The sequence below is a fragment of the Saccharothrix sp. DSM 118769 genome (genome assembly GCF_052936295.1).
In genome coordinates, this window is the sequence record NZ_CP193627.1 from 171,029 (window position 1) to 226,271 (window position 55,243).

The window sequence follows — 55,243 nt, forward strand, 5'->3', positions numbered from 1 at the left end:
CAAGCGGCTGCTGCCCGCGTCGGTCCTCGGCGCGGTCGTCGGGGCCGTGCTGCTGGTGGTGCTGCCCGAGGACGCGTTCTCCGCGATCGTCCCGGTGCTGATCGCCGTCGCCCTCGTGCTGGTGATCGCCCAGCCGTGGCTCAACCGCAAGCTCGCCGAGCGCGAGCGCCAGGAGCACGGCGGCGTCGCCCTGTGGGTCGGCGTGTTCCTCGCGGGCATCTACGGCGGCTACTTCGGCGCCGCCCAGGGCGTGCTGGTGATGGGCCTGATGGGCGTGCTGATGAGCGAGCACATCCAGCGGATGAACGCCCTGAAGAACGTGCTGACCGCGTTCGTGAACCTCGTCGCGGGCATCCTGTTCATCTTCATCGCCGACGTGGCGTGGCTCGCCGTGCTGCTGCTCGCCCTCGGCTCGGTCGTCGGCGGCCAGATCGGCGCCAAGGTCGGCCGCCGACTCCCACCAGCCGCGCTGCGCGCGGTGATCGTGGTGGTGGGAGTCGTGGCCATCGTGCAGATCCTGGCGCGCTAGCCCGCGAACGAGCGCGCCGCCGCGAGGAACGCGTCGTTCTCCGCGGGCTCGCCGACCGTCACCCGCGCGCCGTCGCCCGCGAACGCCCGCACCACCACCTTGTGCCCGAGGCAGTGCTCGTTGAACGCCTCCGTGCGCTCGCCCAGCGGCAACCACACGAAGTTCGCCTGCGACTCGGGCACCTCGAACCCGGCGGCCACCAGCGCGTCGCGCACCCGCGCCCGCTCCGCCACGACCGCCCGGCAGCGCTCCATCAGCTCGTCCTCGGCGTCCAGCGACGCGAGCGCCGCCACCTGCGCCAGCGCGTTCACGCTGAACGGCACGTAGACCTTGCGCAGCGTGTCGGCCACCGCGGGCGAGGCCACCGCGTACCCGACGCGCAGCCCGGCCAGGCCGTACGCCTTGGAGAAGGTGCGCAGCACGGCCACGTTGTCCCGGCCCGCCGCCCACATCCGCTTGGCCAGCTCCACGCCGTCCGGCACGTCCGCGCGGTCGACGAACTCCTTGTACGCCTCGTCGAGCACCACCAGCACGTCCGACGGCACCCGCTCGACGAACCGCTCGATCTCCGCCTCGGTCAGCGCGGTGCCGGTCGGGTTGTTCGGGTTGCACACGAACACCAGCCGCGTGGCCGGGGTGATCGCGTCGGCCATCGCGTCCAGGTCCAGCCCGTGGCCCGCGGTCAGCGGCACCCTGGTCTGCTTCGCGCCCACGACCGCGGTGACGAGGGGGTAGGCCTCGAACGAGCGCCAGGCGAACACCACCTCGTCGGCCTCGGTGCAGGTGGCCTGCACGAGCTGCTGGCACAGCGTGACGGAGCCGCAGCCCACCGCCACCCGGTCGACGGGCACGCCCAGCTTGCCCGCCAGGCGCGCCACGAGGTCGGTGGCGGCGGTGTCGGGGTAGCGGTTCACGGCGGTGGCCGCGTCCGCGATCGCCCGCACCACGCTGGGCAGCGGTCCGGCCGACACCTCGTTGCTGGCCAGCTTGATCGCGCCGGGGATGGTTTTGCCGGGGACGTAGCTGGGCAAGGACACGAGGTCGGCACGGGTTCGCACGGTCATCCAAGGGCTCCCTTCGGGGTTCTGCCGCACGGTAACCCCTGTTGGGGCCCGATGGGCACACCCGCCGTCCGGCAGCTCACGTTGACTGGCGTTCACCCCCACGTGGAAGGGTTGCCGCATGACACCTACCCGCACCGAGACGATCTCCCTCACCGACGGCCGCGAGCTGACGCTGACCGTCGCCGAGCCGGAGAACGCCGTCCGCGGCGGCCTCGTCGTGCTGCACGAGGCACGCGGCGTGACCGACACCGTCCGGGGTCTGGTGGGCACGCTGGCCGAGGAGGGGTGGCTGGCGGTCGCGCCGCACCTCTACGACGAGGTGTCCGGCGACGAGGCCCCGGCCAAGGTCAGCGGCCTGTCGGGCGAGGACGTGCTGGCGGACACCGACGTCGCGTTCGTCTGGCTGGGGCAACGCGGCGTGAGCCCGGACCGCATGGGTGTCATGGGCTTCGACCTGGGCGGATCGGTCGCGATGGTCGTTGCGGGAAGCCGAACCATCGGCGCGGCGGTCACCGTGGGTGGCGGCGGCATCCTCGAACCGCTCTCGGCCGGCCTCCCGTCGCTGGTGGAGGTCGCGGAGGAGCTGACGTGCCCCTGGCTGGGCCTCTACGGCGACGACGACGCCGAGATCCCGGTCAGCGACGTGGACAAGCTGCGCGACGCGGCGGCGGCGGCGCCGGTGGCCACCGACGTCGTCCGGTTCGCCCGCACCAGCCACCGCTTCGACACCACGCCCGAGGCGAGCGCGGAGGCGTGGCAGCGGGCGTTGAACTGGTTCGACTCGCACCTGCGTTAAGGGTCTTGTCGGAGGCTTGGAACCGAACGGCCTTCCCGGTACATCTAAGGGGAGCGTCCGGAACGCCTGATTCGGTCGCCGGTGGCTAACGCGCGGTACGGCTGCGGCGAATCGCAGTGCAGGGGGTAGTTGATGAGCGACGGGAACACGGTCAACCTGACGGCGGGTGCACCGACGGTGCAGGTCCCGCCGGGTTTCACGCCGTCCGCGGTACCACTACCCGCGCCGGTCGCACCACCCGCGCCGGCCGCCCCGGTCGCCGACCCCGGCGCGACCGTGACGCTGCCCGCGCCCGTGACGCTGCCGGCGACCGCCGGACCGGTGGCCGCGCCGGTGGTCGCGGAGAGCTTCGCGAAGGCCGCGCAGACCGACCTCGACAAGGCCAACGTCGCGCTCGACGCGGTGGACAAGGGCGCCGTCCAGCTCGACCTGGACAAGCAGGGCGTCGACGACCTGCTCAAGCTGATCTCGCAGGCGCGCGGCCTGGTCGACACCGTGCACAGCAGGGCGGTCAACAACCTCGACGTCGAGCTGAAGTTCGGCAACAACTGGGTGAGCGACGCGATCAGCAGGCGGCTCCGCGAGGTCGCGGTGGGCAACGAGGAGTCGGCGGTCAACGTGATCGGCGACTTCATGCAGGTCCTCTTCGAGGTCGAGGAGACCATCCGCGAGGCCGCGCGCAACCTGGAGGAGGCCGACGACGAGGCGGCGGACGCCTTCGGTGCCGCGGGGGAGGCTAAGGGCTGATGGGCGACAACAAGCACGGCGGTCACGGCGGCGGTCACCACGGTGGCGGCAACGGCGGCCACGGCGGTGGTGGCCACAACGGCAACCACAACGGCAACCACAACGGCGGCCACGGCCAGGGGCACGGCGGCGGTGGTCACGGTGGTGGTCACCACGGCGGTCACGGCGGTGGCGGCCACGAGGGCGGTCGCGAGAAGCCGACCGACCTCGGCCAGAAGGTCGACTGGATGACCTACAGCCACCAGCAGCTGTGGGAGATGGTCAACACCGGCGTCGACCTCAAGGCCGCGGGCAGCGCCCAGGCCGACTGGGCGACCGTCGGCAAGGCGCTCGGCGAGGTGCAGGAGCTGCTGGCCCTGGCCATCAGCCGGTCCGCCCAGGCGTGGGAGGGCGGCACGGCCGACCGCGCCCGCGAGGCGCTGGAGTCGGTCGAGAAGTGGGCGCTGAACACCAGCGAGCACGCCGACAACGTGGCCAAGTGCATCGCCACCGAGATCGAGCACGTGCAGACGGCGCGCGAGATGATGCCGCCGCCCGCGCCCGCCCCGCCGGCCGTCACGCCGGTCGAGGGCGCGACCGGGACCCCCGTCGCGACCCCGGTGGCCACCCCGACCCCCGTCGCCACGACGCGCTCGCCGTTCGTCAACGAGGTCGCCGCGCCGGTGGGCCACGACGCGCTGACGCCCACCGAGCGGGGCATCGGCACCCCGCGCCTCGGCGGTCAGCACGGGACCGGCGCGTTCGTCGGCATCGACACCATCGCCGCGCCCGCGGTCGACTCGGTCGTCGCCGCCGACGCGGGCCACCGGCAGGCCGCCGAGGTCATGGCGCTGTTCCAGCAGAACTCCTACGCGGTCGACCGGACCGTGCCCTCGTTCGCGCCGCCGGTCAACCCCGTCGCGCCGCCCCCGCCGCCGCCCGTGGTGGTGACCGGCGGTCCGGTCACCGCCCCGTCCGCGCAGGACGGCGTCGCCACCGGCGGTCCCGTCGCGGTCAACAACCAGCAGCAGCACCAGCAGCAGGGCAACCAGCAGCGCCCCGGCGGCGGGCAGCAGGCGTTCGGCCGCGGCGGGTTCGCGGGCGCGCGCGGCGGCTACGGCGGCGGGCGCGGCGGCGGGCCGGTCCCCGTCGGCCCGGTCGGCGGTGGCGGCGGCGGCGCGGGCAGCCCGCTCAGCGCGCCCGGCACCACCAGCGGCACCCTCGGCGGTGACCGCGGCTCCGGCTCCGGCACCCCCGGCAGCGTGACCAGCACGTTCCAGGCGCCGAAGTCCGTCACGCCGCAGGCGGGCATGATCGGCGCGGCACCCATGGCGGCCCCGCCGCCCGTCGCCGGTGGTGGCGTCGGCGGTGAGCGCGACCACAACCGCCCGAACTACCTGGAGGACGACGAGAACGTGTTCGGGCTGGACAACAAGGCAGCACCCCCGGTGATCGGCCTGTGACCGAGCGCATCTTCCGGCTCAGCGAAGTGGAGTTCTTCCTGCTCTGGCAGGCCGTCCACCGCGACGCCCACCCGGTACCGCTCGGCACCAGGCACTTCGGGCACACCCAGGCCGAGCGCGCCCGCCTGGTCGAGTCGGCGTCCCGCGACCTCGCGTCGCGGGGCTACGGCACCGTCCAGCGGCCCGACGAGGAGCTGTACGGGTACCTGCGCGGCCTCGCCGAGTTCGAGGTCGGCCTGGAGGTCTTCTTCACCCTGCGCGGCGCCCGGGCGCGCGGCCTGGCCACCGCCGCGTGGCACGGCGCGTTCGCGGGCCGGCTCGGCGACCAGGTGCAGGTGACCGGCTTCCGGCCCACCGCCCTCGCCGCCACCACGGTCAACACCCTGCCGCCCGCGCCGCCCGGCACCGGCCGGTCCGTCAACGTGCGCTGGGACGACTACCTGGCCGCGGGCCGGGCGGGCGAGTCCGACGGCAGCGAGGGGTTCCTCGACGTGCTGCGCGGCGTCGGCCTGCGCGAGCCGGAGGCGAACACCCTGATGCGCGCCGTGGTCTCGCGCAGCGGCGGCGGGCAGGTCGGCGTCATCGCCCGCAACCGCGCCGGCTACCTGCACCCGACGGGCGCGGTCGTGTCCTGGTTGGACAGCCGCGAGGGCCGCTACCTGGTGCGGCGGGACGACGCGTGGCTGGTCGTGGCCCCCACCGACGCGCCCCGGCTGATCTCCGCGGTCGAGGGACTGGTGGCGAGCGCCGGCCGGGCGTGACCCGGTGTGTGGATGACGACTGTGGTTCCGCGCCGCTCCATCGGCTAGGAACTCAGGTATGACCGAGATGCGTGCCGGCACCGCCGCCGGCGAGGCGGAAGTCCTGTGGCGCCCGGACCCCGACCGGGTCGCGGGCAGCCGGATGGCCGCGTTCCGCTCCTGGCTGTCCATCGACAAGGGCCTGGAGTTCCCCGACTACCCGTCGCTGTGGGCGTGGTCCACCTCCGACCTGGAGGGCTTCTGGGGCGCCGTCGCCGAGTTCACCGGGGTGACGTTCCACGACGCGCCCACGCGGGTCCTGGAGGCCCCCGTGATGCCCGGGGCGTCCTGGTTCCCCGGCGCCACGCTGAACTACGCCGAGCACGCCCTCAAGGGCCCGGACGACGCCCTCGCGGTGCTGTTCGAGCGCGAGGACGGGCTCTCGTCCCGGCTGACGTACGGCGAGCTGCGCGCCCGCGTGGCCGCCGCCCGCGCCGGGTTCGAGTCGCTCGGCGTCGGCGCGGGCGACCGCGTCGTCGCCCTCGTGCCGAACTCGCCGGAGGCCCTCGTCGCCTTCCTGGCCGCCGCGTCCCTCGGCGCCACCTGGTCCTCGTGCTCGCCGGACTTCGGCGCGCGGGCGGTCGTGGACCGGTTCGCCCAGGTCGAGCCCAAGGTGCTCGTGGCCGTCGACGGCTACCGGTACAACGGGCGCGCGTTCGACGTGCGGCCCACCGTGGAGCGGCTGCGCGCGGAGATCCCGTCCCTGGCCGCCACCGTGCTGGTCGACTACGTCGGCGGCGGCACCCTGCCCGGCGTCGTGGCCTGGGACTCCCTGCTGGCGACGTTCGCCGACGCGCCCCTCGCCTTCACCCCGGTCCCGTTCGACCACCCCCTCTGGGTGCTGTACTCGTCCGGCACCACCGGCCTGCCGAAGGGCATCGTGCAGGGCCACGGCGGCATCGTCGTGGAGCACCTGAAGATGCTGGCGCTGCACAGCGACCTCGGTCCCGGCGACCGGTTCCTCTGGTTCACCACCACCGGCTGGATGATGTGGAACTTCCTCGTCTCCGGCCTGCTCGTCGGGTCCACCGTCGTCCTGTTCGACGGCAGCCCCGCGCACCCGGACCTCGACGTGCTGTGGGACCTGGCCGAGCGGCACCGGGTGACCTACTTCGGCACCTCCGCCCCGTACGTCCAGTCGTGCCTCAAGGAAGAGCTGGAGCCCGCCGCCCGCCACGACCTGTCGGCGCTCCGCGTCGTCGGCTCCACCGGCGCGCCCCTCACCCCCGAGGGCTTCCGCTGGATCGCGTCGGCCGTCGGCCCCGACGTGCAGATCGCCTCGGTGTCCGGCGGCACCGACCTGTGCACCGCCTTCGTCGCCGCCGCCCCCGACCTGCCCGTCTGGCTGGGCGAGCTGTCGTGCCGCGCCCTGGGCGCCGCCGTCGCGTCCTACTCCGAGTCCGGCGCCCCCGTGGTCGACGAGGTGGGCGAACTCGTCATCACCGCGCCCATGCCGTCCATGCCGGTCTTCTTCTGGGGCGACGAGGACGGCTCGAAGCTGCACGACGCCTACTTCTCGACGTTCGACGGCGTGTGGCGGCACGGCGACTGGATCAGGATCACCCCGCGCGGCTCGGCCGTCATCTACGGCCGCAGCGACTCCACCCTCAACCGGGGCGGGGTCCGCATGGGCACCAGCGAGTTCTACCGGGTCGTCGAGGGCGTCGAGGGCATCGCCGACTCGCTCGTGATCGACACCTCCGGCGCCGGCCGGGCGGACGGCGAGCTCCTCTGCTTCCTGGTCCTGGAGGACGGCGTCGACCTGGCCGACGTCGAACCCGCCCTGCGCCGCGACCTGCGCGCCAACCTGTCCCCGCGCCACGTGCCGAACCGCTTCGTCACCGTCGACGAGGTGCCGAGGACGCTCAACGGCAAGAAGTGCGAGGTGCCGGTCAAGAAGATCCTCGCGGGCACCCCGCCCGAACGCGCCGTGAGCCTCGACGCCCTGCGCAACCCGGCGTCCCTGGACCCATTCCTGACCATGGCGCGAGACGAACGTCACGATCTTCCCCGCTGACCACCCCAACAGCGCCCCCCGCCGCCCGTCGCACGTGCCGTGACCAGCACGTATGCCGCAAGGAGGGGGGCGTTTTGCTATCCGCCGGAAGACCTGTGTAATCTATGCGTCGTAGCCGAGGGGTTCCGCCGGGAGGCTTCGCCTAGTCTGGTCTATGGCGCCGCACTGCTAATGCGGTTTGGGGTAACCCCCCATCCCGGGTTCAAATCCCGGAGCCTCCGCAACACCCGGCCTCGGTTGGGTGACAACTGAAGAACGATGCGCTCGTAGCTCAACGGATAGAGCATCTGACTACGGATCAGAAGGTTGCAGGTTCGAATCCTGCCGAGCGCACCAACCCAGAGGTCCCGTGGAATTCCACGGGACCTCTGGTGCATTGGCGACCGCGACCTGTTCGTCGGCGGTGTCGGGCAACCCCGGGGGGCGAGCAACCCCGGAGGCGGTCGGGGCGTGTAACCCACTGATCGACACCGATCACCGGGAGGAACGCATGGGGATCGTCAAGCCGACCGCCGCGGGGGCGCTGGTCGTCGCCGCACTGCTCGCCGGTGCCGGTCCGGCGACGGCGCGGACCGAGGTCGGCGCGCGCGGCGCGCTCTACACGGTCACGGCGTGGCACGACGTCAACATCCGCACCTGCCCCGCGTCGACGTGCGCGCGGGCGGGGTCATTGGTGGCGGGGCAGAGCAGGAAGGTCGAGTGCTGGGTGCGCGGTGAGCGGGTGACCGACGCCGGTATCACCAACGACGTCTGGTTGCAGGTGGACGACGCCGACGAGGACAACGGCGACCTGTGGTCCAGCGCCGTCTACTTCCACGGCAACGAGTACGCGAACGTGCCCCCCGACGCGGAGTGCCCGGACGCGCCGGTGCCCGCCGGGCGTTGAGCCCGGCCACCCGGGGGCCGCGGCGGGAACGCCCGCCGCGGTTCCCGCCGGGCACGGCCTAGTCCGCGACCAGGTCCCACGGCTGGCCCCGGCGGTCCTCGGTCACGGCGACCACGACCCGGTGGTGCGCCGTCACCGCGAGGCCGTTGCCGTCCCGCTCGCGCCACCGGCGCGCGGCGGCGGTGGACTCGGCCGGGGTGAGCGGTTCGTCGAGCAGGGCGAGCAGCAGCGAGCCGCGTGACGGGTCCACCGGGTCGAGCTGCACCCAGCGGCCCCGCGCGGGGCGGCTCGCCACGACGGCGCCGTCGACCGGGGCGGACTCGAAGAGCTGCTCCTCGATGCCGCGCAGGGTCGCGCCGCCGACCTCGAACAGGCTGACCGGCGACGTCCGGTCCGGGCTCGGCCGCCCGGTCACGTCGACCTCCTCCCGCACCGCCGCGACGGGGTGCGCGATGGCCGGCAGCGCGTCCGCGTCCCCGTGCCCGATCGGGCCGGACAGCCAGTCGACCTGGTCGCGCGGCACGAAGAAGTCCGCGGTGACGCCGCCGCCGGTCAGGTACGCCCACGTCATGACGAGCGGGTGGTCGTGCAGGTGCGCCCACGGCAGGAGCCGGTTCAACCGCTCCCGCTGGAGCCTGGTCGACCGCGGCGGGTTGCTCGACCGGCCGCGCGCCTCCCCGGCGAGCAGCACGCCCGGCGCGCGGAACAGCAGGTCGGGGCGCACGCCGTTCTTCCGCGACGACGCGGCGAGCGTCATGGGCAGCGCGTCGAAGCCGCTCAGGGCGTCCGCGCCCGCGGTCCACTCGTAGGCGGACTGGACCGCCGCGGTGAGCATGCCCAGCCCGAACGTCTCGCTCACGAACCGCCGGATGTGCATCGAGCCGGCGCGGAAGTCGTCCTGCCGCAGGGTGAGCCGCCGGGTGGGGTCGGTGCCGAGGTGGTTCTGGAGCAGGCGCAGCTCGTTGACGCGGGTGTCGTACCTGACCCGGGCGGGCGCGGCGGGCGCCATCGCGTTGACGTAGACCAGTTCGGCGATGTTGACCGGCAGCCGCGCGTGCGGCCCGACCGCCTCGACCTCGTCGACGACGGGGTAGCCGTCGGGGCCGGGGCGGGTCGTCCAGCGGAACCGGCGGATGGTCACCACGCTCATCCCGCGAAGCCTAGGCCATGTCAAACATTTTTGACATGGTGTCCGCCGCGCCTGACACTGGCCGTGTCGAGAACAGCTGACGCGGGGAGGGGTCGATGTCGTACGAGGACAAAGGCACCCGGTTCGGCACGGTGCTCCCGCCGGCGCCGGCGGAGGCGCCGCACTCCCGGATCGCCCACGCGATCTGCGCCGTCTTCGCGACCCGGGCGGTGGTGGGCGCCCCGGCGGAGCTCGTGGCCCACCGGCGGGGGTTCTGAGTGGGCAAGCCGACCAGGATCACCAACTCGATCCGGGCGCTGCGGTTCGCGCACGGGGAGATGACCCAGGCCGAGCTGGCCAGGCGGGTCGACGTCACGCGCCAGACGGTCATCGCCATCGAGCAGGGCAGGTACTCGCCGTCCCTGGAGACGGCCTTCCTGATCGCCCGCGTTTTCGGGGTGCCGCTCGGCGACGTGTTCCAGTACCCGGAGGAGGACGGGTGAGGGCGCTGATCACCGACGCGACGGGGCTGCGTCGGCACGTACGCCGTGCAGATCGCCGAGCCGGAGGGGCCGCTCCTCGGCCTCCGGGCGAGGCCCCTGGTGCACCGGGACCGCCTCGACGACCTGGTCGCGCTGCGCGGGCTCGTCGAAGCCGGCAGGGTCACGCCCGTGCTCGACCGGACCCACCCGCTCACCGAGGTCGCACGCGCCGTCGAGGACGTGCGGCGGGGCCGCGTGCGCGGCCGGGCGGTCGTCACGCCGTGGTCCGGGGGCTGTGCCGTGCGCGGGCACAGCCCCCGGGTCGTCACCGGCGAGCCGAGCTGGATCGCGCTGCCCTCGCGCACCGGGTCGGCGACGAGGTCGCCCACGTGGCCGGGCCGTCGTCACCGGCGTTGCGGACGAAGTTGCCGCCCACCACCGACCCGGTGACGCCGGTGCGGAAGCTCAGCGCAACCACCCGGCGGACGCCGTGCGTCAGCCGTGCCCCCGCCCCAGCTCCGCCAGCACCCCGTCGGTGAACGCGGGCCACGCGCCCACCGCCCACTCGCCGAACTTCCGGTCGGTCAGCGCCACGCACGCCGCGCCCGCGTCCGGGTCGATCCACGCGAACGTGCCGCTCTGCCCGAAGTGGCCGACCGTGCGCGGCGAGCTGAGCGACCCCGTCCAGTGCGGCGACTTGCCCGCCCTGATCTCGAACCCGAGGCCCCAGTCGTTCTCCGCCTGCACCCCGAACCCGGGCAGCACGCCGCGCAGCCCCGGGAACACCACCGCCGTCGCCTCGGCCACCAGCTCGGCCGACACCAGCTTCGGCGACTGCACCTCGGCCGCGAACCGGACCAGGTCGGACACCGTCGACGTGCCGCCCGCGCCCGCGTGGCCGTCGAGGCTCGTCGACGCCATGCCCAGCGGCGCGAACACGGCCTCGTGCAGGTAGGTGGCGAACGGGATCGAGGTGGCCCCCTCCACGAAGTCGGCCAGCACCCGGAACCCGGTGTTGGAGTAGATCCGCTTCGTCCCCGGCGCGGCCTGCACGTCGTCCGAGTCGAACGCCAGCCCCGAGGTGTGCGTGATCAGGTGGCGCACGGTCGCGGGCCCGGCCTGCTGGTCCCACTCCACCGCGCCCTCCTCGACCGCGACCAGCACCGCGTACGAGGTCAGCAGCTTCGTCACCGACGCCAGGGGGAAGCGGTGGTCCACCGGGCCGTGCTCGCCCAGCACCTCCCCGTCCGCGCGCACCACGGCCACCGCCGCGGTCTCCACCGGCCACGACGACACAGCCCGCAAGCTCTCCATGCCGCAGACTCTGCCACGTGTCACCACGAGAGCTGGTCGTGCTCGGCACCGCGAGCCAGGTGCCCACCCGCACCCGCAACCACAACGGCTACCTGCTGCGGTGGGGCGCCGAGGGCTTCCTGTTCGACCCCGGCGAGGGCACCCAGCGGCAGATGCTGCGCGCGGGTGTCGCGGCGAGCGACGTGACCAGGTTGTTCGTCACACACCTGCACGGCGACCACTGCCTGGGCGTGCCGGGCGTCGTGCAGCGCCTGTCGCTGGACGGCGCGCGGCACCCCGTGCACGCCCACTACCCGGCCGAGGGCGCCGAGTTCTTCGCCCGGCTGCGGCACGCCACGTCGTTCCACGACACCGTCGACGTCCGCGAGCACCCCGTCACCGGTCCGGGGGTGATCGCCGCCGGACCGTTCGGCACGCTCGAAGCCCGCCGGCTCGACCACTCGCTGCCCGCCTACGGCTACCGCCTGGTCGAGGACGACGGCCGCACGATGGTGCCCGAACTGCTGGCGGCGCGCGGCATCAGCGGCCCGGCGGTCCGCGCGCTGAAGCCGCCGCTGCTGGACGAGGTGAGCGTGCCCCGCCGGGGCCAGCGGTTCGCGTTCGTCATGGACACCAGGCTGTGCGACGGCGCGTTCGAGCTGGCCGACGGCGCGGACATGCTGGTCATCGAGTCGACGTTCCTGCACGCCGACGAGCACTTGGCCACCGAGCACGGCCACCTGACCGCCCGGCAGGCCGCCCGGGTCGCCGCCGAGTCCGGCGTCCGCACCCTCGTCCTCACGCACTTCTCCCAGCGCTACCACGACCCGAGGGCGTTCCACGACGAGGCGGCCGAGGTGTTCGGCGGCACCATCCACGTGGCCGCCGACCTGGACCGGATCAGGGTGCCGAAGCGCCGCGCCGGCTGACCTCCGCCGCCCACTGGTCGCGCACCAGGTCGTCCAGGTCCGAGTGCGCCGGCCGCCACCCGAGCGCCCGCAGCGCCGAGGTGCCCGCGCGCAGCTCGCGCACCTCGCCGGGGTTGGCGGGCCGCCGCACGACCGGCACCGGGCGGCCGGTCACCCGCTCCGCGGCGGCCAGCACGTCGGCCACGCTCGCGGGCGTCGCGCCCACGTTGAGCACCGCGCAGCCCTCGCCGGGGCTGTCGACGGCCACCGCGAACGCCCGCGCCACGTCCCGCACGTGCACGAAGTCGCGCACCGCCGTCCCGTCGCCGTAGACCTCCAGCGCCGGCAGCCGCCCGGACGCCGCCCCGCACGCCCTGGTGACCAGGCGGGTGTCGTCGCGGTCGCCGCCGCCCGCGACGTTGAACAGCCGCAGCACCACCGCGGACACCCGGCCGGACCGCGCGGTCCACGTCACCGCGTCCTCCGCGGCGGCCTTCGACGCCGAGTACGGGTTCGCGGGCGCGCGCGGGGAGTCCTCGGTCAGCACGCCGCCCCCGCCCCCGCCGTACACCGCGGCCGTGGACGCCAGCACGAACCGCGTCCCCGGCGAGGCGGAGCGCAGCAGGGCCACCGTCCCGCCGACGTTCACGTCGAAGTACCGCGACGGGTCGTCGAACGACTCGCGCACGCGGGCCAGCCCGGCGAGGTGCACGACGGCGTCCACCCCGGCCGCGGACCCCGTCCGCACGTCGCCCGCGAACGGCACGCAGTCGTGGCCGGCGGTCCGCAGCTCCGCCGCGACCACCCGTCCGACATACCCCGAAGATCCTGTGACCAGCACCCGCACGGGTGTCATCCCAGCACGGGGCTGCTCCGTCGACGGTCACGGGTCAGGTGGAAATTGACCCTAAAGGTGTGGACCGGTGGGGCCGATACTCCCCATGTGAGTTACCCGTACCCAGCCATGCACACGAGCATCGAGGTCGTGCTCGCGGAGTACGCCGTGCGCGAGGCGAAGCGGCAGCACTTCCTCGAGACCGCCGCGCTGATCGTCGCCGCGGCCCCGTCGTCGCTGGACGACACGCTGGTCGGCCTGACCCTCCCGTTCCCCGCGCCGCCGGGCGCCCGCGCCTTCCTGGGCCGGGTCGACCAGGTGCTCCGCGACGCCGCTCGATGATCTCGCGCGCCACCGCCTGAACCCATCGGAAGCTTTCATCCGGTCGTTGCCGGACCGTGCTGGGCCGTTCCCGCCGGGTGCCTCTACAGTGCGTGGCACCCGGCGCTCGCCGGTCGTCTCGTCTGCTTCTCATAAAGCGAGTTCTCGGCGATGGATCACGTCCTTTCCGCGCTCCACGAGCGCCTCGGCACCCTGTTCGGCGACCGCTTGGTCGTGCTCGCGGGCGGCAGCCGGCTGAGCAGACGCGCGAGCGAGCTGCACCAGCTCGGCGCTCGTCACACGCTCGTGCTGTCGACGGACGACCACGCCCCCCTGCACGACTCCGAGGTGGCGCGCTGGGTGCCGCTCGGCATCGCGGGCGGCTTCGTCGCGGTCGAGCAGAACCGGCTCACCCGGCTGCTGACCTCGCCCAACCGGATGGTCCGCGAGGTCCTCTCCGACTTCGACCCGCGCGGCGAGGCGCTGGTGATCAGCACCCCGTACGTGCACACCCCGGAGTTCGCGGGCCGGCCCGTGCTCAACGCCCGCCGCCCCGAATGGGTGGAACTGGAGAACAAGACGACGATCGACGCGCTGTGGGACGAGCTGTCCGCGCCCCGCGCGCCCGCCGTCGTGCTCGACCTCGACTTCGAGGCCCTGTGGGCGGCCACGCTGGAGCTGGACCGCGGCGCGGGCGTCGTGTGGTCCGGCGACGGCCCGGCGATCAACGGCGGCGCGAACTTCGTGCGCCGCGTCCGCGACCGCGCCGAGGCGCTGGAGGCGTTCGAGAAGTTCGCCCCCAAGTGCCACTTCGTCCGCGTGATGCCGTTCCTGGAGGGCATCCCGGTCAGCGTGCACGGCATCGTGTTCCCCGACGGCACGGCGGTGCTGCGGCCGATCGAGATGGTCGTGCCGCGCCGCGCCGGCCAGGCCCGGTTCCTCTACGCGGGCTGCGCGTCGTACTACGACCCGCCCACCCGCATCCGCGAGGAGATGCGCAACCTGGCCCGCCGCGTCGGCGAGCGGCTGCGCGAGACCGTCGACTACCGCGGCACGTTCACCCTGGACGGCATCGCCACCGCCGACGGCTTCCTGCCGACCGAGATCAACACCCGCTACGGCGGGGCGATGGTGTGCTTCGAGGACGCGCTGCCGCAGCTGCCGCTGTCGCTCGTGCAGGTCGCCCTGGTCGCCGGGCACGACCTGGGCGTGTCGTCCATCGAGTTCGAGGAGCTGCTGGTCGGCGCGGCCGACGGCTACCGGCACGGGACGGTCGGCGCGAACGTGCGCGCGGTCGACCAGGACGAGGTCGTGGAACGCCCGATCGTGTTCACCGAGTGGTCGTGCCGGTTCGCGCACCCCGACGAGGCGCCGCACGGCGTGCTGCGGCTGCGCCCGTCGCCGCTGGGCGCGCGGCTGGAGCTGGACTTCGCGGCCGAGCAGCTGCCGCCGGGCCGCCCGGTGGTGGCGCTGACGGTGGCCGCGTTCGCGCTCGCCGACCAGGAGTGGGGCACGGCGCTCGGCCCGCTGGAGCCGGCCGTGCCGGTCGACGACGAGCAGCCGGCCGCCCCCGTGGTGGAGCTCGACGCCGTCACGGCGTAGTCGTGACGCCTTCCTGGTCGCCGTACGCGGCCAGGAAGGCGTACCGGTACCCCATGAGCTGGAGGGTCACCTCGAACGGCTGGTTGGGCGGGTAGCTCTTGGTCCGGTAGGCGCGCAGCAGCTCCATGTGGCCCTGCGCGGTCGTGCGCAGCAGCAGCGGCGTCACGGGTTCCCCGCTCACCACGTGCCGCGCCACCCGGGCCGCCTGCGCGAGCAGCCGCGGTGAGCGGTCGTCGGACGCGATGGCCTCCGCCACCTCCACCACGTGCGCGGGCACGACCTCCGGCACCGCGATGGCCAGCGCCATCGAGCACGCCACCTCCGCGCCCCCCAGCGTCTCGAACACCTTGGGCGCGCCCTTGGCCACCTCGTAGCGCGTCTGCGTGATCCAGTCCGGCGGCAGCCGGGGCAGCTCGCGGCCCGAGGCGTTCCAGCGGCGGCGGGTGCGCTTGCCGTCGTCGGTGAACCCGGCGCTCGCCAGGGCCAGCGCCGCCAGCAAGAAGATCACCCGATCGCGGCTCGTCGCGGGCACCCGGTAGCTCGCACCCATCTCGACCAGGAACGGCACGGCCCAGGCGCTCGCCTCGGACACCGTGTCCTCGACGAGCAGCCGCTCGACCAGTTCCCTGCACGCCGCCTCGCGCACGGCCCGCTCACCGTCCGCGGCGTTGCGCAGCAGCTCGTCGACACCCGTGCCGTGGGACAGGACGGACCACGGCACGTCTTCCAGACCGCGCAACGGGTCCGGCCGTTGCCAGGCAGGTGGGAGCTCCATGCCGCGCAAGCTACGCGATTTCGCGAACCTGGTACCGCCGGGATCACTCGCGGGTGAACCACCCCGTCACCGTACGATCACCTGGTGCGCGGACCCCGCTTCAAGGTCGTCGACCTGTTCTCCGGTGCCGGTGGCATGAGCCTGGGCTTCCAGGCGCACCGCGACTTCACCATCGTCGGCGCGGCGGACGCGCAGATCGGCAAGCCGTCGTCCCGGCTCGGGTCGTTGCGCTGCAACGGGATCTACCGGGACAACATCGGCGTCGACCCGCTCCAGGTGGACCTCGGCCGGCTCGACCCGTCCGTGCTGCGGCAGGTCTGGGGCCTGGCCCGCGGCGAGCTGGACGTGCTCGTGGCCTGCCCGCCGTGCTCCGGGTTCACCCGCATCTCGCCGAACAACCACCTGCGCGACGACCCGCGCAACTCGCTCGTCGGCCGGGTCGCGGCGTACGTGGCCGAGTTCCGGCCGCGCGTGCTGCTGCTGGAGAACGCCCGCGAGCTGGTGAAGGGCAAGCAGCGCCACCACCTCGACGGGCTGGCCGAGCAGCTGCTGGAGCTGGGCTACGAGGTCGACGCGTCCACCCACATGCTGTCCCGGTTCGGGCTGCCCCAGCTGCGCGAGCGCGCCATGGTCGTCGCGGTCGACAAGGGCGTGGCGCTGCGCACGCTGGAGGACCTGTGGGCCGGGTTCGAGGTCAAGCCGGGCGCGGTGACCGTGCGGCGGGCGATCGGCAAGCTGCCGTTCGTCGAGGCGGGCGAGGCGCACCCGGAGGACGAGGTGCACGTGTCGCCGTCGTTCCGCCGGGACCGGTCGCTGGACCGGATGCGGGCCATCCCGGCGGACGGCGGGTCGTGGGGCGACCTCGTCGGCTCGGCCGCCGAGCTGCTGCTGAACCCGGCGCAGCGCAAGATCATCGAAGAGGGCAAGTGGGGGTCGCACCCCGACGTGTACGGGCGCATGTGGTGGGACGAGCCCGCGCGCACGATCAAGCGCGAGTGCGGGCACGTCGGCAACGGGCGGTACGCCCACCCCGAGCAGCACCGGCTGTGCACCGTGCGGGAGATGGCCCTGCTCCAGGGGTTCCCGCGCAAGTTCCGGTTCGACGTGTCGGTCATCGGCAACGCCTACCGGCACCTGGGCGACGCCGTGCCGCCGCTGATCTCGTTCCAGCTCGCCGCCCTGGTGCGGTGGATGCTGACCGGCGAGCCGCCGGCGGCGAAGGACCTGTGCCTGCCCGGGACGTCCTTGCGCGTGGGGGACATCCGGCCGGTCGCGCCGGCCGCCGCCCTGGTCGCCTAGATCACCGTTCGGCAACGGTGTGGCGTCGAAACGGGAATCCGGGGAATCCCGCGTCTTCTGTGGACGCATCCGCTGAACTGCGGAAACCGAGTTGTCCACAGGGGTGCTCCAGGGCGTTTCGCCTTGTCCCGAAACGGACTTCCGCAGCGGTTCTCGACGCGGTGTCGAACCCGTGGATCATCCACAGTGGAAGTGCCGGTACTGTTCGCGCTGGTGGGAGCCTTGTCCGACAGGGCTAAACCCTTGCCTGAACGAGTGACGCCCGATCGGATAGTGTTCCGGCGATTCTGTCGATCCGGTGTCGGAACCCCGTGCGGAGGCGTTCCACCGGTTCGGCAGCCGCCGCCTTGAACCACACCAACGGGCTACCCTCGCGAGCCTCAAGGAGACACATGGCATCCCGGTTGACTCCCAAGCGCCTCGGGGCCGCGGTCCTCGGCGCCTCGCTGGTCATGTTGACCGCCGCGCTCCCCGCCGTCGCGGACCCGGTGAAGATCGTCCCGGTCGAGCGCGACGACCCGGACTTCGGCAAGTACCACGAAGAGGGCATCGAGCTGGGCCTCAAGGACGAGGAGCGCGAGTGGTTCGACGCGAACCTCATCCCGCTCTACGTCATCGAGAACGGTGAGAAGACCGTCGTCAAGGCGTACTGCGTCGAGCTGCCGACCACGCTCCAGGACGGCACGCCGCTGCACGAGGTGCCGTGGGACCAGCACCCGAACCCCGAGACGAAGTTCGAGCAGAACGCGTCGAAGATCAACTGGGTCCTGCACAACAGCTACCCGCTGCGCGAGACCTCGGTGCTGTCCGAGGCCACCGGCCGCGACATCGACGAGCGCGAGGCCATCGCCGGCACCCAGGCCGCGATCTGGAACCTCAGCGACGGCGCCGAGCTGAAGCCCGGCGAGGCCGCGACCAAGCACGGCGACGCCGAGGTCGACGAGGACGTCCGCGCGGTCTACGAGTACCTGATCGGCGCGAAGAACTCGGGCATCGAGCAGCAGCCCACGCCGACCCTGGAGATCACGCCGGAGGAGCTGGCCGGCAAGGCGGGCGAGCTGATCGGCCCGTTCAGCATCGCCACCACCGCCGAGTCCGTCGTGCTGGAGGCCGACCTCCCGCAGGGCGTCACGCTCACCGACAAGGACGGCACCCCGCTGAAGCCCGCCGACGGCGGTTTCACGGCGCAGGCCGAGACGAAGGTCGTCGAGTTCTTCGTCAAGGTCGACCAGGGCGTCGAGCCCGGTGAGGCCAAGGTCTCCGTCAAGGCGAACGCCCAGCTCCAGCACGGTCGCCTGTTCGTGTCGGTCGACCCGAACCTCAAGACCCAGTCCGTCGTGGTCGCCAAGCCGACCGAGGTCCAGGTCGAGACCGAGGCGAAGGCCAAGTGGGTCGAGGGCGTCGTCGTGACCACCACGACCGCCGCGCCGACCACCACCACGACCACCGAGACCACGACCACCACCGCGCCGACCACCACGACCACGGCCGTGGCGTCCGGCGGCGGCAGCGACGACGACCTGGCCAACACCGGCGCGTCGATCTTCGTGCCGCTGCTGATCGGCATCGGCCTGCTGGGCGCCGGTGCGGCCGCCCTGCTGGTCGTGCGCCGCAAGCGCACCGCCTGACGAGCACCTCCCGGAACGGCCCCCTCGGTGCTCACCGAGGGGGCCGTGCCGTTTGCCGCTGGGGCCGCGGGGGCGGTTCGGGTAGCCTGCGACTGGAGTGCGAAGGAGCACCATGAACTTCGACGAGATCAAGAACAAGGCGTCCGAGCTGCTGGAGCAGAACCACGGGGCGGTGGACGCGGGCATCGACCAGGCCGCCGGGTTCATCGCCGGCAGGTTCGGCCACGAGGACCAGGTCAAATCGGTGGCCGAGAAGGCCAAGGACATCCTTCCGGGTGGAGCGTGAACTCGTCCAACACGGCTGAGCGGGCCGCCACGACCGGTGAGACCCGTTCTCCTGCCGCACACATGACGACCTGGCAGGGCTACGACGTGCCCAGGCTGGAGCAGGTGCGCCTGCTCCTCTCGGAGTGCAAGCTCCGCGCCTCGGGCCGCCTGGTCACCGCCGGTCCGGCCGAGCAGTTCAGCGGCTCGTACGAGGTGTCGGTCGGCGAGACCGGCGCCGTGAAGCGGGTCCTGCTGCGCACCGCGACGGTGTCCGAGGAGCGGCACGTCTCGATCAGCCGCTCGTCCGAGGGCGGCTGGCTGGTCGACCACGGCCAGGGCGCCGAGCAGGCCGACTTCGAGGGCGCGGTGGACGTGGACGTGCAGTTCGCGGTCCTGTTCAACGCGATCCCGATCCGCCGCCTCAACCTCCAGGCGGAGGAGGGCGAGCACGAGGTCCCGGTGGTCTACGTGACGCTGCCCGACCTGTCGGTCCAGCTGGTGCGCCAGACCTACCGCACGGTGTCGATCGGCGAGGACCGCTCGGTGGTGTCCTTCACGCACGGCGAGTTCCAGCAGGACATCACGGTCGACCGGGCGGGCCTGGTCGTCGACTACCCGCGCATCTCGTACCGGATCTGACCAGCGGTCCCGTTCCCCGGTCCTGATCACCACATCGGGTGCGCAATCGCTTGCGCGTGCGCGGGTGGCGCAACGATGGTCGGGTGAGCACACACGTCTTCGTGGACGAGTCCCGCCGCGCCGACCACCTGCTCGTGTCGACGACTCCACGGGCGGGCTCGTCGACGTCGGCCCTCTTCGCGAGGGCACGGGTGCGCGCGGCGAGTCCGCGTCGTGGGTGGTGGGAGCCGTTCGCGCGGTCGTCACAGCGCGAAGCCCTGGCTCCCGCCGTCCGACGGGCCTACCAGGGCTCACTTCCTCGGCCTAGCGGCCTCGGCTGAGGAAGAACCTACCAACCCGCCGCCGCCGACGCCGTCCCTCGACCAGGTGATCTACACGCGCACCGCGATCGCCATGCCCTGACCCACCCCCACGCACGCCGCCGCCACGCCGAGACCACCGCCGCGCGCCCGCAGGTGGCGGCACAGGTCGACCACGACCCGCGGCAGGGAGGCGCCCAGCGGGTGGCCGTACGCGATCGCCCCGCCGTGCACGTTCACCTTCTCCGGGTCCACCTCGGGCAGGTGGTGCAGCACGGACAGCGCCATCGCCGCGAACGCCTCGTTGACCTCCCACAAATCGACCTCGGCCGCCGCGACCCGCAGCCGCCCCAGCAGCTTGCGGACCGCCGCGACCGGGGCCACGGTGAAGTGCCGGGGGTCGTCCGCGGTCACCGCCGAACCCAGGAACTCGCCCAGCGGCTCGACGCCCAGCTCCGCCGCCACGTCCTCGGTGCCCATGAGCACGGCCGCCGCGCCGTCGCCGAGCGGCGACGAGTTGCCCGCCGTCACCGGCCCGTCCTCGGAGAACGCGGGCTTCAGCTTCGCCAGCCGGTCCGCCGTGGTCTCCGGCCGCACGGACTCGTCGCGCCGCACGGGCGGGTCGTCGGGCAGCCGCACCGGGAACACGAACCCGTCGTGCACCCCCGCGTCCCACGCCGCCGAGGCCCGCCGGTGCGACCGCAGCGCGAAGGCGTCCATCTGCTCGCGCGTGATGCCGAGCCCCGCGGCGACGTCCTCGGCCGCCCGCCCCAGCGGCACGGTCCACTCGGCCCTCATCCGCGGGTTCACCAGCCGCCAGCCCAGCACCGTCGACACGGGTTCGAGCCGGTCGGGGAACGGCCGGTCCGGTCGCGGCACCACGAACGGGGCCCGCGTCATCCCCTCCACGCCGCCCGCCACCAGCAGCGACGCGTCACCGAGCGCCAGCGCCCGCGCGGCCTGCACGATCGCCTCGCCGCCGGAGGCGCACAGCCGGTTGACGGTCACCCCCGGCACGGACGTCGGCAGCCCGGCCAGCAGCGCGGCCATCCGCCCGACGTTCCGGTTCTCCTCGCCGGCCCCGTTGGTGTTGCCCAGCAGCACGTCGTCGATCCGCGCCGGGTCCACGGCCGGGTGCCGCCGCAGCAGCTCGACGATCGGCAGCGCGGCGAGGTCGTCCACCCGGACGCCGGACAACCCGCCGCGGTAACGGCCGAACGGGGTGCGGGCGGCGTCGAGCAGCAGTGGGCGCGGCATGCACCCAATACTCTCACTGGCCGAGGAAGAAGGGGATGAACGCCGAGGTGGGGTTGGTCCCGGTGGCGGTGCCGAACAGCCGCACCTCGATCATGTGCGGCCCGAGCGACAACCTGCTCGTGTTCAGCGCGAACCGGTACTCCCCGGCGATCCCGGGTCCGTCGGCGGCGGTGGGCACCACGGCCACCCGCTCGTCGTCGACGCGCACGCTGAACCCGGCCAGGCCGGCCAGCGGCTCACCGGGCCGGCCCGACAGCAGCAGGTCGAGCACCAGCCGCCCGCGCCGCACCGCCGCGCCCTCGGGCACGACCGTGCCGCTCGCGTCGAGCACGGTGCCGGTGACGCGGGCCGGCTTGAGCTCCAGCCTGGCCAGGGGCAGCGACCCGGTGGTCGGCGGCGCGCCGGTCGCGGTGCCGGTCAGCTCCAGGTCGACGTGCGACACCTGCATCCGCGTCGCGGTCACCAGGGTCGCGTACAGCTCGCCGCCGGTCCCCCTCAACGCCTCCGCCGGCAGGTCGGCGACGACCGCGTAGGCCACGCCCGGCCGCCACGGCGCGCCCTCCACGGCGGGGCGCAGCGGTACCGCCACGCCCGCCACCGACAGGGTGAGCCGCGGCGCCTGCGGCGACTCGTCGGAGTGCAGCACCGCCATCCGCAGCTGACCGCCCGTCACACCGGGCAGCGCGGCCTGCGACCAGGTCGTGGGCGCCTCGGCCGCGACCACGACCTCCACCCGCGGTCCCGGCACCAGCGGCGGCGGGGACGCCGGGGCCGCGTCGAACGCGACCAGGCTGAACGCCGCCCGCTGCCCGGTCGGCCCGGACACGGACACCAGCGCCGTCGCCTCGGTCCAGGTCGGCACGGCCGGGCTGGTCGCGACCTCGACGCCGTCCAGCACGACCCGCGTGCCGCCGCGCCCCAGCCCGAGCTCCCACCGGTGGCTGATCCCGGCCTCCAGGGCGGGCACCTCGCGGACCGCGGTCGTCGCCGCGCCGTCGGCGGTGAGCACCCGCACGGACGTCGAGCCGTTGCCGGTCGCCACCCGCAGCCGCACCGCGCCCGGCGGCAGGACGTCCCCGCTGACCAGCGACACCGGGCCGGGCACGAGGTCGAGCAGCAGCTCGCCGTCGGGGCCGGGCGCGTCGGTCTCCACGACCAGCCGCCCGGAGCCGTCGTCGAGCCGGAACGGGGTCCGCGACCGCAGCGTGGCGGGCGACGCGGCGCAGTTGCTGCTCACCACCAGCCGCTGCCCGTCGTCGCCCCGGCCGGGCGTGGCCCGCGCGCAGTTGCCGCGCGACGCCAGCCGCCACCGCGTCGGGTCGGGCGCGTCCGGCTGGTCGAACCGGTCCACCAGCTCGTGGTCGTCGACCGTGCCGCGCGGCGTGCCGGAGGACCGCGCGGGCGCCGAGCGCCGGCCGTGCGCGTCCACCGCGAACACCTCGACCCGGTACTCCTCCCCGTCGGTCAGCCCGTCGAGCTGCGTCACGAGGTCGGTGACGAACTTCGCCCGCCCGTCACCCCACCGCACCTCGTAGCCGGGCGCGTCGCCGCTCCACCTCAGCTGCAACCGCCGCGGCCCGGACGACACGGTCAGCGCGGTGGGCGTGGCGGGCGGGTCGCCGGGGTCGGGCACCAGCACGCCGTCCGCGGCGAACGGCGCGAGCGAGGTCGGGGGCGGCGCGGACGTGGCCGTCGCCCCGGGCGACCCCCCGTCGTCGGTGGTCCGCAGCACCGCGACCACCCCGGCGAACAGCACCACACCCGCGGCGACGAGCGCGATCCGGCGACGGTCCATGGCGCCAAGCTAGGCGGCCCGGTGATCGGGGTCACCAGGTCGTTGCGGAGCCGAGACCTACAGGGGCCGGATCTCGAACGACCGCTCCGCCGACCGCACGCCGCGCCCCTCGTCCACCGGGAGCACGCGCACCGCCACCGCGTGCCCGCCGCTGGGCACGTCGGCGAGGTCGACGGTGAACTCGTGCCGCCCGCCCGCCGACCCGTTCGTGGGCAGCGCGACGACCCGTTCGCCGTCGAGGTCCAGCTCCAGGCCCCGCACGGCGGCGACCTCGCGGCCCCGCGGTTCGACCAGGTCGACCACCACCCGCACCGCGCCGCCGGACGGGACCCGGTCGGGCGGGCCGGACTCGTGCACGACCGACAGCGACGGCCTCGGCACCTCCGCCGGGGGCGCGCCGCGGTCGACGAGCCGGGGCAGCGGTCGGTCCGCGTCCGGGTCGTCGGCGACGACGAGGTGCGCGGAGGAGACCGTGATGCCGCCCGGCGCGCGCAGCCGCACCCGCGGGTTCCGCTCGGGCCAGGGCAGCGGGAAGTCGGCGTAGACGAGCGTGGCCCCGTCCCCGCCCACCCCCGGCGCGGACGAGGCGGTCGCGCTCCGCGACCCCAGCTCCACGGTGACCGGCCCGTCCCGCCCGGCGACCACCTCGGCCACCACGCGCACCGACGAGGCGCGCTCCAGCCGCTGCGTGGCGACGTTGCCCGGGGACACCGCGTCGCCCTCCGGCGCGGCCGGCCCGAGCTGCACCACGGAGGCGGGGGACGGGCTACCCGGCACGCCACCACCGACACCGCCACCGACACCGCCGACGCCGACGCCGAACGAGTCGACGCGCGTGTGCCGCGCGTGCCGGAACGCCAGCCGGGGCGCGACCACCGTCCACGGCACCGCCACCGAAGCTGCGGCCACCACCTCGCCGTCGCGCAGCGCCACCACGGCGTCGGGCAGCACGCGCAGCTCCCAGCGGTGCCGGACACCCGGCGTGGGGGCCTTCGGCGCGGTCCCGACCGGCACCACCCGCTGCGTCGCCGGCACGCCCGCGCCCACCGCGAACGCCGCCCCGAGCGGTGTGACGCGCAGGACCACCGAGCCGGGCGGGTAGGGCTCGGCGAGGTGCCCGAGGTCCTGGAACGGCGCGGGCAGCAGCGCCACCAGCAGCTCGCCGGCCTCGCCCGGCTCACCCACCGGGCCGTCCGAGGTGAGCACGACCCGGCCCACCGCGCCGTCCCCGGCCGGGGCGCCGAGCCGCACCGGCACGTTGGACTGGAGGTCCAGCTCGGCGCAGGTGACCTCCAGCCTCGGGCCGTTGAGCGGACCCAGGCTCAGGCAGTCGACCCCGCCGTCGAACACCCGCCAGCGGCGCGGGTCCAGCGCCGCCGGGCCGTCGAACACGTCGACCGGCGCGACCAGGGGCTCGTGCGCGGTCTCGTCGTGCGCCGACCCCGGCACCGCCCGCGCGGTCGCGGGCCCGGAGCGGTTGCCCATCCTGTCCAGGGCGCGCACCTCGACGGCCACCTCGGCATCCGCGTCGAGCCCGACCAGCTCCGTCTCGGTGCCCTGGACCAGGCGCTCCAGGCCGTTCCAGGAGACCGCGAACCCGCCGCGCCCCAGCCGGTCGCCCGGCGTCCAGGCCACCCGCAGGCTCGTCGCGTCCACCGCGGTGAGCACCAGGTCGGTGGGCGTCCGGAGCGGCAGGTCGTCCGGGAGGTGCTCGACGCGGTCGTCCAGCACGCGGTCGAAGGCGGGCGGCGGCGGGGGAGCGGACTCGGCGCGCAGCACCGCGACCGCCCCGACCACGAGGGCCAGGCCGCCGACGACGGCGATCAGCCTGCCGCGCCCCACCGCCCGCTCCTACGGGGTGCGCGCGTGCGCGGTCGTGCCGTCCAACCCGACGACCCGCCCGCCGCGCGCGCCCAGGTCGCGCAGGGCCGCCAGGGCGCCGGGCGAGGTCAGGTCGACGGTCGTCGCGCCGGTCGGCTCCGGCCGGTCGTCGAGGACCCGGCGCGCGGTGTGACCGGCCTCGATGGTCTTGGCCAGGCCGCCGGTGGAGGCCAGGCTGCCGCGCGCCGCGCCGAGCCTGCCCAGGGCGTCGTCGACGGCCACCAGCAGCGCCCCCCGGTTGCCCTCGCACATCGCCCGGACCAGCTCGGGCCGGCTGCCCGCGACCCGCGTGCCGTCGCCGAACGAACCCGCCGCCAGGGAGAGGGCCAGCGGTCCGCCGTCCGCGCCGACGCTGGCCAGCACGGCGGCGAGCACGTGCGGCAGGTGCGAGATCCGGGCCACGGCGGCGTCGTGCTCGGCCGCCGACGTCGGCACCACGTGCGCCCCGGTGGCCAGGGCCAGCCCGGTGACGTCGGCGACCACGTCCGGGTCCGCGCCGTCCTCGGCGGCGACCACCCACGCGGCGCCCCGGAACAGCCCCGCGTCGCCCGCCGCCCAGCCGGACGCGCTGGTGCCCGCCATCGGGTGCCCGCCGACGTACCGGGCGTGCGGCGCGACCCGGGCGACGAGGTCGGCGACCGGTCCCTTGACGCTGACCACGTCGGTGAGCCGGACCCCCTCCGGGAGCGCCCGCAGCACGTTCTCCACAGCCGGCAGCGGAACGGCGACGACGACGAGCGCGTCGTGCTCGCGTGCGCGGTCGAGGGCGCCGGCGAGCCCCAGCACGTCGAACCCGTCCGCCCGCGCGGCCTCGGCGTCGTCGGCCGAGGCGGTCGCGCCCCAGGTCACGCGCCCGGCGGCGGCCGCCGCGCGCAGCACCGAACCACCGATCAAGCCCAGCCCGACCACGCACACGTTTCGCACGGCGCACATCCTGCCGGCGATCGGCCCGCGACCCCTCCGCCGACGGCCCGCGGGAGTTGTCCACAGGTGGCGTACCGGCCGTGGCGCCACCCGCGGACCTCCGGCACGGTCGTGGCATGGACACCACGCCCCGCCTGCCCGCGCCCCGCCTGCCCGCGCTCCCCCTACCGGAGCGCGTCGAGGGCGAACGCCGAGTACACGACCACCCCGTGCTCCATCGCCGCCTCGTCGAACAGCACGCGGCTGGAGTGGTTGGCCTCCGCGTGCTCCAGCGCGACCCCGCGCGGGCAGGCGCCCAGGAACGAGATGGCCCCCGGCACCTCCTGGAGGACGTAGGAGAAGTCCTCCGCGCCCATCAGCGGGTCCTCCATGGGCGCGGCCCAGCGCGCGCCGAGCGCCGCCGTCGTGACGTCCAGGACGTGCGGGCCCACCTCGGCGTCGTTGACCGTGACCGGGTAGCCGGGCACGACGGTCACCTCGGCCGTGCAGCCGTGCGCGGCCGCCACGTGCCGGGCCACCTCGGGCAGCTCGCGGCCCACGAACGCCCTCGTGTCCTCCGACAGCGTCCGGATCGTGCCCTCCACCAGGGCGGTCTCCGGGATGATGTTCGTGGTCGTCCCCGCGACGACCCGGGCGACCGTGACCACGGCCGGCTGGTGCACGCTGATCCGCCGCGCCACGAGCGCCTGGAGCGCGCCGACCAGCGCGGCGGCGGCCGGCACGGGGTCGATCGCGTCGTGCGGCATGCCGCCGTGCCCGCCCCGCCCGGTCACGGTGACGTGGAAGGTGTCCGCCGAGGCCATCGTCGGGCCGGGGCGGGAGACGACGACGCCGGACTGCAACGTCGAGCTGATGTGCAGGGCGAACGCCTTCTCCACCCGCGTGCCCGCGGCGTCCAGCACGCCCTCGTCCAGCATGTGCCGCGCGCCGTGGTGGCCCTCCTCACCGGGCTGGAACATGAACACCACCTGCCCGGCCAGCGCGTCGCGCCGCGCGGACAGCAGCCGCGCGGCGGAGGCCAGCATCGCCACGTGGGTGTCGTGCCCGCAGGCGTGCATGGCACCGTCGACCTCGGAGGCGTACGGCAGGCCCGTCTCCTCCCGCAGGGGCAGTGCGTCCATGTCGCCGCGCAGCAGCACCGTCGGGCCGGGCCGGTCGCCGCGCAGCACCGCCGTGACCGAGCTGCACGACCGGCCCGTGGTGACCTCCAGCGGCAGGCCGGCCAGCGCGTGCCGCACCGCGGACTGGGTCGCGGGCAGGGCCAGGCCCTGCTCGGGGTGCCGGTGCACCTGCCGCCGCAACGCCACCGTCCTGGGCTGCAACGAGCGCGCGGCCTCCACCAACCCGGTGAACCGGGGATCGGAAGAGGTCGTCCTGGCGATGGGTGGAGTTGTGCTCATCCCACGATGGTGGCACCGCGCGCACCCGGCCGCCCGCGGCCGAGGCCCCCGTGCTACCGGGTGCGTGCGCCTGGCCCTACGGTGTGCACATGGCACACCAGGAGCCGGTCAACGGCTTCGCTGTCGCGGTTGTCCGGGAGGACGGCCGTTGGCGGTGCAGCAGGATGGACAGCTCGGCGCTGTCGGAGCTCGACGCGGCGATCACGGAACTGCGCCAACTGCGCTCGACAGGTGCCGTGTTCGGGCTGCTGGCCGTGGACGACGAGTTCTTCATCGTCCTGCGCCCCGTCCCGGGCGGCGTCTCGCTGCTGCTGTCGGACGCGGCCGCCGCCCTGGACTACGACATCGCGGCGGACGTCCTCGACCTCCTCCGGGTCGACCCCCCGGACGAGGAGGACGAGGAGCTGTGGCCGGAGGGCGACCTCGCGGTGCTCGCCGACGTCGGGATGCCCCAGCACGAGCTCCAGGTGATCGTGGACGAGGTCGACCTGTACCCGGACGAGCAGCTGCAGATGATCGCGCAGCGCTGCGGCTTCGGCGACGAGTTCACCAAGCTCCTGGACACCATCCAGGCGTGACCGCGCACACCCCGTTCGACGAGGCCGCCGTGGAGGCCGCCCTGGCGGTCGCCGCCGAGGCGCCCGCGACGGGCGACATCCCCATCGGCGCCGTCGTGTACGGCCCGGACGGTCGCGAACTGGCGCGTGCCTGCAACGCCCGCGAGGCGCTGGGCGACCCGACCGCCCACGCCGAGGTGCTGGCCCTGCGCGCCGCCGCCGCCGTCCTCGGCGACGGCTGGCGCCTGCTCGGCTGCACCCTCGCGGTGACCGTGGAGCCGTGCACGATGTGCGCGGGCGCCCTGGTCCTGGCCCGCGTGTCGCGCGTCGTGTTCGGCGCCTGGGAGCCGCGCACGGGCGCGGCGGGCTCCCTGTGGGACGTCGTGCGCGACCGCAGGCTCAACCACCGCCCCGAGGTCGTCGGCGGCGTCCTGGAGGCGAGGTGCGCCGCCCTGATGGAGTCGTTCTTCGCCGACCGCTGAGCCGGCCCCTCGCCGCCACGGCCCCGTTCCCGCAGGCAGGAGCGCTGCGGACCCCCCGTTTGGGGCACGGTCCGCGGTCTTGTATTGTTCTCGGCGGTGGCGTGTCCGAGCGGCCGAAGGAGCACGCCTCGAAAGCGTGTGAGGTGAAAGCCTCCGTGGGTTCAAATCCCACCGCCACCGCTGCTCAGAGCCCCGGTTGCCGATCACGGCAACCGGGGCTCTGACGTTCGGTGGCGTCTCCCTCGTCACCGTCATCCGGCGGATCGCCGCGTGGATGGGACGGGCGAGGTGCGCCCGAGGCCGTGGGGCGCCGTGCAGAGCGTCCCGAGAGCCCTATGGAGAGGCGAAGCAAGGGCGGGGCACTTGCCCGTGCTGATCAGTTCACTTCACGTCGCGTGTTCACTCCGGTGGATCATTCGATCGGGTGACGACTCGGGTGCAGGTGGTCGCCGGTGGCGTTTCGGATCACGCTGACCGGGGATCAGGCAGCCCAGGTGTGGACCTGCGGCGTCCTCAGGGATGCCCAATGGTGTGGCTACCGCTGTACCTCGTCGAGCTGCGTGAACGAGTTCTGCGACTGGTGCTGGTGGTTCGCGGATCTCGGTGCAGGATCAGTCAGCAGCTTTCGCGCGCCAGCCGGCGAGTCCGCCGTCAACGGCACCACACCCACCCGCACCGGCCACGTCCCGAACCCCGACACGCCCGCGTCCTGCCGAACCCCCGGCACGACGGGGTCGTCCGTCCCCGCGGTTCCGCCCGTCGCCACGCCCACCTCATCCCGATCCGCCGGTTCGACGGACCACCGGGGAACACCACCACGTCCCACCACCGGCGCGCACCGCACAACTACGGCCGGACACCCACCACCCGGCACCACGTGCCCCGGGGTTAGCTTGGGCGCCGTGCACCGCGGTTGCGCCCGTGGTGGCGTTCGCTGACGGCCAGGCGCGTTCACGGGAGACCGATGTACCTCGTTGAGCTGTGTGAACGGGCGTCCCGCCCCCTCCTCCGGAGAGCGGCACGATGACCCTGCCGCCCATCGACCCGGCCCTGGGCCTCGAACTCGTCGCGCGCCGCACCCTGCGCGCGCGGGAAGCGGCGTCCGTGAGCGTCGTGGTCCCCGCGCACGACGAGGCGGCGACGATCGCCGACGTCGTGTCCGAGTCCCTCCGGGGGCTGGCCGCGCTCGGCGTGCCGGGGCAGGTGGTCGTCAGCGCCAGCGGGTGCGCGGACGACACGGCCGAGCTCGCCGCGGCGGCCGGCGCGACGGTGGTGGAGACGGGGCTCGGCAAGGGCGTGGCGGTGCTCGCCGGGGTCGCGGCGGCCGAGGGGGACGTGATCTGCCTGGTGGACGGCGACGTCCGCTACTACGGCGACCCGCCGCTGGTGCCGCTGCTCGTCGCGCCGATCCTGAGCGGGGTGGCCGACGCCACCGTCTCCGACCTGTACTGGCGCCCGCTCTACCCGCAGCTGTGGCTGTGCGGGTTCTTCGCCCCCCTCGCCGGGGTCCTGTTCCCCGAGCTGCTGCCCAAGGTGGGTTCCACGCCGTGGTCCGGGCAGCGCGCCGCGGTGCGCGAGCTGTGGCCCGACACCCTGCCCGACGGCTTCACCTCCGACCTGGCGCTGCTGCTGCACTGGAACGAGGAGGCGGTGCGCCTGCGCCCCGTCCTGGCCGACGACTGGACCAACCCGCAGCGGCCCAAGCCCGACCTGGTGCGGCAGGAGTTCGACCTGCTGGTGGACCACGCGGTCCGGCGGGACCGGGTCGCCGCCGACACCGCCGCGCGGCTGGGCGGGTGGTTCGACTCGGTCCACGGGCTCATGGCGGAGTACGACCCCGGGCGGCACGCCCCGCAGGAGTTCGAGGCCCGCCTGCTGGAGCGCTCGCTCGCGGAGCTGCGCGCCGTGCTGCACCCCGGTCGGGTGATTCCCTGAGCCCGCCGGTCAGGTCACCTCGGGTGATCGGGAACCGTCGGCGTACTCCTCCTCGGCGTACCTCCTGAACCCGTTCAGGTAGCCCTGGAGCCGGGCGCCCACGACCCCCGCCGCCGAGCCGATGGTCTCCAGCGCGCCGCTGGGCCGGTGGTCCAGGTGCAGTTCGAGGCGGGTGCGCCCCTCGTCCAGGGCGGTGAACGTGACCGAGCCGGTGTGGTGCGCCCCGCCGGTGGTCCGCCAGGCGATGCACTCGTCCTGCCGCCGTTCGGTGATCTCCACGTCGAACTCGCGCTGGAACCCGCCGAAGCCGGTCATCCAGTGCAGGTGGTCGGCGTCGACCTGCGTCACGTGCTCCACGCCGGGCATGAACCGGGGGAACAGCTTCGGCTCGGTCCACCGCGCGAACGCGACGGACACCGGGACGGAGACCTCGACCGACTTGTCGTAGCTGGGCACCGCGACCTCCTCCGCCTGGGTGCTGGAGGTCCAACGTCGCACGTCCCGGCGCGTTGCGCTCAACGGGTGCACGGCGATGCGCCCTGTCGGGCGCGCGGCGGGTCCGATCGGGTGCACGGCGGCGCGGTGCGGGCGGTGCGGTGGGATGTGGGGCCGGTGGAACGTGGTGCGGCGGGACGTGGTGCGGCGGGATGTGTGGCGGAGCCGACCGCACAGGGGCGCCGGCCCCCGACCTCGTCAGGTCCCGGCCCGGCGCCCCTGTCGGGTGCGGCGTGCCTGCCGGCGCTGGGAGGGCCACCGGATCGGCACGTCGAGAACCCTACCCTACGGTCGAACACACGTTCGAGTGAAGCGTCAAGGGTTAACCGTTAGTCACGGTGTCTTCCGTCGTTCACCCGATCCGGGGAGGATGCGCGAACCCGCCAACTTCCCGGAGGAAGCCTTGAGACCCACTCCGCTGCGCCTCGGACTGGCGGCGACCGCCGCCTCCGCCGTGACGCTCGCCCTCGTCGCGCCGGCCGTCGCCGCACCGAGCCCGGACGCCCTCATCGCCGAGGTCTACGGCGGCGGCGGCAACTCCGGGGCGACGCTGACGCAGGACTTCGTCGAGCTGGCCAACCGCGGTGCGAGCGCGGTCGCGGTGGACGGCTGGAGCGTCCAGTACCTGCCGGCGAGCGCGAGCGCCGCGAGCACGTGGCAGGTCACGCCGCTGACCGGGTCGATCGCGGCCGGCGGCCGGTTCCTCGTGGCCGAGTCCAAGGGCTCCGGCGGCACGGTCGAGCTGCCCGCCCCGGACGCCACCGGCACGATCGCGATGAGCGGCACCGGGGGCACCATCGCCCTCGTCGCCGGCACGACCGCGCTCACCTGCAAGACCGCCGCCGACTGCGCCGCCGACGCCCGCGTCCGCGACCTGGTCGGCTACGGCACGGCCGCCGTGGTCCGCGAGGGCACGCCGACCGGCAACCTGGGCAGCACGACGTCCGCCGCCCGCCCGGCGCTGACCGACACCGACGACAACGCCACCGACTTCGCCGTGGGCGCGCCGACGCCGGTCAACGCCGCGGGCCAGGGCCCCGGCGGCACCGAGCCGGACCCCGACCCCGAGCCGGGGCCCGGCGACAAGCGCATCCGCGACGTCCAGGGCACGACCCGCATCTCGCCGCTGGTCGGCCAGAAGGTGACCGGCGTCCCCGGCGTCGTCACGGCCACCCGCGCCACCGGCGACCGCGGCTTCTGGGTGCAGGACACCGCCCCGGACGCCGACCCGCGCACCAGCGAGGGCGTGTTCGTCTACACCGCGGGCCTGGTCCCGACCGTGGAACCGGGCGACGACGTCCTGGTCTCCGGCACGGTCGCCGAGTACCGACCGGCCGGCGACGCGGCGAGCAACAGCAACCAGACGCTCACCGAGATCACGTCCGCCACGGTCACCGTGCGGTCCAGGGGCAACGCCCTGCCGGCCCCCGAGGTGCTCAAGCCCCCGGCCGGCTACCTGCCCACCGCGGGCGGCGGCAGCGTCGAGGCGCTCCCGCTCGACCCCGCGACCTACGGCCAGGACTACTTCGAGTCCCGCGAGGGCATGTACGTCCAGGTGGACGACGCCCGCGTGGTCGGCCCCACGAACAGCTTCGGTGAGACGTGGATCACCACCCTGCCGGACCAGAACCCGACCGCGCGCGGCGGCACGATCTACCTCGGCTACGACCAGCCCAACAGCGGCCGGATCAAGGTCAAGCCCGGTGCGGCGGCCCCGACCACCAGCAACGTCGGCGACGTGTGGCGCGGCGCGACCGTCGGCAACGTCGAGTACACCAACTTCGGCGGCTACACCCTGGCCGCCAAGTCGGTCGGCGAGCACGTCCCCGGCGGCACCCAGCCGGAGAAGACCGACGCGCAGCGCGGCTACGAGATGACCGTGGCCACCTACAACGTGGAGAACCTGGCCGCCACCAACGACCAGGCGAAGTTCGACCGCCTGGCCGCCGCCGTGGTGCACAACCTGGCGAGCCCGGACGTCGTGGTGCTGGAGGAGATCCAGGACAACAACGGCGCGGTCGACGACGGCACGGTGGCCGCGGACCTGACGTTCACGAAGTTCACCGACGCCATCGCCGCCGCGGGCGGTCCGCGCTACCGGTGGCGCCAGGTCGACCCCGCGAACAAGCAGGACGGCGGCGAGCCGGGCGGCAACATCCGGGTCGCGTTCCTGTTCAACCCGGCCCGGGTGTCCTTCGTGGACCGGCCGGGCGGCGACGCGACGACCCCGGTGTCGGTCGTGAAGCAGCAGGGCCGCGCCGCGCTGTCGGTGTCGCCGGGCCGCGTCGCCCCCGCCGACCCGGCGTGGAACAGCAGCCGCAAGCCGCTGGCCGGCGAGTTCAAGTTCCGCGGCCGCACCGTGTTCGTGGTCGCGAACCACTTCAACTCCAAGGGCGGCGACCAGGCCATGCACGGCCGCTACCAGGAGCCGGTGCGCGGCTCCGAGGTGCAGCGGGCCCAGCAGGCCGCGCTGCTCAAGGGCTTCGTGGACCAGGTGAAGGCGGTCGACAAGGGCGCCAACGTCGTCCTCGCGGGTGACATCAACGACTACCAGTTCTCGCCCGCGGTGAAGACCCTCACCGCCGGCGGCCAGGTCGTCGCCCTGATGGACACCCTCCCGGCGGCCGAGCGGTACAGCTACGTGTTCGAGGGCAACTCGCAGACCCTCGACCACATCCTGATCAGCTCGAACATCACCCGGTACCGCTACGACGTGGTGCACATCAACGCCGAGTTCGCCGACCAGGCGAGCGACCACGACCCGCAGGTCGTCAAGCTGCGCCCGAGCACCGGCAACGCGAACGTCGACAAGGTCGTCTTCCTGCTGGAGGACGTCCTGGAGTGCCTGCCCCGCCCGTAGGCGACCGACGTGACGAGGCCCCCCGGACACGCCGTCCGGGGGGCCTCGTCATCGGGTCAGGCGGCCTGCGGGCGGGGCAGGTTGTGGTCGCGGCACGCCGCGTGGCCGGGGAGGCCGGCGTACGCGTCGCCCTGGAAGTAGACGGCGCTCGCCCACTTCTGGCCGCCGTCCTGGAGGCTGACCAGCAGCCAGACGTCGTTCGTGATGCCGGCGTCGGTGACGGGCTCCCCCTGGTACCAGCAGTAGGCGATGGTGGTGGTCCAGGCGGGGATGGTGCCCAGGTACGCGCACGCCGACGACGGGCACGACCTCTGGTTGACGTAGTGCCACGTGGTGACGCCGTAGGGCGCGTTCGGGTCCCACCCGTCCGCGGGCGCGGCGCTCGCGGTGGCGTTCCCGGTTGCGCTCCCGGCGAGCACGCCCGCGGCGGCCAGCGCGACGGCGGCGATCGTCTTGGCGATCCTCATGCGGTTCCTCCCAGTGATCGAGTGCGATCACTGGGTACACGCACGGGAAGTCCGCGGGGTTGCTCCGGAACGACAGGACCCCGGTCACCTGACGGTGCCGGGGTCCTGTGCGGCGGAGGATACGGGATTTGAACCCGTGAGGGGGTTAACCCAACACGATTTCCAGTCGTGCGCACTAGGCCACTATGCGAATCCTCCGCCGCCGAGTCTAACGGAGCCCACCGGCGGTCCCCAAAACGGGTGGTCGCCGGGCTGCCCGACCGCCCCGCGCCGCTGTGACGCGGGCCCGCGCGTGCATCCGTGGGCGATGTGTTCGGTTAGGCTCACCTAAGGAGGTGCAAGGTGAAGCGTGGTTTCGTGGTCGTACTGTCCGCACTGCTGCTGGCCGCCTGCGGCGGCGGTGGTGAACCGGAGGGCGGGCAGAACGCCGAGCGGGGAACGGCGGTGACCGTCGACACCCGGTTCGGTCCCGTGACGATCGACGAGCCGCCGACGCGCGTCGTGGCGCTGGGCTGGTCCGACGCGGAGGCCGCGCTCGCCCTCGGCGTGCGGCCGGTCGGCGCGAGCGACTGGCTGGCGTTCGGCGGGAACGGCGTCGGGCCGTGGGCGGACGGGTTGTACGAGGAGGCGCCGAAGCTGCTCGGCACCACCGAGATCGACTACGAGGCGGTGGCCGCGCTCCAGCCCGACCTCATCCTCAACACCCGGTCGGACAACGACGAGAAGAAGCACGAGACGCTGTCCAGGATCGCGCCCACCATCGGCGCGCCCAAGGACGTGATCCCGTACGGCACGACCTGGAAGCAGCAGGTCGAGCTGGTCGCCAAGGCGCTCGGCAAGGTGCCCGAGGGGGAGAAGGTCGTCAAGGACCTGGAGGCGAAGTTCGCCGACAGCAGGAAGTTCGACGGCAGGTCCACCGTGGTCGGCGCGTTCTTCGACGGCAAGTTCGGCGCGTACGTCTCCGGCGACTCGCGCACCGACTTCATGAAGGCCATCGGCTTCACGCCGCGCGCCGACGTCGAGGCGCTGGCGGCCGGCACGTTCTACGTGGACATCTCGGCCGAGCGGCTCGACCTGCTCAACGCCGACCTGCCCGTGCTGTTCCCCATCGGCGGCGACGCGAGCGCGCTCAAGGCCAACCCGCTGGTTCCGGCGAACGCCCTGGTCCTGGAGGACGAGGACCTGGTCAACGCCTTCTCCAGCGGGTCGTCCCTGGGCACGGCCTACGCGCTCGACAAGGCCGTGCCGCTGTTCGCGCGGGAGCTGGGCCTCTGAGGGGTCTCAGCAGAACCAGCCGTCGACGACCCAGCCGTGGGCGTTGATGTGCCCGTAGGCGAAGCCGTAGACGTAGTTCCCGGTCTTCGGTCCTTTCACGAGGAACGTCTGTCCCTTGTAGAGCGTGCCCATCCACGGGCCGTCGTTCGGCGCGGTGCGCACGTAGAGGTCCTGCGCGCACACGGTCTCGCGCTCGCCGACGGTGCCGTTGGCCGCTCGGGCGGGGGTGGCGGTCGCGACCAGCGCGACCGCCACCGCCAGCACGGCCGCTGTCCTCACCACGAGTCGTAACCCCCGATGCACTCGATCCGGAGATAACCCCAGTCGTTCGGGCCGAAGTCCATGCTCGCCGCCCACCCGTTGTAGACGGGGTGCGCGCCGGGCGTGTGGCCGATCTTGTTGCCGCGGGTCAGGGTCCGCTTGAAGCCGACGGGCCCGGACGAGTGGTCGTAGTTGCCGTAGAAGCTGGCCGTGTCGCAGACGACGACCGCGTGCCGGGGTGGGACGGGGTCGGCCGCCGCGGTGCCCGCGCCGAGGAGCAGGGCCGCGCCGGCGAGGACCAGAGCTGTCTTCATGTTCCTCCTTCACCGAGTGCAGAAGGTTCCGGTGAGGAGTTTGCCGGGCAGGGCGACGGGGCGTCCAGGGGACCGGCTACACTGACTGCGGACCTCGTGCGGCACACATCTCGCGAACCTCCCCAGGGCCGGAAGGCAGCAAGGATAAGCGGGCTCTGGTGGGTGCACGGGGTCCCCTTCTTTTGTCGGACCCTCCCGGTAAGGTCCCCGGCGTGGCGCTCGCCCTCTACCGCAAGTACCGACCGGCCACCTTCGGCGAGGTGGTCGGGCAGGAGCACGTCACCGACCCGCTGCGCATCGCGCTCCGTGCCGGGCGGGTCAACCACGCGTACCTGTTCTCCGGGCCGCGCGGCTGCGGCAAGACGTCCAGCGCCCGCATCCTCGCCCGCTCGCTGAACTGCGTGAACGGCCCCACGCCCGACCCGTGCGGCGAGTGCAACTCGTGCGTCGGCCTCGCGCCCAACGGCCCCGGCAGCGTCGACGTGGTGGAGCTGGACGCGGCCAGCCACGGCGGTGTCGACGACGCCCGCGAGCTGCGCGACAAGGCGTTCTACGCACCCGCCGAGTCCCGCTACCGGGTGTTCATCATCGACGAGGCGCACATGGTCACCACGCAGGGCTTCAACGCCCTGCTGAAGATCGTGGAGGAACCGCCCGAGCACCTGATCTTCATCTTCGCCACCACCGAGCCGGACAAGGTGCTGCCCACCATCCGCTCGCGCACGCACCACTACCCGTTCCGGTTGATCCCGCCGGGCGCGATGCGGGCCCTGCTGGAGCGCAACTGCGCGGACGAGGGCGTGACCGTCGACCCGTCGGTGTTCCCGCTGGTCATCCGCGCGGGCGGCGGGTCGGCGCGCGACACGCAGTCGGTGATGGACCAGCTGCTGTCCGGCGCGGGCCCGGAGGGCGTGCGCTACGACCGGGCCATCGCGCTGCTCGGCGTGACGGACGTGGCGCTGATCGACGAGTTCGTCGACGGCCTCGCCACCGGTGACGGCTCGGCCGTGTTCGGCACGATCGACCGGCTGGTCGACGCCGGGCACGACCCGCGCCGGTTCGCCTCCGACCTGCTCGACCGCCTGCGCGACCTCGTGCTGCTGCACGCCGTGCCGGACGCGGCGACGCGCAACCTGGTCACCGCGCCGGACGACGAGGTCGCGAAGATGCTCGCCCAGCGCGACGCGACCCGCCCGGCGACCGTGACGAGGTGGGCGGAGGTCCTGCACGCCGGCCTCACCGACATGCGCGGTTCGACCGCGCCCCGGCTGGTCCTCGAACTCGTGGCCGCGCGGATGCTGCTGCCCTCGGTCGGCGACGCCGAGTCGGGCCTGCTGCAGCGCCTGGAGCAGCTGGAGCGCCACGGCCCGCCCGCCGGCGGTGGCGCGGCCGGCGGCGCGACCAACGGTCAGCCGGTCGAGCCCCGCTTCCAGCGCCCGTCGCAACGCGCCGCGGACCCGACCCCACCCGCCCCGGCCGCCCAGCCCCCCGCCGCCCCGGCGCCCGCGGCTCAGGTACCGGCCGCCCAGGCTTCCGCAGCCCGGGCCCCCGCAGCCCCGGCCCCCGCCGTGCAAGCCCCCGTAGCCCAGGCTCCCGCCGTTCAGGGCTCCGCGGTCCCGGCAGGTCCGACGGGCACGGCGGGCCCACCCGCCCCGGCAGGCCCGCCGCCCCCGCCGCCCGTGCTGCGGTCCGCGGCGATGCAGCAGGCCCCGGCGCGTCCCGACCCCGCACCCACCCGGCCGGTCGAGGTGCCGCCCCCGCCCGCCGACCCGGCCCCGGAGGTGGCGGCTCCCGCCGCCCAGCCCGCCGGCGGCACGGGCCCGTCCGTCGGCACGGGCGCGTCCGGCGGCGTCGACGCGGCCGAGGTGCGCCGGCGCTGGTCCGAACTCCTGGGCGTGGTCCGCAACGCCAGCCGCAGCACCGAGGCGATGCTGACCAACGCCACGGTCGCCGAGGTCGACGGCACCACGATCACCCTGGCGCACACCTCCGCGCCGCTGGCCCGCCGGCTCGCCGAACCGCGCAACGCCGACGCCATCGCCACCGCGTTCGCCGAGGTCCTGGGCGGCACGTGGCAGGTGAAGTGCGTCCACGGCGACGCCCCGGCCGCGACCGCGCCCACCCGGCAGGCCCCGCCGAAGCCGCAGCGGCCCGCGCCGACCAGGCCCAGCCAGGCCCAGGCGCAGCGCGCCCCCGAGCAGCCGACCCGGCAGGCGCCACGCCCGCCGGTGGACGACGTGCCGCCGCCCCCGGAGCCGCCCGAACCCGACGACCCCCTCCCGCCGGAGCCGGTCGACGAGGAGGAGATGCTCGCCGAGGCGGCCCTGCCGTCCGAGGACCTGGGCGAGCGGCCCGACCCCGAGGCCATCGTGCTCAAGCTCCTCGCCGACGAGCTGGGTGCTCGCCCGTTGAAGGGCTGATCGACGCGACTACGCTGGTGAACGGCGGCAAACCCCGAAGAGAGGAACCCGCGGTGCAACCCGGTGGGCCCAACATGCAGCAGATCCTCCAGCAGGCGCAGAAGATGCAGCAGCAGCTCGCTGCCGCGCAGCAGGAGCTGGCCGAGGCCGAGGTCACCGGCACCGCCGGTGGCGGCCTCGTCACCGCCGTGGTGACCGGTGGCGGCGAGCTCAAGAGCCTGAACATCGACCCGAAGGCCGTCGACCCGGAGGACGTCGAGACGCTGTCCGACCTCGTCGTCGCCGCCGTGCGCGACGCGAACCGCGCCGCCCAGGAGCTGGCCGCCCAGAAGATGGGCCCGCTGGCCAGCGGCATGGGCGGGATGGACGACCTGGGCGGTCTCGGGAAGCTGTTCGGCTGATGTACGAGGGGCCGGTCCAGGACCTGATCGACGAGCTCGGCCGGTTGCCGGGCGTCGGTCCGAAGAGCGCGCAGCGCATCGCCTTCCACCTCCTCGCCGCGGAGCCCGCCGACATCGGCCGGCTCCAGGACGCGTTGCAGAAGGTCAAGGACGGCGTGGTGTTCTGCGACGTGTGCGGCAACGTCTCGGCCGAGACGACGTGCCGCATCTGCCGCGACCCGCGCCGCGACCTGACGCTGATCTGCGTGGTCGAGGAGCCGAAGGACGTGCTCGCGGTGGAGCGGACCCGTGAGTTCAAGGGCCGCTACCACGTCCTGGGCGGCGCGCTCGACCCGCTGTCGGGCGTCGGGCCGGACCAGCTGCGCATCCGGCAGCTGCTCACCCGCATCGGCACGGACGTCAACGAGATCATCATCGCCACCGACCCGAACACCGAGGGCGAGGCGACGGCGACGTACCTGGTGCGGATGCTGCGCGACTTCCCGGGGCTGACCGTCACGCGGCTGGCCTCCGGCCTGCCGATGGGCGGCGACCTGGAGTTCGCCGACGAGCTGACCCTCGGCCGGGCGCTGTCCGGCCGGCGCAGCATGTGAGGTTGATCGCGGTCGACGGGCCGTCGGGCTCGGGCAAGTCGACGGTCGCCCGCGACCTGGCGGCCGACCTCGGCGCGCACGTCGTGCCGACGGACCACTTCGCGACCTGGGCCGACCCGGTCGCCTGGTGGCCGCGCCTGCTGCACGGCGTCCTCGAACCCCTGTGGCGGGGCGAGGAGGGCCGCTACCAGCGCATGGACTGGTCGGCCGGCTGGCCCCGCCTCGGCGAGTGGGTCACCGTTCCCCGTACCCCCGTCCTCGTCCTGGAGGGCGTCTCGGCCGCCCGCCGCCGGATCGCCGCCCGCCTGGACGAGGCGATCTGGGTGGAGCACCCGGACCCGGCGACCCGCCTGGCCCGGGCCGTGGCCCGCGACGGCGAAGCGAGCCGCCGCCACCTGGAGCGCTGGCAGTCCTTCGAACGCGGCTGGTTCGCCGTGGACGACACCCCCTCCCGAGCCACCAAAACCATCCACACCTGACCCACCGCGAGTCATGCGCTCACGACCCGCGAGTCATGCCTTGACGACCCGCGAGTCATGCGCTCATGACCCTCGTGTCATGCGTTCGGCGCGGTTACCCGAGCCTGCCGGTGAGCACGAGCGCATGACACGAGGGCTCTGAGCGCATGACTCGCGGGTCGCGAGCGTTGGACTCGCGGGTCGTGAGCGCATGACTCGCGGGGTCAGGGGAGGGTGGCGGCTTCGGGGGAGCCGATCGCGGTGTACCAGTCGCGGGCCGCCTGCCAGTGGGGGCGGGCGGACGCCAGGTCGCCGGTGGCGGCCAGGGCATCGCCGGCCAGGTGGGCGGCGCGGGCGTGGACGAAGCGCTGGCCCGTGGCACGGCTCAGCTCCAGGCAGCGCAGCGCCAGGTCCAGGGCCCCGGGCACGTCGCCCTGGTCGAGCCGGACCCGGCCGAGGACGGCGAGGGCGTCCACCTCGGCCACGCGCAGCCGGTAGCGGACGGCGCTGTCCAGGGCCTGCCCGGCCGAGTAGCGGGCCTCGTCGAGCCGCCCGGCCGCGCGGTGGACGAGGGCCAGGTTGCGCCGGGCAGCGCTGGTGCCCAGCGGGTACCCGGTCTCCTCGGCCGTCCGCAGCGCCTCGGTCGTGCGGTCCACGGCCTCCTCCAGCCGCCCCAGGCCGCACAGCGCCTCGCCCAGGGCGTTCTTCGCGTCGCACAGGCCCTTGAGCAGGCCCATCTCCTCGGCGATGGCGACGGCCTCCTCGGCCTCCCGCGCCGCCTCGGTGAACCGGCCCCGCATCACGTAGGTCAGCGCCAGCCCCTCGTGCGAGAAGTGCGCGAACCGCCGCGCGCCGGCCCGCTCGTACAGCTCCCCGCACCGCTCGTACAGCTCCGCGGCGCGCTCCGGCTGCCCCAGGAACAGGTGCGCCTCGGCCAGCGCCCGGTGGCTGTCGGCCTGCGTCATCCACGCCCCGAGCCGGTTGCCGACGTCCAGCGCCCCCTCGAACGACGACACGGCCCGGTCGAGCTGCCCGAGGTGCATGTAGACGCCGCCGAGGTTCAGCTGCGCGATGCCCTCCTGCTGGAGCGCCCCGATGGACCGGGTGATCACCAGCGCCCGCTCCAGGTGGTCGGCGGCCTGCTCCAGCTCGGCGACCTCGATGTAGACCGCGCCGAGGTTCGCCAGCACGGCCGCCTCCACGGCCGGTGACGCGCCGGTGCGCTGCTGGATCGGGATGGCGCGGCGGAAGTAGTCGACGGCCACCCGGTGCTGCCCGATCACCCAGTACAGGGTGCCGAGCGAGGACAGCATCGCCACCTCGCCGACCGCGTCCTGGGTGGCCTGCGCGACGGACAGCCCGGCCTTGGCCGTCGCCAGCCACTCCGCGGGCAACCCGATCGTGTAGAAGTACCGCCGCAACGCGTCGGCGAGCTGCCACACGTCCCGGTCGGGCTGCCGGTCGGCCGCGTGCACGACCAGCGCCACGAGGTTGGCGCGTTCGGCGTCGAGCCAGGTCAGCGCCTCGCCCGAGGTGGTGAACAGGCGCGGCGTCACGCCCGCCACGACGTCGGTGCGCGGCAGCCGCAGCAGCGTCGACTTGAACGCGTCGGTCGCGTTGTCCACCGAACGGATGGACCAGTCCAGCAGCCGGCGGGTGGCCTGCGCGCTCTCCGCCGGGTCGTCCTCGAACGCGAGCCGCTCGGCCGCGTAGTCCCGCAGCAGGTCGTGGAACTGGTAGCGGCCCGGCGCGTGGTTGTCCACGAGGTTGGCCGTGGCCAGCCGGTCGAGCCGCCGCCGCGCGTCCTGCGCGGTGAGCCCGCCCAACGCCGCCGCCACGTCCGGCGTGATGTCGCCGGGCGCGAGGCTGAGCAGCCGGAACAGCGAGGCCAGCTCCGGCTTGAGCGCCGTGTACGACAGGTCGAACGCCGCGTGCACGGCCGCCCGCTCGTCGCCCTCCACGGCCAGCGCGGCCAGCCGGTTGCCCGCCCGCAGCTCCTCGACGTACGAGGCGATGGTGGTCTCCGGCCGCGACAGCAGGTTGGCCGCCGCGATCCGCAGCGCCAGCGGCAGGTGCGCGCACAGCTCGGCCAGCTCGTCGGCCGCCCCCGCCTGCGCCGCGACCACCTCCTCGCCGAGCATCCCGGCCAGCAGCGCCCGCGTCTCGGCCCGGTCCAGCACGTCGAGCCGCACGTTGGACGCCGCGTGGCTCACCGCGAGGCCGCGCAGGGTGTCGCGGCTGGTCACGAGCACCGCGCACCCCGGCGAGCCCGGCAGCAGGGGCCGGATCTGCTCGGCGTTGGCCGCGTTGTCCAGCACCAGCAGCACCTGCTGGTCGGTCAGCCGCGACCGGAACATCGCCTCCTGCTCGTCCTGGTCCAGCGGCACCGACTCGGGCGGCACGCCCTGCGCCCGCAGGAACCGCGGCAGCACGTCGACGGCGCTCAGCGGCTGGCCCTGGGCGTACCCGCGCAGGTTCACGTACAGCTGCCCGTCGGGGAAGAAGTGGCGCATCTTGTGCGCGGCGTGCACGGCCAGCGCCGTCTTGCCCACCCCGGGCGGCCCGGCGAGCGTCACCACGGGCACGCCCTGCGCGGTCCTCAGCAGCGCCTCGATCAGCTGCACGGCCTGCCCGCGGCCGACGAAGTCGCCGATGTCGGCGGGCAGCTGCGAGGGCACGACCCGGTCGCGGGCCGCGGTGGCCGCCGCCGGGCGCGGTTCGAGCGCGGGCGAGCCGCTCAGCACCTGCTGGTGCACGCGCCGCAGCTCGTCGCCCGGGTCGATGCCCAGCTGCTCGGCCAGCAGCCCGCTGACCCGGCGGTACGCGCCGAGCGCGTCGGCCTGCCGCCCCGACCGGTACAGGGCCACCATCAGCTGCGCCCACAGCCGCTCGCGCAGCGGGTGCTCGCTGGTCAGCCGGGACAGCTCGGGCACCAGCTCGGCGTGCCGGCCCAGCTCCAGGTCCACCTCGACGCGGCGCTCCTCGACGTGCAGCCGCCGCTCGCCCAGGCGCGGCACCTCGTCGCGGTGCAGCACCTCGGACGGCACGTCGACCAGCGCCGGTCCCCGCCACAGCGCCAGCGCCGCGGTGAAGATCGCCGACGCCGCCTCCAGCCCGCCCGCGGCCCGTTCCCGCTCGCCCTCCTCGACCAGCTGCTCGAACCGCATGACGTCGATCGTGCGTTCGTCGACGTCGATCAGGTACCCGTCCGGGACGGTGCGGATCGGCACGGCGGGTCCCAGCACCTGCCGCAGCCGCATCACGTAGGTCTGGAGGGTGCCGCGCGCCCGGGCGGGTGGTTCGGCGCCCCAGATGTGCTCCGCCAGCTCGTCGACCGAGACACCGGCGCCGGCGCGCATCAGCAGCGAGACCAGCAGGGACCGCTGCCGCCCCGCCCGCACCACCACCTGCTCGCCGTCGACGAGCACCCGGAGCGGCCCGAGGAGGCGGAACTCGACCACTGGGCTCACCGGCGACCTCCCGTCCACGCGCGCGCGGGTTTCCCCGTTGTCCGTTGTACAGCGTAGGAGAGCGTTTGCCCGATCATCCGTCGTCACGTTGGGTCAGCGGGTGTCGACCGCTCGTACGAGAATGCTCATTCACGTGGCCGGATCGTGACCTGCGACGACGTGGAAGGTTGCGGGGACCGGTTAGGGTCCGTGACCACACCGTGAGATCCCGGAATTTCCCTAGGGGTGTTTGATGGTTCATTCCCGAACGGCTCGGCGCCGTTGGACGGCCGCGATCGGCCTGACCGGCGTAGCCGCGCTCGCACTGTCCGCCTGCGCTCAATCCGAGCGGGACGGCGACTCCGGGGCGGGGCAGGTCGGCGGCACGCTCACCTTCGGCGCAGCAGGTGCCCCGAAGTTGTTCGACCCGTTCTACGCCACGGACGGCGAGACGTTCCGCGTCTCCCGCCAGATGTACGAGGGTCTCGTCGGCTTCAAGCCCGGCACGGCCGAGGTCGAGCCGGCCCTGGCGACCAAGTGGGAGTCGTCGACCGACGGCAGGACGTGGACGTTCACACTGAAGGAAGGTGTGAAGTTCCACGACGACACGGACTTCAACGCCGAAGCGGTGTGCTACAACTTCGACCGCTGGTACAACCAGAAGGGCGCCGGCCAGTCCGACGCCGTTTCGCAGTACTGGCTGGACAACTTCGGCGGCTTCGCGGACACCCCCGACAAGCCGTCGCTCTACAAGTCCTGCGCGGCCAAGGACGCGAAGACCGCGGTCATCGAACTGAACGAGGCCACCTCGCAGTTCCCGTCGGTCCTGGGCTTCACGTCGTTCTCGATCTCCAGCCCCGCGGCGCTCAAGCAGTACGACGCGGACAACGTCGTCGCGGCCGGTGACAGCTTCACCTACCCGGCTTACGCGAACGAGCACCCGACCGGGACCGGCCCGTTCAAGTTCTCCAAGTTCGACAAGGCGAACAACGTCGTCGAACTGGTGCGCAACGACGGCTACCACGGTGGGAAGCCGAAGCTCGACAAGGTCGTCTTCCGCATCATCCCGGACGAGACGGCGCGCAAGCAGGCGCTGGAGGCCGGCGACATCGACGGCTACGACCTGCCGAACGCGGCGGACTGGCCGGGCCTGAAGGAGAAGGGCTTCAACGTCGCGGTGCGCCCGGCGTTCAACGTCCTCTACCTGGGCATCAACCAGAAGAACAACCCGAAGCTCCAGGACCTCAAGGTCCGCCAGGCGCTCATGTACGCGATCAACCGCGAGCAGCTCGTCAAGTCGCAGCTGCCCGAGGGCGCGTCCGTCGCCACGCAGTTCATGCCGAACACGGTCGAGGGCTACAACAGCTCGATCACCGAGGTCAAGTACGACCCGGAGAAGGCCAAGTCGCTGCTCGCCGAGGCCGGCGCGTCCGACCTGACGCTGAACTTCTACTGGCCGACCGAGGTCACCCGGCCGTACATGCCGAGCCCGAAGGACCTGCAGGCCGCCATCGCCGGTGACCTGGAGAAGGCCGGCATCAAGCTGAACGTCACCTCGAAGCCGTGGAACGGCGGTTACCTGACCGACGTCGACCAGGGCATCCCGGACCTGTTCATGCTGGGCTGGACCGGTGACAACGGCACCCCGCAGAACTGGATCGGCACGTTCTTCGGCCGCACCGACAACCGCTTCAACACCGGCGCGTCCGCCTGGGGCCAGACCCTCGCCGACGAGCTGGCCGCGGCCAACTCGGAGCCCGACGAGGGCAAGCGCAAGGGCATGTACGAGGACCTGAACAAGAAGATCATGGAGGAGTACCTCCCGGCCGTCCCGGTGTCCCACTCGCCGCCGGCCCTGGTGCTGAAGTCGGACATCAAGGGCCTCGTGCCCAGTCCGCTGACCGACGAGAGGTTCGGCCCGGCCAGCAAGGGCTGAGTCCGCTCAACTCCAGATAGAGACGACGGGGTAGCTCAATGCTCCGCTACACGATCCGACGGCTGATCCAGCTGGTCGGCGTGGTGCTGGTGCTGTCCCTGCTGCTCTTCGCGTGGCTCCGCGCTCTCCCGGGAGGTCCGGTCTCGGCCCTCCTGGGGGAGCGCGCCACGCCCGAGTCGCGGGAAGCCCTCACCAAACAGCTCGGCTTGGACCAGCCGATCCTGGTCCAGTACTTCAAGTTCCTCGGACGCGCGCTGTCGGGCGACTTCGGCGTCTCGACGGGCGTGCAGCCCGGCGATTCGGCGCTCGACATCTTCATCCAGCGCTTCCCCGCCACGATCGAACTGAGCTTCTTCGCCATCGTCATCGCCATCGCCGTCGGTGTCCCGCTGGGGTACATGGCGGCCAAGCGCCGCGGCGGCTGGTTCGACAACTTCAGCGTCGCGGGCTCCCTGCTCGGCGTGGCCGTGCCGGTGTTCTTCCTGGCCTACGTGCTCAAGGACGTGCTGTCCTCGGCGCTGGGCCTGCCCACCGAGGGGCGCCAGGACGCGATCAACGCCACGCGCGTGACCGGGTTCTTCGTCCTCGACGGCGTGATCACCCAGGAGTGGGACGCGGCGCTCAACGCGCTGGAGCACCTGATCCTGCCCGCCGTCGCGCTGGCGACGATCCCGTTCGCGGTGGTCTTCCGGATCACCCGGGCCGCGGTGCTCGACGTGCTCGACGAGGACTTCGTGCGCACCGCCGAGTCCAAGGGCCTCACCTCGCCGGTGATCCGCCGCAGGCACGTGCTGCGCAACGCGATGCTCCCGGTCGTCACCACCATCGGTCTCCAGACCGGTGCGCTGCTGGCGGGCGCGGTGCTCACCGAGAAGGTGTTCTCCTTCGCCGGCGTGGGCCAGGCGCTGGCCATCGGGTTCGAGAGACGCGACTACCCGGTGCTCCTGCTGCTGATCATCATGGCCACGGTCGTGTACGTGGTGGTCAACCTGCTGGTGGACCTCTCGTACGCGCTCATCGACCCGCGGATCAGGACGAGGTAGCCGCGATGGTCACTCCGACCCGCAAGAAAGACCGCATCGACAAGCTGGCCGAGGCCGGCGCCGACGCCGGTGTCAGCCTGGCCGCGAGCGCGTGGCGGACCCTGCGGCGCAGCCCGGTGTTCCTCACCGGCGCCGGGATCATCACCCTGTTCGTGCTGGTGTCGATCCTCTCGCCGTGGCTGGCGCCGCACGACCCGGCCGACCCGATGCTCATCGACCAGGTCGTCAAGGCGCGCAACGCGATCCCGGAGCCCCAGCCCGGTCACCCGCTCGGCGGCGACCTCCAGGGCCGCGACTTCCTGTCGCGGATGCTCGTCGGCTCGCAGCAGACGCTGATCGTGGGCGTGCTGGCCACGATCATCGGCCTGGCGGGCGGGCTTACGCTCGGCACGCTGGCCGGCGCGTTCGGCGGCTGGGTCGACTCCGTGGTCATGCGGATCGTCGACGTCATGCTGTCGCTGCCCAGCCTGCTGCTGGCGTTCAGCATCAGCGCGCTGTTCGCGCGGCCCAACCAGTACACCGTGATCGTGGCGGTGGCGGTGGTGCAGATCCCGGTGTTCGCGCGGCTGCTGCGGGGCTCGATGCTCGCGCAGCGGGGCAGCGACCACGTGCTGGCCGCGACCGCGCTGGGCGTGAAGCCGGGCGCCATCGTGTTCCGGCACATGCTGCCCAACTCGCTCGGACCGGTGATCGTGCAGTCCACGCTGGTGCTGGCCACGGCCATCATCGACGCGGCGGCGCTGTCGTTCCTCGGCCTGGGCAACCCCGACGACCGCATCCCGGAGTGGGGGCAGATGCTCGGCGACGTGCAGAACGTCTTCGACACCCACCCGCAGCTGGCGTTCTGGCCGGCGGGCTGCATCATCGTCGTCGCGCTGGGCTTCACGCTGATGGGCGAGACCCTGCGCGAAGCCCTCGACCCCAAGAGCAGGCGGTGAAGTCGTGCCACTACTGGAAGTCCGTGACCTCACCGTGGTTTTCGAGCGCAAGGGGGAGCAGCCCTTCACCGCCGTCGACCACGTGAGCTTCGACGTGGAGCCCGGCCAGACCGTGGGCCTGGTCGGCGAGTCGGGGTGCGGCAAGTCCGTCACGTCGCTCGCCATCATGGGCCTGCTGCCCAAGCGCGGCGCGCGGGTCAGCGGCACGGTGAACTACGAGGGCGAGAACCTGCTCGCGCTGTCCGACCGCCAGATGCGGGACCGGCGCGGCCGCGACCTGGGCATGGTGTTCCAGGACCCGCTGTCGTCGCTGAACCCGGTGATCCCGATCGGGTTGCAGGTCACCGAGGTGCTGGAGCGGCACCGCGACCTGCCGCGCAAGAAGGCCATGGTCGAGGCGGCCGAGCTGCTGGACAAGGTCGGCATCCCCGACCCGAAGCGGCGGCTCACCGAGTACCCGCACCAGCTCTCCGGCGGGATGCGCCAGCGCGCGCTGATCGCCATCGCGCTGGCCTGCCGCCCGCGCCTGCTCATCGCCGACGAGCCGACCACCGCGCTCGACGTGACGATCCAGGCGCAGATCCTCGCCCTGCTCAAGGAGCTGGTGAACGACCTGGGCACGGCGCTCGTCATGATCACGCACGACCTGGGCGTGGTCGCGGGCCTGTGCGACGAGGTCAACGTGCTCTACGGCGGCCGGGTGGTGGAGAAGGCGCAGCGGCACGAGCTGTTCGCGCAGCCCCGCCACCCGTACACGCACGGCCTGCTGTCGTCGATCCCGCGGCTCGACGCGCCGCGCGGGGAGAGGCTGAACCCGATCCGGGGTTCGGTGGCCGACAACATCCCGTGGACGCACGGGTGCGCGTTCGCGCCCCGCTGCCCGAACAGGCTGGACGTGTGCGTGCAGGTCACGCCCGAGCAGGAGGACATCGGCGGTGGGCGGCTGCTGCGCTGCCACAACCCGGTGAAGCCCGCGCAGGTCGAGGAGGTGCCGGTGTGAGCACGGCCACCCCGCAGTCCCCGGTGGACACCGACACCCTGGTGTCCGTCGAGGGCATCAAGGTGCACTTCCCGATCAAGCGCGGCGTGGTCCTGGACCGCACCGTCGGCCACGTGTACGCGGTCGACGGCGTGGACCTCGCGGTGCGGCGCGGCGAGACGTACGGCCTGGTCGGCGAGTCCGGCTGCGGCAAGTCGACGCTGGGCCGCGCGGTGCTGCGGCTGACCGAGCCCACGGCGGGCCGGGTCGTCTTCGACGGCGCGGACCTGTCCACGCTCAAGGGCGAGGAGCTGCGGCGGATGCGCCGCCGGATGCAGATGGTGTTCCAGGACCCCATGTCGTCCCTGGACCCGCGGCAGTCGGTGGAGTCGATCCTGGTGGAGGGCCTGCGGGCGCACGACCTGGACAAGGGCAAGGAGGCGACCGGCAAGCGCCTGCGCGAGCTGCTGTCGTCGGTGGGCCTGCCGTCCACGTCGCTGCGCAAGTACCCGCACGAGTTCTCCGGCGGCCAGCGGCAGCGCATCGGCATCGCCCGCGCGCTCACCGTGGAGCCCGACCTGATCATCGCCGACGAGCCGGTGTCGGCGCTCGACGTGTCGGTGCAGGCGCAGGTCGTGAACCTGCTGGAGGAGCTCCAGGACCAGCTGGGCCTCACCTACCTGGTGATCGCCCACGACCTGGCCGTGGTGCGGCACATCTCCGACCGGGTGGGCGTGATGTACCTGGGCGGCCTGGTGGAGGAGGCGACCTCGGACGACCTCTACGCCGAGCCGCTGCACCCGTACACCAAGGCCCTGCTGTCGGCGATCCCCGTGCCGGACCCGCTGGTCGAGGACCGCCGCGAGCGCATCCTGCTGACCGGTGACCTGCCGTCGCCGGCGAACCCGCCGACCGGGTGCCGGTTCCACACGCGGTGCCCGTGGAAGCAGGCGACGAAGTGCGACACCGAGCGGCCCGCGCTGCGCGAGGTGCTGCCCGGCCACAAGGTGGCGTGCCACTGGGCCGAGGACATCCGCGCGGGCAGGGTCCGGCCGCACGAGGTCGAGGCCGTGCTGGTCGCGGAGGACGACGGCATCTCGCCGGACATCCCCCTGGTCGGCCCCGCCTCGGTGACCGAGGCGCTCAACCCGTAGCGCGCACCGCACCGGTCGGGGCGCCTCCCCCTGTGGAAGCGCCCCGACCGGTGCCGGGCCCCCTGACCGGCCCCCACCGGTGTCGGGCCCTCGACCGGCCCCCCGACCGGTGTCAGGCCGCCGGGGCCGTCCAGTGCGGTGAGCGGCCGAGCAGGCCCACCAGCCGATCCGTGGCCGGCGCGTCCTCCGGCACGGCGACCGGCATCGCGAACGCGCCCCCGGGCCCCCGCACGTCCGGCGTCGTCGGGTAGTGCCGCGCCATGCGGACCGCGGCCCCGACCAGCTCCTCGTCGAGCGCCGGGTCGAACCCCAGCGCCCGGCCGAGGTCCCAGGCGTGCACCAGGTTGTCCACGAAGTGCGCGGCCACCAGGTCCCTGCCCCGGCGCGTGCCGTAGCCGGGGAACTCGGCCGCGCGGTCGAGGAAGCCCGGTTCCCGGAACGCCCCGGCGGCGGCGGCCGACGCCGCCCGGTACGCGGTGAGCGGGTCGTCGTCCGCGGGTTCCCCCGGCGTGGTGCCGCGCGCGCCCGCCGTGAACTTCAGCGCCATGTCCACCTGGTGGCGCATCAGCTCGCGCACCGTCCAGCCCTCGCACGGCGTCGCCAGGTCGAGCCGCTCCCCGGTGACGCCGGCCCACAGCTCCTCGTTGAGCGCGATCGACGACGCGTGCAGGTCCAGGAGATCCATTCGCCCACCCTTCTAGTTGTACGAACGATCGTACAATTAGTTTGCGGGTGGTCAAGGGGTTAGCGTGGACGGCGTGGCCGGTGCGAAGGTGGACGGACGGGTGGAGCGCGGCGAGCAGACGCGGCGGCTGATCCTGCGGCGGGCCGCGGACGTCGCCTCGGTCGAGGGCCTGGAGGGGCTGTCGATCGGCCGGCTCGCGACCGAGCTGGAGGTCAGCAAGAGCGGCGTGTTCGCGCACTTCGGCTCCAAGGAGGAGCTCCAGCTGGCGACCGTGCGCGCGGCGGTGGCGATCTTCGTGCGCCGGGTCGTGGAGCCCGCCCTGGCCCTGCCGCCCGGGTTCGACCGCCTGGCGCGCCTGCTCGGCGGCTGGCTGGCGTACTCGGAGGAGCGCACGTTCCCCGGCGGGTGCTTCTTCTACGCCGTGCAGGCCGAGTTCGACGCCCGGCCCGGCCGGGTGCGCGACGCCGTCGCCGACTGCGGGGCCCGGTGGTACGACCTCGTGCGCACCGCGATCGCCGACGTGCCGGGCCTGGCCGAGGACGCCGACCAGCTCGCGTTCGAGCTCATCGCGTTCCTGGAGCTGGCCAACGCCCGCTCCGTGCTGCACGACGACCCGCACGCCTACCACCGGGCGCGGGCCGCGGTCGAGGCCCGCCTGGCTCAGGCGGGCGCGATCCCCGCCGGGGGAGCCGGGGCCGACGCGTCCTGAGTGGACGCGTCCCGAGTGGACGCCGGCACGGACACCGCCACCGGCACGGACACCGCCACCGCCGCCGGCACGGACGCCGTCGCGACCGACGCCGCCGCCGCGTCGACCACGCGGCGCTGGGCGGCCCGCACCGCCGCCCCGATCGGCACGCCGATCCCCGCCGCCACGCCGACCGAGACCACCAGCGCCACCAGCGGGTCGCCGAACAGCCGCCCGCCGGAGTAGCCGAGCACCGCCGTCCAGGTGCTCCACAGCACCGCCCCGGCCGCCGCGACCGGCACGAACCGCCGCACGGGCCACCGCAGCGACCCCGCCAGCAGCGCGCCCACCAGCCCACCGCCCGGCACGAACCGCACGGCGACCAGCACGGACCCACCGCGCGAGGCGAGGTGCGACGCCGTCCACGCCACCACGGCCCGCGGTCCCGTCCGGGTGCTGAACCGCGCCAGCGCCCGCATCCCGGCACCGCGCCCGACGGCGAAGTTGACCAGGTCGGACAGCGTGCACCCGAGGGCCGCCACCAGGACCACGCCGGCCAGCGGCAGGTCACCGGACGCGGCCAGCACGCCGCAGCCGATCAGCACGGCCTCGGTCGGCGCGAGCGGCACGACGGCGACCACGAACAGCACCACGAGGGCGGTCATGACCGGGGAACGCGCCGCGCCCCCCGATCATGCCCGCCCGGCGGAGGTCTTCAGGAATCCGTCAGGTGCGGTTCACCAGGACGCACCCCCGGGACGCACCCAAAGGGGGGCGCGTCCCGGTGCGCGGTCTAGCGGTGGGCGCGGTTGATCGCGGACACCAGGGCGCGCAGCGCCGCCGCCACCGTGGAGCTGTCGATGCCCACGCCCCACAGGACGCGGTCGCTCACCGCGCACTCCAGGTACGCCGCGGCGCGGGCGTCGTCACCGGAGGACATCGCGTGCTCGAAGTAGTCCAGCACGCGGATGTCGTAGCCGATGGTGGCCAGCGCGTCGACGAACGCGGCGATCGGGCCGTTGCCGGTGCCGGTGATCTCCTGCGCCTCGCCGTCGACGACGACCATCGCGGTGATCTTCTCGTGGCCGCTGCCGTCGCCGGACACCTTCTGCCGCAGCAGCTTCAGCGGGGCGGTCGGGTCCAGGTACTCCGCGGAGAACGAGTCCCACATGTCCTTCGGGCCGATCTCGCCGCCGTGCGTGTCGGCGACCTCCTGGACCACCCGGGAGAACTCGACCTGGAGGCGGCGCGGCAGGTCCAGGTGGTGCTCGACCTTCATCAGGTACGCGACGCCGCCCTTGCCGGACTGCGAGTTGACCCGGATGACGGCCTCGTAGTTGCGGCCGACGTCCTTCGGGTCGATCGGCAGGTACGGGACCTCCCACGGGAACTCGTCCACGTGCCTGCCCGCGTCCTTGGCCGCGTCCTCCAGGGCCTCGAAGCCCTTCTTGATCGCGTCCTGGTGGGAGCCGGAGAACGCGGTGAACACCAGGTCGCCGCCGTACGGGTGCCGCTCGGCGACGGGCAGCTGGTTGCAGTACTCGACCGTGCGCCGGATCTCGTCGATGTCGGAGAAGTCGACCTGCGGGTCGACGCCCTGGCTGAACATGTTCATGCCCAGCGTCACCAGGCACACGTTGCCGGTGCGCTCGCCGTTGCCGAACAGGCAGCCCTCGATGCGGTCGGCGCCGGCCAGGTAGCCCAGCTCGGCCGCCGCGACGCCCGTGCCGCGGTCGTTGTGCGGGTGCAGCGACAGGATGATCGACTCGCGCCGCGCCAGGTTGCGCGACATCCACTCGATCGAGTCGGCGTAGACGTTGGGCGTGGCCATCTCGACGGTCGCCGGCAGGTTGATGATCAGCGGCTTGTCCGGGGTCGGCGCGATGATCTCGGAGACGGCGTCGCACACCTCCAGCGCGTACGACAGCTCGGTGCCGGTGTACGACTCGGGCGAGTACTCGTAGCGGAAGTCGGTCTCCGGGTACTCGGGCTCCAGCGTCAGCGCGTACCGGGCGGCGTCCGTGGCGATCTTCTTGATGCCCTCGCGGTCCGACCTGAACACCACGCGCCGCTGGAGCACCGACGTCGAGTTGTAGAAGTGGACGATCGCCTTGTGCGCGCCGCGCAGCGACTCGAACGTGCGGGTGATCAGCTCTTCCCGGCACTGCGTCAGCACCTGGATGGTGACGTCCGGCGGGATCGCGCCGTCCTCGATGATCTCGCGGACGAAGTCGAAGTCGGTCTGCGAGGCGGCCGGGAAGCCGACCTCGATCTCCTTGTAGCCCATCCGCACGAGCAGGTCGAACATCTTGCGCTTGCGCGCCGGGGACATCGGGTCGATCAGCGCCTGGTTGCCGTCGCGCAGGTCGACCGCGCACCACAGCGGCGCCTTCTCGACGCGCTTGGTCGGCCACGTGCGGTCGGGCAGGTCCACCACCTCGACGACCTCGTGGAACGGGCGGTAGCGGTGCACCGGCATCGACGTGCCGCGCTGCGGGTTCCAGGCGGGCTGGTCGGCGACGGGGCGGGCCGGGGTGCGGATGCGGCTGGTGCCGGTGACGTACGCGTCAGGGCTGGTGGTCATGATCGGGGATCTCCTGCGGCCGGTGGTGGGAGGACGACCGGCGGCAACGCTCGATCCCGCGACGGGGGGCCGGTCTGATCAGACCCCGTCACGGCGGCGAAGCAGGAGGGCACGTGCCACGCCACCAGGTTAACCGGATTCGGCGGCTCGGAGGAACTGAGCGCCCAGATGGTGGAACTTCACTCGAAGGAGTTTCACTCGATGGTGGTTAGGGCATCTCCATGCCATGTCCAGATGGCGAACCTCAACGACGCGCAGCGGCTCGTACACCGCCGCGCGAGTGATCCGCGGTGTCGGCGCCGTGTTTGCGCTCATCGAGGTCATCTACATCCTGATGCTGCTCATCGGGGTGAACACGGCGAACGCGTTCTACCGCTTCATCCAGCAGCTCGCCGAGCCGCTGGCGCTCTTCTTCCCCGGGCTGTTCCAGACGGGCAACAACAAGCTCGACGTGATCCTCAACTTCGGTCTCGCGGCGGTCTTCTGGGTCGTCGTGGCCGGCCTGCTCGCCCGCCTCGTCGCCCGCTAGGGCACGCGGCTCGCGCGAGCAGCCCCGGACCCCGCCACCCCTCCCCCCTGGTGGCGGGGTCCGGCGCGTCCAGCCCCCGAGAGTCCAACGCTCAGACCCCGAGAGTCCAACGCCCAGGACCCCTGAGTTCTACGTTCCGCATACCGACCGGTCGGCCCGAACGAAGAACTCACCGGACCCGAGGGTTGGACTCTCGGGGCTTGAGCGTTGGACTCTCGGGGCTTGAGCGTTGGACTCTCGCGGGTCAGGTGGGGAAGGCGGGGGTGCCCCACTGGTCGGTGAAGGCCGTTTCGGACAGCGGTTTGCGCACGCGCGGGCGGCGTTCGCGGGCGGCGAGGTCCTCGGGCAGGTCGTCGGCGGAGCCGAGCCGGCCCACCGCGACGACCACGACCGGCCGCACGTCCTGCGGCACCCCGAAGGACTCGCGCACCGCCTCCGGCGAGAACCCGCCCACCTGGTGCGCGACCAGCCCCAGCTCCACCGCCTGGAGCACGAGGTTCTGCACGGCCAGCCCCAGCCCGAACTCGGTGTTCGGCACCGGCCCCCGGTCGTCGACCGTCGCCACCGCCCCCACCAGCAGCACCGACGCGCGTCCCGCCCACGTCCGGTTGCCCGGCCGCAGGGACGCGAAGATTCGCTCGAACGTGTCATCACCCCGGTACCCGACGAGGAACCGCGCGGGCTGGGTGTTGCCGTGCGAGGCCGCCCACCGGGCCGCCTCCAGGAGCGTCCGGACGACCGGTGGCCCCACGACGGCGTCGGGGTCGAAGGCGCGCGGGCTCCAGCGCCGCGAGATCAGCGGGTTGATTTCCACCGGGTCCCCCTCAGATCGCGTACTGCCAGGCCGTGATGGCGTAGGCGCCGAACCACGCGCTGAACACCGCCGCGCCGACCAGCACGGCCACCGCGGTCGACGTGCGCCGCCGCGCCAGCGCCACCGCGACCGGCACGAGCAGCGTGAACGCGGGCAGCAGCAGCCGCGCCTTGGAGTTCATCAGCCCGTTCGACCCGAGGTCCATGGCCAGCACGCCGATGCCGTACACCGACAGCGGCCACTCCAGCCCGCGCCGGAAGCCCAGCACGACCAGGGCCAGCGCCACCACCAGCAGCCACACCGTCGCCAGCTCCAGCACCGACCGCGGCTCGCCCAGGATGAGCAGCGCGAACTTCCACGTGGCCGCGCCGCCGTCGAACCGCGAGTCCCAGCCGGCCTGCTGCACGGCGAACCAGCCGTCCCAGCGGCCCGTGCGCACCGCGACGTACCCGAGGTAGCCGAGCAGCCCGAGCGGCGCGACGAGCCCGCCCGCCCACGGCCGCCAGCCGTCCCGCCGCCGCCACACCGCCACCGCCGCCGCCGCGCACACCGCGAGCACCAGCGCCGCCGCCGTCGGCCGCACCAGGCCCGCGCCCGCGCAGCACGGCCCGGCGAGCAGCCACCGCCCCTCCACGACCCCGACCAGCGACCACGCGGCCAGCGCGCAGAACGTCGCCTCGGAGTACGTCATGGACAGCACCACCGCCATCGGCGACGCCGCGAACAGCACCACCAGCACCAGCCCGGCCCGCCGCGACCCGCCCAGCACCCGCCGGCCCAGCCGCGCCAGCCCGTAGGCGCAGAACACGCCGCTGACCAGGCTCACCGCGAACGCCGCGCCCACCGGTTCGACGCCCGGCAGCCCCGCCACCCACCGCACCAGCGCCGGGTAGCCGGGGAAGAACGCGAGC

General features: G+C 73.5%; 53 protein-coding genes, 4 tRNA genes and 1 other RNA gene (2 of these 58 cut by a window edge). 37 read left to right on the forward strand and 21 right to left on the reverse strand.

Annotated elements, in window-relative coordinates; all coding sequences use genetic code 11:
* Positions 1-529 carry the 3' portion of a TSUP family transporter gene (locus ACRAKJ_RS00835; RefSeq protein ID WP_438922445.1) on the forward strand. 221 nt of this gene lie to the left of the window's left edge, so 529 of the gene's 750 nt are visible here — the last part of the coding sequence; the start codon falls outside the window, past its left edge; the stop codon is at positions 527-529.
* On the opposite strand, the gene hisC is transcribed toward ACRAKJ_RS00835, so the two are convergent.
* The gene (hisC, locus tag ACRAKJ_RS00840; protein ID WP_438922444.1) at positions 526-1,593 is read right to left on the reverse strand and encodes a histidinol-phosphate transaminase; all 1,068 of its coding nucleotides are present in this window, start codon (positions 1,591-1,593) and stop codon (positions 526-528) included. The genes ACRAKJ_RS00835 and hisC overlap by 4 nt on opposite strands.
* A gap of 118 nt (positions 1,594-1,711) precedes the next feature.
* On the opposite strand from hisC, the gene ACRAKJ_RS00845 reads away from it, so the two are divergent.
* The 8 genes from ACRAKJ_RS00845 to ACRAKJ_RS00880 all read left to right on the forward strand — a co-directional run bounded on the left by ACRAKJ_RS00845 (position 1,712) and on the right by ACRAKJ_RS00880 (position 8,281).
* Positions 1,712-2,389, forward strand: coding sequence for a dienelactone hydrolase family protein (locus ACRAKJ_RS00845; RefSeq protein ID WP_438922443.1), 678 nt, complete (start codon positions 1,712-1,714; stop codon positions 2,387-2,389).
* A gap of 132 nt (positions 2,390-2,521) precedes the next feature.
* On the forward strand, positions 2,522-3,136 hold the full coding sequence (locus tag ACRAKJ_RS00850; RefSeq protein ID WP_438922442.1) for a hypothetical protein: 615 nt from the start codon (positions 2,522-2,524) through the stop codon (positions 3,134-3,136).
* Positions 3,136-4,578, forward strand: coding sequence for a hypothetical protein (locus tag ACRAKJ_RS00855; RefSeq protein WP_438922441.1), 1,443 nt, complete (start codon positions 3,136-3,138; stop codon positions 4,576-4,578). Before ACRAKJ_RS00850 ends, ACRAKJ_RS00855 begins: the two co-directional genes overlap by 1 nt.
* Entirely contained in the window at positions 4,575-5,339 is a 765-nt protein-coding gene (locus tag ACRAKJ_RS00860) for an ESX secretion-associated protein EspG (RefSeq protein WP_438922440.1), read from the forward strand. The genes ACRAKJ_RS00855 and ACRAKJ_RS00860 overlap by 4 nt, the downstream gene beginning before the upstream one ends.
* Positions 5,340-5,397: 58 nt before the next feature.
* Positions 5,398-7,395 carry an acetoacetate--CoA ligase gene (locus ACRAKJ_RS00865; RefSeq protein ID WP_438922439.1) on the forward strand — a complete coding sequence of 666 codons (1,998 nt, stop codon included), beginning with the start codon at positions 5,398-5,400 and terminating at the stop codon, positions 7,393-7,395.
* A gap of 131 nt (positions 7,396-7,526) precedes the next feature.
* Positions 7,527-7,616 (forward strand) — tRNA-Ser (locus tag ACRAKJ_RS00870).
* A gap of 39 nt (positions 7,617-7,655) precedes the next feature.
* Positions 7,656-7,731, forward strand: a tRNA-Arg gene (locus ACRAKJ_RS00875).
* Positions 7,732-7,885: 154 nt separating this feature from the next.
* Positions 7,886-8,281 carry a hypothetical protein gene (locus ACRAKJ_RS00880; RefSeq protein ID WP_438922438.1) on the forward strand — a complete coding sequence of 132 codons (396 nt, stop codon included), beginning with the start codon at positions 7,886-7,888 and terminating at the stop codon, positions 8,279-8,281.
* Between the two features lie 58 nt (positions 8,282-8,339).
* Here the strand turns inward: ACRAKJ_RS00880 and ACRAKJ_RS00885 are convergent, their stop codons facing one another.
* Positions 8,340-9,431, reverse strand: a complete 1,092-nt coding sequence (locus tag ACRAKJ_RS00885) for a hypothetical protein (protein ID WP_438922437.1) — start codon at positions 9,429-9,431, stop codon at positions 8,340-8,342.
* Between the two features lie 95 nt (positions 9,432-9,526).
* Here ACRAKJ_RS00885 and ACRAKJ_RS00890 point away from each other — a divergent pair, with 95 nt between their 5' ends.
* Genes ACRAKJ_RS00890 through ACRAKJ_RS00900 form a run of 3 tightly spaced genes read left to right on the forward strand, consistent with a single transcriptional unit; the run spans position 9,527 to position 10,342 of the window.
* The gene (locus ACRAKJ_RS00890) at positions 9,527-9,688 is read left to right on the forward strand and encodes a hypothetical protein (protein ID WP_438922436.1); all 162 of its coding nucleotides are present in this window, start codon (positions 9,527-9,529) and stop codon (positions 9,686-9,688) included.
* Positions 9,689-9,913 carry a helix-turn-helix domain-containing protein gene (locus ACRAKJ_RS00895; RefSeq protein WP_438922435.1) on the forward strand — a complete coding sequence of 75 codons (225 nt, stop codon included), beginning with the start codon at positions 9,689-9,691 and terminating at the stop codon, positions 9,911-9,913.
* Between the two features lie 45 nt (positions 9,914-9,958).
* On the forward strand, positions 9,959-10,342 hold the full coding sequence (locus ACRAKJ_RS00900; RefSeq protein WP_438922434.1) for a zinc-binding dehydrogenase: 384 nt from the start codon (positions 9,959-9,961) through the stop codon (positions 10,340-10,342).
* A gap of 45 nt (positions 10,343-10,387) precedes the next feature.
* On the opposite strand, the gene ACRAKJ_RS00905 is transcribed toward ACRAKJ_RS00900, so the two are convergent.
* On the reverse strand, positions 10,388-11,206 hold the full coding sequence (locus ACRAKJ_RS00905) for a serine hydrolase (RefSeq protein WP_438922433.1): 819 nt from the start codon (positions 11,204-11,206) through the stop codon (positions 10,388-10,390).
* Between the two features lie 17 nt (positions 11,207-11,223).
* Here ACRAKJ_RS00905 and ACRAKJ_RS00910 point away from each other — a divergent pair, with 17 nt between their 5' ends.
* Positions 11,224-12,114 carry a ribonuclease Z gene (locus ACRAKJ_RS00910; protein ID WP_438922432.1) on the forward strand — a complete coding sequence of 297 codons (891 nt, stop codon included), beginning with the start codon at positions 11,224-11,226 and terminating at the stop codon, positions 12,112-12,114.
* On the opposite strand, the gene ACRAKJ_RS00915 is transcribed toward ACRAKJ_RS00910, so the two are convergent.
* Positions 12,086-12,949 carry an NAD-dependent epimerase/dehydratase family protein gene (locus tag ACRAKJ_RS00915; protein WP_438922431.1) on the reverse strand — a complete coding sequence of 288 codons (864 nt, stop codon included), beginning with the start codon at positions 12,947-12,949 and terminating at the stop codon, positions 12,086-12,088. The genes ACRAKJ_RS00910 and ACRAKJ_RS00915 overlap by 29 nt on opposite strands.
* Positions 12,950-13,057: 108 nt before the next feature.
* Between ACRAKJ_RS00915 and ACRAKJ_RS00920 the strand changes: the two genes are divergently transcribed.
* Both ACRAKJ_RS00920 and ACRAKJ_RS00925 read left to right on the forward strand, forming a co-directional pair.
* The gene (locus ACRAKJ_RS00920; protein WP_438922430.1) at positions 13,058-13,270 is read left to right on the forward strand and encodes a hypothetical protein; all 213 of its coding nucleotides are present in this window, start codon (positions 13,058-13,060) and stop codon (positions 13,268-13,270) included.
* Between the two features lie 150 nt (positions 13,271-13,420).
* On the forward strand, positions 13,421-14,851 hold the full coding sequence (locus ACRAKJ_RS00925; protein ID WP_438922429.1) for a hypothetical protein: 1,431 nt from the start codon (positions 13,421-13,423) through the stop codon (positions 14,849-14,851).
* Here the strand turns inward: ACRAKJ_RS00925 and ACRAKJ_RS00930 are convergent.
* Positions 14,841-15,626, reverse strand: a complete 786-nt coding sequence (locus tag ACRAKJ_RS00930) for a hypothetical protein (RefSeq protein ID WP_438922428.1) — start codon at positions 15,624-15,626, stop codon at positions 14,841-14,843. The genes ACRAKJ_RS00925 and ACRAKJ_RS00930 overlap by 11 nt on opposite strands.
* 84 nt (positions 15,627-15,710) lie before the next feature.
* On the opposite strand from ACRAKJ_RS00930, the gene ACRAKJ_RS00935 reads away from it, so the two are divergent.
* The 4 genes from ACRAKJ_RS00935 to ACRAKJ_RS00950 all read left to right on the forward strand — a co-directional run bounded on the left by ACRAKJ_RS00935 (position 15,711) and on the right by ACRAKJ_RS00950 (position 19,459).
* Positions 15,711-16,925 (forward strand): DNA (cytosine-5-)-methyltransferase, encoded by a 1,215-nt coding sequence (locus tag ACRAKJ_RS00935; protein ID WP_438922427.1) that lies wholly within the window; start codon positions 15,711-15,713, stop codon positions 16,923-16,925.
* A gap of 392 nt (positions 16,926-17,317) precedes the next feature.
* Positions 17,318-18,553 carry a thioester domain-containing protein gene (locus tag ACRAKJ_RS00940; protein WP_438922426.1) on the forward strand — a complete coding sequence of 412 codons (1,236 nt, stop codon included), beginning with the start codon at positions 17,318-17,320 and terminating at the stop codon, positions 18,551-18,553.
* A 112-nt stretch (positions 18,554-18,665) separates the two neighbouring features.
* Positions 18,666-18,839: an Rv0909 family putative TA system antitoxin gene (locus ACRAKJ_RS00945; protein ID WP_438922425.1), complete on the forward strand. Its 174-nt coding sequence runs from the start codon at positions 18,666-18,668 to the stop codon at positions 18,837-18,839.
* 62 nt (positions 18,840-18,901) lie between these two features.
* Positions 18,902-19,459, forward strand: coding sequence for a putative glycolipid-binding domain-containing protein (locus tag ACRAKJ_RS00950; RefSeq protein WP_438922424.1), 558 nt, complete (start codon positions 18,902-18,904; stop codon positions 19,457-19,459).
* 371 nt (positions 19,460-19,830) lie between these two features.
* Here the strand turns inward: ACRAKJ_RS00950 and ACRAKJ_RS00955 are convergent, their stop codons facing one another.
* From ACRAKJ_RS00955 to ACRAKJ_RS00975, 5 genes are all read right to left on the reverse strand, one after another.
* Positions 19,831-21,015 carry an acetyl-CoA C-acyltransferase gene (locus tag ACRAKJ_RS00955; protein WP_438922423.1) on the reverse strand — a complete coding sequence of 395 codons (1,185 nt, stop codon included), beginning with the start codon at positions 21,013-21,015 and terminating at the stop codon, positions 19,831-19,833.
* Positions 21,016-21,028: 13 nt separating this feature from the next.
* Positions 21,029-22,810 carry a hypothetical protein gene (locus ACRAKJ_RS00960; protein WP_438922422.1) on the reverse strand — a complete coding sequence of 594 codons (1,782 nt, stop codon included), beginning with the start codon at positions 22,808-22,810 and terminating at the stop codon, positions 21,029-21,031.
* Positions 22,811-22,867: 57 nt separating this feature from the next.
* A complete protein-coding gene (locus ACRAKJ_RS00965) occupies positions 22,868-24,652 on the reverse strand; it encodes a hypothetical protein (protein ID WP_438922421.1) in 1,785 nt (594 codons plus the stop codon).
* 9 nt (positions 24,653-24,661) lie between these two features.
* Complete coding sequence (locus ACRAKJ_RS00970) at positions 24,662-25,615, reverse strand: prephenate dehydrogenase (RefSeq protein WP_438922420.1); 954 nt, start codon at positions 25,613-25,615, stop codon at positions 24,662-24,664.
* Positions 25,616-25,779: 164 nt separating this feature from the next.
* Positions 25,780-27,015 carry an amidohydrolase gene (locus ACRAKJ_RS00975; RefSeq protein ID WP_438922419.1) on the reverse strand — a complete coding sequence of 412 codons (1,236 nt, stop codon included), beginning with the start codon at positions 27,013-27,015 and terminating at the stop codon, positions 25,780-25,782.
* Positions 27,016-27,104: 89 nt separating this feature from the next.
* Here ACRAKJ_RS00975 and ACRAKJ_RS00980 point away from each other — a divergent pair, with 89 nt between their 5' ends.
* From ACRAKJ_RS00980 to ACRAKJ_RS00995, 4 genes are all read left to right on the forward strand, one after another.
* Positions 27,105-27,593: a tRNA adenosine deaminase-associated protein gene (locus tag ACRAKJ_RS00980; protein ID WP_438922418.1), complete on the forward strand. Its 489-nt coding sequence runs from the start codon at positions 27,105-27,107 to the stop codon at positions 27,591-27,593.
* A complete protein-coding gene (locus ACRAKJ_RS00985; protein WP_438922417.1) occupies positions 27,590-28,054 on the forward strand; it encodes a deaminase in 465 nt (154 codons plus the stop codon). Before ACRAKJ_RS00980 ends, ACRAKJ_RS00985 begins: the two co-directional genes overlap by 4 nt.
* A gap of 95 nt (positions 28,055-28,149) precedes the next feature.
* Positions 28,150-28,234, forward strand: a tRNA-Ser gene (locus ACRAKJ_RS00990).
* An 843-nt stretch (positions 28,235-29,077) separates the two neighbouring features.
* Positions 29,078-29,989, forward strand: a complete 912-nt coding sequence (locus tag ACRAKJ_RS00995) for a glycosyltransferase (RefSeq protein WP_438923758.1) — start codon at positions 29,078-29,080, stop codon at positions 29,987-29,989.
* A gap of 9 nt (positions 29,990-29,998) precedes the next feature.
* On the opposite strand, the gene ACRAKJ_RS01000 is transcribed toward ACRAKJ_RS00995, so the two are convergent.
* Positions 29,999-30,487 (reverse strand): SRPBCC family protein, encoded by a 489-nt coding sequence (locus ACRAKJ_RS01000; protein WP_438923759.1) that lies wholly within the window; start codon positions 30,485-30,487, stop codon positions 29,999-30,001.
* 400 nt (positions 30,488-30,887) lie between these two features.
* Here ACRAKJ_RS01000 and ACRAKJ_RS01005 point away from each other — a divergent pair, with 400 nt between their 5' ends.
* Positions 30,888-33,344, forward strand: a complete 2,457-nt coding sequence (locus ACRAKJ_RS01005; protein ID WP_447008850.1) for an endonuclease/exonuclease/phosphatase family protein — start codon at positions 30,888-30,890, stop codon at positions 33,342-33,344.
* Positions 33,345-33,400: 56 nt separating this feature from the next.
* On the opposite strand, the gene ACRAKJ_RS01010 is transcribed toward ACRAKJ_RS01005, so the two are convergent.
* Together ACRAKJ_RS01010 and ACRAKJ_RS01015 are read right to left on the reverse strand one after the other, a co-directional pair.
* Positions 33,401-33,811 (reverse strand): hypothetical protein, encoded by a 411-nt coding sequence (locus ACRAKJ_RS01010; RefSeq protein WP_438923761.1) that lies wholly within the window; start codon positions 33,809-33,811, stop codon positions 33,401-33,403.
* Positions 33,812-33,924: 113 nt separating this feature from the next.
* A tRNA-Ser gene (locus ACRAKJ_RS01015) sits at positions 33,925-34,009 on the reverse strand.
* Positions 34,010-34,153: 144 nt separating this feature from the next.
* On the opposite strand from ACRAKJ_RS01015, the gene ACRAKJ_RS01020 reads away from it, so the two are divergent.
* The gene (locus ACRAKJ_RS01020; protein WP_438923762.1) at positions 34,154-35,086 is read left to right on the forward strand and encodes an ABC transporter substrate-binding protein; all 933 of its coding nucleotides are present in this window, start codon (positions 34,154-34,156) and stop codon (positions 35,084-35,086) included.
* Positions 35,087-35,092: 6 nt separating this feature from the next.
* Here ACRAKJ_RS01020 and ACRAKJ_RS01025 read toward each other — a convergent pair whose 3' ends face one another.
* Positions 35,093-35,368: a hypothetical protein gene (locus ACRAKJ_RS01025; protein ID WP_438923763.1), complete on the reverse strand. Its 276-nt coding sequence runs from the start codon at positions 35,366-35,368 to the stop codon at positions 35,093-35,095.
* On the reverse strand, positions 35,362-35,661 hold the full coding sequence (locus ACRAKJ_RS01030; RefSeq protein WP_438923764.1) for a hypothetical protein: 300 nt from the start codon (positions 35,659-35,661) through the stop codon (positions 35,362-35,364). The genes ACRAKJ_RS01025 and ACRAKJ_RS01030 overlap by 7 nt, the downstream gene beginning before the upstream one ends.
* Before the next feature lie 86 nt (positions 35,662-35,747).
* On the opposite strand from ACRAKJ_RS01030, the gene ffs reads away from it, so the two are divergent.
* The 5 genes from ffs to ACRAKJ_RS01055 all read left to right on the forward strand — a co-directional run bounded on the left by ffs (position 35,748) and on the right by ACRAKJ_RS01055 (position 39,554).
* Positions 35,748-35,842: signal recognition particle sRNA small type (ffs, locus tag ACRAKJ_RS01035), an RNA gene on the forward strand.
* Positions 35,843-35,873: 31 nt separating this feature from the next.
* Positions 35,874-38,081 carry a DNA polymerase III subunit gamma and tau gene (locus tag ACRAKJ_RS01040; protein WP_438923765.1) on the forward strand — a complete coding sequence of 736 codons (2,208 nt, stop codon included), beginning with the start codon at positions 35,874-35,876 and terminating at the stop codon, positions 38,079-38,081.
* 53 nt (positions 38,082-38,134) lie between these two features.
* Positions 38,135-38,482, forward strand: a complete 348-nt coding sequence (locus ACRAKJ_RS01045; protein WP_438923766.1) for a YbaB/EbfC family nucleoid-associated protein — start codon at positions 38,135-38,137, stop codon at positions 38,480-38,482.
* Positions 38,482-39,075 (forward strand): recombination mediator RecR, encoded by a 594-nt coding sequence (gene recR, locus ACRAKJ_RS01050; protein ID WP_306744319.1) that lies wholly within the window; start codon positions 38,482-38,484, stop codon positions 39,073-39,075. Before ACRAKJ_RS01045 ends, recR begins: the two co-directional genes overlap by 1 nt.
* Positions 39,072-39,554 (forward strand): (d)CMP kinase, encoded by a 483-nt coding sequence (locus ACRAKJ_RS01055; protein ID WP_438923767.1) that lies wholly within the window; start codon positions 39,072-39,074, stop codon positions 39,552-39,554. The genes recR and ACRAKJ_RS01055 overlap by 4 nt, the downstream gene beginning before the upstream one ends.
* Before the next feature lie 203 nt (positions 39,555-39,757).
* On the opposite strand, the gene ACRAKJ_RS01060 is transcribed toward ACRAKJ_RS01055, so the two are convergent.
* Complete coding sequence (locus ACRAKJ_RS01060; protein WP_438923768.1) at positions 39,758-43,003, reverse strand: BTAD domain-containing putative transcriptional regulator; 3,246 nt, start codon at positions 43,001-43,003, stop codon at positions 39,758-39,760.
* A gap of 232 nt (positions 43,004-43,235) precedes the next feature.
* Between ACRAKJ_RS01060 and ACRAKJ_RS01065 the strand changes: the two genes are divergently transcribed.
* The 5 genes from ACRAKJ_RS01065 to ACRAKJ_RS01085 are packed head-to-tail and all read left to right on the forward strand — an operon-like array spanning position 43,236 to position 49,032.
* Positions 43,236-44,918 (forward strand): ABC transporter substrate-binding protein, encoded by a 1,683-nt coding sequence (locus ACRAKJ_RS01065; protein ID WP_438923769.1) that lies wholly within the window; start codon positions 43,236-43,238, stop codon positions 44,916-44,918.
* Between the two features lie 38 nt (positions 44,919-44,956).
* Positions 44,957-45,961, forward strand: a complete 1,005-nt coding sequence (locus ACRAKJ_RS01070; protein WP_438923770.1) for an ABC transporter permease subunit — start codon at positions 44,957-44,959, stop codon at positions 45,959-45,961.
* A gap of 5 nt (positions 45,962-45,966) precedes the next feature.
* Positions 45,967-46,899 (forward strand): ABC transporter permease subunit, encoded by a 933-nt coding sequence (locus tag ACRAKJ_RS01075; protein ID WP_438923771.1) that lies wholly within the window; start codon positions 45,967-45,969, stop codon positions 46,897-46,899.
* Positions 46,900-46,903: 4 nt separating this feature from the next.
* On the forward strand, positions 46,904-47,899 hold the full coding sequence (locus ACRAKJ_RS01080) for an oligopeptide/dipeptide ABC transporter ATP-binding protein (protein ID WP_438923772.1): 996 nt from the start codon (positions 46,904-46,906) through the stop codon (positions 47,897-47,899).
* On the forward strand, positions 47,896-49,032 hold the full coding sequence (locus tag ACRAKJ_RS01085; RefSeq protein ID WP_438923773.1) for an oligopeptide/dipeptide ABC transporter ATP-binding protein: 1,137 nt from the start codon (positions 47,896-47,898) through the stop codon (positions 49,030-49,032). The genes ACRAKJ_RS01080 and ACRAKJ_RS01085 overlap by 4 nt, the downstream gene beginning before the upstream one ends.
* Positions 49,033-49,144: 112 nt before the next feature.
* Here the strand turns inward: ACRAKJ_RS01085 and ACRAKJ_RS01090 are convergent, their stop codons facing one another.
* Positions 49,145-49,717: a TIGR03086 family metal-binding protein gene (locus ACRAKJ_RS01090; RefSeq protein WP_438923774.1), complete on the reverse strand. Its 573-nt coding sequence runs from the start codon at positions 49,715-49,717 to the stop codon at positions 49,145-49,147.
* Positions 49,718-49,790: 73 nt separating this feature from the next.
* On the opposite strand from ACRAKJ_RS01090, the gene ACRAKJ_RS01095 reads away from it, so the two are divergent.
* Positions 49,791-50,426 (forward strand): TetR family transcriptional regulator C-terminal domain-containing protein, encoded by a 636-nt coding sequence (locus ACRAKJ_RS01095; protein WP_438923775.1) that lies wholly within the window; start codon positions 49,791-49,793, stop codon positions 50,424-50,426.
* Here ACRAKJ_RS01095 and ACRAKJ_RS01100 read toward each other — a convergent pair.
* Together ACRAKJ_RS01100 and leuA are read right to left on the reverse strand one after the other, a co-directional pair.
* Complete coding sequence (locus tag ACRAKJ_RS01100) at positions 50,378-51,070, reverse strand: VTT domain-containing protein (protein ID WP_438923776.1); 693 nt, start codon at positions 51,068-51,070, stop codon at positions 50,378-50,380. The two genes, ACRAKJ_RS01095 and ACRAKJ_RS01100, sit on opposite strands and share 49 nt — an antisense overlap.
* A 128-nt stretch (positions 51,071-51,198) precedes the next feature.
* On the reverse strand, positions 51,199-52,989 hold the full coding sequence (leuA, locus tag ACRAKJ_RS01105; protein ID WP_438923777.1) for a 2-isopropylmalate synthase: 1,791 nt from the start codon (positions 52,987-52,989) through the stop codon (positions 51,199-51,201).
* A 301-nt stretch (positions 52,990-53,290) separates the two neighbouring features.
* Here leuA and ACRAKJ_RS01110 point away from each other — a divergent pair, with 301 nt between their 5' ends.
* Entirely contained in the window at positions 53,291-53,518 is a 228-nt protein-coding gene (locus ACRAKJ_RS01110) for a hypothetical protein (protein WP_438923778.1), read from the forward strand.
* A 244-nt stretch (positions 53,519-53,762) separates the two neighbouring features.
* On the opposite strand, the gene ACRAKJ_RS01115 is transcribed toward ACRAKJ_RS01110, so the two are convergent.
* Together ACRAKJ_RS01115 and ACRAKJ_RS01120 are read right to left on the reverse strand one after the other, a co-directional pair.
* On the reverse strand, positions 53,763-54,332 hold the full coding sequence (locus ACRAKJ_RS01115) for a nitroreductase family protein (protein ID WP_438923779.1): 570 nt from the start codon (positions 54,330-54,332) through the stop codon (positions 53,763-53,765).
* Between the two features lie 10 nt (positions 54,333-54,342).
* On the reverse strand, positions 54,343-55,243 hold the 3' portion of the coding sequence (locus ACRAKJ_RS01120; RefSeq protein WP_438923780.1) for a hypothetical protein. The gene runs 323 nt beyond the window's last position; the window shows 901 of its 1,224 coding nt (coding positions 324-1,224); its start codon lies off the right edge, out of view — the gene reads right to left on this strand; it ends in the stop codon at positions 54,343-54,345.

Excerpts from the sequence above, each read along its gene's own strand:
- ACRAKJ_RS01065 (WP_438923769.1), top strand. The coding sequence starts at position 43,236 with ATGGTTCATTCCCGAACGGCTCGGCGCCGTTGGACGGCCGCGATCGGC.
- ACRAKJ_RS00960 (WP_438922422.1), bottom strand. The coding sequence starts at position 22,810 with ATGGACCGTCGCCGGATCGCGCTCGTCGCCGCGGGTGTGGTGCTGTTC.
- ACRAKJ_RS00885 (WP_438922437.1), bottom strand. The coding sequence starts at position 9,431 with ATGAGCGTGGTGACCATCCGCCGGTTCCGCTGGACGACCCGCCCCGGC.
- ACRAKJ_RS00945 (WP_438922425.1), top strand. The coding sequence starts at position 18,666 with ATGAACTTCGACGAGATCAAGAACAAGGCGTCCGAGCTGCTGGAGCAG.
- ACRAKJ_RS01010 (WP_438923761.1), bottom strand. The coding sequence starts at position 33,811 with ATGAGGATCGCCAAGACGATCGCCGCCGTCGCGCTGGCCGCCGCGGGC.
- ACRAKJ_RS01070 (WP_438923770.1), top strand. The coding sequence starts at position 44,957 with ATGCTCCGCTACACGATCCGACGGCTGATCCAGCTGGTCGGCGTGGTG.
- ACRAKJ_RS00920 (WP_438922430.1), top strand. The coding sequence starts at position 13,058 with ATGCACACGAGCATCGAGGTCGTGCTCGCGGAGTACGCCGTGCGCGAG.
- hisC (WP_438922444.1), bottom strand. The coding sequence starts at position 1,593 with ATGACCGTGCGAACCCGTGCCGACCTCGTGTCCTTGCCCAGCTACGTC.
- ACRAKJ_RS00955 (WP_438922423.1), bottom strand. The coding sequence starts at position 21,015 with ATGCCGCGCCCACTGCTGCTCGACGCCGCCCGCACCCCGTTCGGCCGT.
- ACRAKJ_RS00845 (WP_438922443.1), top strand. The coding sequence starts at position 1,712 with ATGACACCTACCCGCACCGAGACGATCTCCCTCACCGACGGCCGCGAG.
- ACRAKJ_RS00980 (WP_438922418.1), top strand. The coding sequence starts at position 27,105 with ATGGCACACCAGGAGCCGGTCAACGGCTTCGCTGTCGCGGTTGTCCGG.
- leuA (WP_438923777.1), bottom strand. The coding sequence starts at position 52,989 with ATGACCACCAGCCCTGACGCGTACGTCACCGGCACCAGCCGCATCCGC.
- ACRAKJ_RS00855 (WP_438922441.1), top strand. The coding sequence starts at position 3,136 with ATGGGCGACAACAAGCACGGCGGTCACGGCGGCGGTCACCACGGTGGC.
- ACRAKJ_RS00915 (WP_438922431.1), bottom strand. The coding sequence starts at position 12,949 with ATGACACCCGTGCGGGTGCTGGTCACAGGATCTTCGGGGTATGTCGGA.
- ACRAKJ_RS01100 (WP_438923776.1), bottom strand. The coding sequence starts at position 51,070 with ATGACCGCCCTCGTGGTGCTGTTCGTGGTCGCCGTCGTGCCGCTCGCG.
- ACRAKJ_RS00930 (WP_438922428.1), bottom strand. The coding sequence starts at position 15,626 with ATGGAGCTCCCACCTGCCTGGCAACGGCCGGACCCGTTGCGCGGTCTG.
- ACRAKJ_RS00995 (WP_438923758.1), top strand. The coding sequence starts at position 29,078 with ATGACCCTGCCGCCCATCGACCCGGCCCTGGGCCTCGAACTCGTCGCG.
- ACRAKJ_RS00890 (WP_438922436.1), top strand. The coding sequence starts at position 9,527 with ATGTCGTACGAGGACAAAGGCACCCGGTTCGGCACGGTGCTCCCGCCG.
- ACRAKJ_RS00925 (WP_438922429.1), top strand. The coding sequence starts at position 13,421 with ATGGATCACGTCCTTTCCGCGCTCCACGAGCGCCTCGGCACCCTGTTC.
- ACRAKJ_RS00940 (WP_438922426.1), top strand. The coding sequence starts at position 17,318 with ATGGCATCCCGGTTGACTCCCAAGCGCCTCGGGGCCGCGGTCCTCGGC.
- ACRAKJ_RS00905 (WP_438922433.1), bottom strand. The coding sequence starts at position 11,206 with ATGGAGAGCTTGCGGGCTGTGTCGTCGTGGCCGGTGGAGACCGCGGCG.
- ACRAKJ_RS01030 (WP_438923764.1), bottom strand. The coding sequence starts at position 35,661 with ATGAAGACAGCTCTGGTCCTCGCCGGCGCGGCCCTGCTCCTCGGCGCG.
- ACRAKJ_RS00880 (WP_438922438.1), top strand. The coding sequence starts at position 7,886 with ATGGGGATCGTCAAGCCGACCGCCGCGGGGGCGCTGGTCGTCGCCGCA.
- recR (WP_306744319.1), top strand. The coding sequence starts at position 38,482 with ATGTACGAGGGGCCGGTCCAGGACCTGATCGACGAGCTCGGCCGGTTG.
- ACRAKJ_RS01090 (WP_438923774.1), bottom strand. The coding sequence starts at position 49,717 with ATGGATCTCCTGGACCTGCACGCGTCGTCGATCGCGCTCAACGAGGAG.
- ACRAKJ_RS00850 (WP_438922442.1), top strand. The coding sequence starts at position 2,522 with ATGAGCGACGGGAACACGGTCAACCTGACGGCGGGTGCACCGACGGTG.
- ACRAKJ_RS00865 (WP_438922439.1), top strand. The coding sequence starts at position 5,398 with ATGACCGAGATGCGTGCCGGCACCGCCGCCGGCGAGGCGGAAGTCCTG.
- ACRAKJ_RS00950 (WP_438922424.1), top strand. The coding sequence starts at position 18,902 with ATGACGACCTGGCAGGGCTACGACGTGCCCAGGCTGGAGCAGGTGCGC.
- ACRAKJ_RS01075 (WP_438923771.1), top strand. The coding sequence starts at position 45,967 with ATGGTCACTCCGACCCGCAAGAAAGACCGCATCGACAAGCTGGCCGAG.
- ACRAKJ_RS00975 (WP_438922419.1), bottom strand. The coding sequence starts at position 27,015 with ATGAGCACAACTCCACCCATCGCCAGGACGACCTCTTCCGATCCCCGG.